Here is a 56,664-nt window from a genome sequence, read left to right on the forward strand (position 1 = left end):
ACCACCACGACGCCGTCCACGCGCTTTTCCCGGGACCATTTCCGGTACGCCGCGAGTTCTTCCTCCGTGCCCGGGACGGTCCGCAACGCCAAGGCGTAGGACCGCTCGCTCAGAACACCTTCCAGTCCGCCGACGAAGGCCATGTAGAACGGCTCTTCACTGAGCGTCTGGGCCGGCCGGGCGAGGATGAGCCCGAAGGTCTCGCTGCGCGCGACGGACAGCTGCCGGGCCACCGGGTTCGGCACCCACTCGAGCTCCTCGGCGACCTTCAGCACCCGGGCGCGGGTCTCCTCCGACACCCCGGGCTGACCGTTCAGCGCGTACGAGACGGCCCCTTTCGACACCCCTGCCCGCCGGGCGATCTCCCGGATCGTCACCCGTGCCATCCGCGCCTCCTCAGGTCACGGTCCAGAAACTTACCCGACTTTCGGTCTTGTCGTCACTGAACCGGTCCAGTACCGTCCCGTTCACTGAACTGAACCGGTCCAGTCAAATGCATTTCCGCCCGCCCATCCACCCATTCTTTTTCGACCGGAGGACCGCGTCATGCCCGGGTCACCGGCTGGCCGACCAAGGACGACCTGTACTCGTTCCCGGCCACCTGGAAGGCCTGGGACAGCGGGATCGTGGTGCAGAACCTGACCCCAGTAAAATAAGGGGCCAAGTAGATGCGCTGTTACCTGCACAAGGCGGGGTTCTACGTCGTCGCCCTGTGGGCCGCGCTGACGCTGAACTTCTTTCGGACAAAGTGGCAGTGGCAAGTCGACGATCGCCAAGTTGCTGCTCCAGTTGCAACGTCCATCGGCCGGCTCGATCCTGCTGGACGGTCAGCCGGTACGACGCTCAGGCCTGCGCGACTATCGCCGTACGGGGCAAATGGTCTTCCAGGATCCGTTCACTCGATCGACCATCACCTGGCCCGGCCGTTGCAGCTGCATGGGAAGGGGAAGGACGGCGTCCACGAGCTGCTCGAGCGGGTCCAGCTCACGCCGGCCGAGGTCATGGCTCAGCGGCGGCCCGCATGAGTTGACTACACCAAGCTGCTCCTCCAGGCCTCCCCCGACCCAGAGAAGCACTTCAGTCGGTCCTAGGCTCCAGCACGCCAAGCCAGGTGGTGAGCAACTTCTCCAACTGCGCGGCGTCATCCGGAGTCAGCGCTTCGAGCAGCCGCCGCTCGTTGGCCATATGAGCAGTGAACGCCTGGTCGAACAGGCGACGCCCGGTCGGTGTCAGGCGGACGACACGACCACGACCGTCGGCGTCACTGCGCCGTCTCTCCACCAGACCGGCCTGCTCGAGCCGATCGACCCGCTTGGTGACCGCACCGGTCGTCACCATCGTGTGCAGCGCGATCTCACCAGGCGCCCGCTCGTACGGCGTACCGGCCCGACGCAATGCGGCGAGTACGTCGAACTCCCCCTCGGTCAGGCCGTACTTCGCGTAGAGCAGCGTCAGCTCACCGGTCAGGTGGTTCGCGATCCGGTGCAGCCGGCCGATCACTCCTTGTGGACTCGTGTCGACGTCCGGCCGCTCGACTCGCCACTCCGCCTGGATCCGTGCCACGTGGTCTTCGGTCACCGGTACAGCATATCTTCCCAGGAAGATATAATAGTTTCCATGGAAAATATCTTCCGCTGGGTGCTCGTCACCGCGATCGCTCCGATCGCGTGGGGCACGAACTACTTCGTCACCCACGAGTACTTGCCGGCCGGTTATCCCCTGTACGGCGCCCTCTTCCGCGCCCTGCCGGCCGGATTGCTGTTGCTGTGCATCGCCCGCCGCCTCCCCCGCGGGGCGTGGTGGTGGCGGTCGTTGGTGCTTGGCGTCTGCAACATGGGCGCCTTCTTCGCGCTGATCTACGTCGCCTCGCAGCTCCTGCCGGTCAGCCTGGCCTCGACGATCATGTCCGCGACCCCACTGACCATGGCCCTCTTCGCCTGGGCCCTGCTCGCGGAGCGCCCGACCCTGCCCGTGCTCATCGGCGCCGCCGCCGGAATCACGGGCGTGTGTCTGATGCTCGGCGCCGGCGCAACCTCTGTGGACCTCCGCGGCGTAGCAGCCTCGATCGCCGCGCTGCTCATGTCTTCGTGCGGCTACATCCTCACCAAGAAATGGGGCCGAGCCGCCAGCCCGCTGGCCACCACCTCCTGGCAACTCATCGCCGGCGGCCTTGTCCTCATCCCGTTCGCCGTGACGATCGAGGGCCGGCCACCGTCCCTGGACCTACCGGCCCTCGCCGGCTTCGCGTACGTCGGCCTGATCGCCACCGCCCTGGCCTTCACCGCCTGGTTCACCGGCCTCCGCCACCTGCCCGCTGCCACCGTCGGCCTGATCGGCTTACTGAACCCGGTCACCGGCGTACTCCTGGGAACAACCCTGTCCGGCGACATGCTCACCGTCCCGCAACTTCTCGGGATGACACTGGTGCTTCTCGGCATCACGCTCGCCCGACCGCGACGCGAGACGACCGTTGCGTCACCGGTGGCCGAGCCACCTAAGGTTTATCGATGAACCTGCGCTGGAGCACGCCCGAGCTGACGTTGACCTTCACTCTCGATGACGGTCCGGTGCGGGTGACCGCCGGGGATGCGGGCGTCGTGCCGAGCCAACCGTTGGTGGAGGTATCAGCGATCGGGTACGGGCGATCTCCCGGCACGAACCGGCATGTCGACACGATCCTGGGTCAGCGCCTGCGGTACGTGCGCCACGACGACAGTGGATCCACGTTGCGCATCGTCCAGGAAGACGCCGAGACCGGTCTGCGGATCACCAGTGTGTTCGAGGCGCGAGCCGGCGTACGGGCGTGGTCCGAGGCATCGATGACCGGGCCGGGCTCGCTCGAGCTGGACTTCCTGTCGTCCCTGGTCGTCGGGCTCGAGTCGGTCGATGCGGATCTGCACTCGGCGGCCAACGACTGGATGGCTGAGAACCGGTGGTCGGTCCAGCCGTTGCGCTCGGGCGGTGTTCCGCAGATCGTCCGCGATCCGCACTATCCGGTCGCGAAGAGCCGTCATGCGCTGACCAGCACCGGTTCCTGGTCGACCGGTGAGCGGCTGCCGGTCGGCGTACTGGTCGATCGGAGCACGCCGTACGCACTCGGCTGGCAGGTCGAGCACAACGGGCCCTGGCATGTCGAACTCGGCGAGAACCAGCGTGGCGGTTACCTGTTGCTCAGCGGGCCGACCGATCAGGAACACCAGTGGACCGTCCGGCTGACCGCGGACGAACCGTTCACCACCGTGCCCGTCTCCCTCGTCGCCGCGACCGACCGCGACAGCGCGTTCGCGGCGCTCACCCGGCAACGCCGCGCGCTGCGGATGCGCCGGCCGGTGGACGACCGGATGCCGGTGATCTTCAACGACTACATGAACACGCTGATGGGCGACCCGACGACCGAGAAGTTGCTGCCGCTGATCGACGCCGCGGCCGAGGTCGGCGCCGACTACTTCTGCATTGACGCCGGCTGGTACGCCGAGGGCCACTGGTGGAGCACCGTCGGCGCGTGGCAGCCGTCGACCACCCGCTTCCCGAACGGCGTCGGCGAGGTGATCGACCGGATCCACAAGCGCGGTCTGGTGCCGGGGTTGTGGCTTGAGCCCGAGGTGATCGGTGTCGACGCACCGATCGCGTCGGTACTGCCCGACGAAGCCTTCCTCACGCGTCGCGGGACCCGGGTCGCCGAGCACGGCCGCTACCTTCTCGACCTCCGCAACCCACTCGCCCGCCAGCACCTCGACGACACGGTCGACCGGCTGGTGAGCGACTTCGGCGTCGGGTACTTCAAGTTCGACAACAACACGATGACTGGCCCCGGCACCGACAAGGGCGGTACGTCGCTGGGCCACGGCCTGCTCGAACACAACCGGGCCCTGCTCACCTGGCTCGACGCGTTGCAGGCTCGCCAACCCGAGTTGTTGATCGAGAACTGCGCCTCGGGCGCGATGCGGATGGACTACGCGATGCTGTCCCGCCTCCACCTGCAATCAACCTCTGACCAGCAACACCCGTTGCTCTATGCACCCATCACAGCAGCGGCCCCGGCCGCCGTACTCCCCGAACAAGCCGGCCACTGGGCCTACCCGATCACCGGCACCACGCGCGAAGAGTTCACCCTCGCCCTGGTCAACGGCATCCCCGGCCGCCTCTACCTCTCCGGCCATCTCAACCACATGACCGACTCCGAACTCGACCTGGTTCGGTCCGCCGTCGCCGCCCATCGCGTCGTACTGGAAGATCTGGAAACCCTCGTACCGAGCTGGCCCGTCGGCCTCCCGAACTGGAGTGACGACTGGATCGCCCTGGCGTTGAGCAATCCCACCGCCACCTACCTGGCCCTCTGGCACCGCGCGGAGGGCCCTGGGGAGATCACGCTCCCCATCGCCCCGTCAATCGTCGACAACCTCTTCCCCACAGAGCCGGACGGCTGGACCTACAACTGGACGGGCAACGGGCTGAGGGTCACAACAGACGTGTCCGAACCCTCGGCCCGAATCATCCGCCTCACCCCCAGCTAGAACCAGGTGGAGAGGGGCGGCCAGCTTCCAGGCCAGGTTGACCGTGTCAAGCAAGCCGGCGTTCAGCGCTACCCGGTGGCAGGGAACATGGGGGCTCCCGGAGGCCGGGAGCCCCCTTCTGGTCAGGAGGAGGTGACGGAGTAAGAGTTGGAGGCGAAGTTGAGGCCGCCGGCGGATGAGGTGATCTCGAAGCCGAACTGGACTTCGCCGACAGTGGCGTCGCCCATCCAGCCGCGGGTGCGGATCCAGTTCAGGACGGCTTTGATGTCGACCGAGCCGGAGTTGGTGTTGGAGGTGCGGATGAAGGAGAACACCGCGTTCGCGCCGTTGCTGCCGCGGTAGACGTCCCAGGTGTGGCCGCCGACGCTGACGGTGGTCTGCAGGGAACCGATCGGACCGACGGCGCCCTGCTTGTTCATCCAGATCATGATTTCGTAGGCGTTGTTGTCGGCCCAGATGTCGTACGTCGTCGCGTACGACCCACTACCCGGGCGGGACACGTTGAAGTTGCTGGTCAGGGTGCCGATGGCGCTCACTCGCTTGCCGATGTTGCGCGCCGAGTGCGGGTACGACTTCACGCCGCCGGTGTTCGGGTGGTCGGCCCAGACGCCCCAGTTGCTGTAGGAGTTGGCCCAGATCGTCTGCGGGCCGGCGCCGCCGCCCCAGATGTTGTTGCGAACCGTGTAGCCGCCGTTCGACCAGGTCCCCCACTGGTCCGAGGATGACCACGCCGCGGCCTGCGCGGGTACGGCGGCCACCAGGCCCGCCGCTAGTACTGTCACCACTGCAGTTACTGCTCTCCACCATTTTGTCATTGCTGTTCCTCTCATCTTTGGGCGTTGAGATGACGCAGGGACTTGACACAGGGGATTTCTCGACTCGACGCTGGTCCGAGTCGAAGCGCTTCGACTGCGGTATGACAGGGTATGAACAACCAGGACTAAGGAGAGCCCACGATGGTCACGATCGCGGACGTCGCCCGGCATGCCGGGGTCGCGGCCAGCACAGTCTCCTACGTGCTCAGTGGGAAGCGGTCGATCTCCACCGACACCCGCGAACGCGTCCAGCGCAGCGTCCGTGCGCTCGGCTATCGGCCGAACGCCAGCGCCCGTGCGCTCGCGAGCCAGCGGTCCAACGTGCTCGCGCTGGTGATTCCGCTGCGCACCGGCATGCACGTCCCGGTGATGATGCAGTTCGCCGCCGCGGTCGTCACCACCGCCCGCCGGTTCGATCACGACGTACTGCTGCTGACCGCCGACGAAGGGCCGGAGGGTCTGGAGCGGGTCGCGCAGAGCTCGCTCGTGGACGCGCTGGTCGTGATGGATGTCGAGCTGCACGACGAGCGGGTGCCGGTGCTGCGCGAGCTGCCGATGCCGTCGGTCCTGATCGGGTATCCGGCCGACGCCGACCGGCTGACCTGCATCGACCTCGACTTCGTTGCCGCAGGCGCCCATTGTGTGGACCACCTGGCCGACCTCGGCCACCGCTCCCTTGCCTTGCTTGGTACGCCGTCTGCCGTGTACGAACGTCAGACAGGTTTCGCCCAGCGCACGCTGACCGGCTTCGTGGAAGCGGCCGAGCGTCGTGGCGTCCTCGGCGTCGAGACCCCGTGTGAGCACACCTTCGACGCGATCCTCGGCACCGTCGAGCAACTGCTGCGCGACCACCCGGACATCACCGGGCTGGTGGTTCAGAACGAGCCGATCATCGGCCCGCTGCTCGACGTACTGCGGCGACTCGGACGCCGCGTTCCCGAGGACATGTCCCTGATGGCGATCTGCGCGGACGATGTCGCCGAGCGGCAGGTACCGCAACTGTCCTCCGTCACCATCCCGGCCGAGCGGATCGGTGAGCAGGCGGTCGAGTCCCTCATCACCAAACTGGAGGGCGGCGACGTACCCGAGCTGACGCTGCTGCCGCCGAAGCTCACCGCCCGTGGCAGCACCTGCGAAGCCCTTCATGGTGACCTGACCACGGCATAGCCACCACCCGGCAACGACAACTCGCCATCGACCTTCACGCCTGAGATCAGCTCAACCCCATCCGCGGGCACGACGACCTCCGCGTCGCCGTGGTTGAACAGGAATGTCCACGTGGTGTCGCCGTCGCCGTCGCCGGAGTTGGTGCGGCGGCGAACCGTCTCCACCGCCGACGGCGACAAACCGAAGATGCCCGCGGCGGTCTCGGAATCCAGCGAGGTCGAGACATACCAAGCGGTCCCGGCGCCGACCTGACGACGGGTGATCGCCGGCTTCCCGTCGAGCACTCCCCCGACGTACCGGTCGACCACCTCGGCCGACACTGCCTCCACGTCCTCACTCCACAACCGCCCCTGCCCGCCGGACGACAACTCCACCACACCGTCTTCCGGCAGCGGATGAAACTCCTCCACCCGCACGCCGAGCAGCGACCTGAACGCGCCCGGATACCCGCCGAGCCGCACCTGTACGTCGGGGTCCACGATCCCGCTGAAGTACCCGACCACCAACTGCCCGCCACCCTCGACGTACGCCGCGAGCGACGCAGCCGCCTCATCGCTGATCAGGTACAACGACGGCACCACGACCAGCTTGTACGACGACAAGTCGGCCGAAGGAGGCGCGAAGTCGACAGTCACCCCAGCACGCCAGAAGTGCCGATGCGCATCCTGCACGGCTGCTAGGTAGTCCAGCGAGGACGACGGCAGATGCGTCCCCTGCATCGCCCACCAGCACTCGACATCCCACAGCACAGCAACCTCGGCGACAACCTTGCTGTCAGCAACCTCTCCCAGTCGGGGCAGCACCGATCCCAAGTCGGTGACCTCCCGGAACAGCCGCGAGGATGCTCCGGCGTGCGGCACCAGGGCCGAGTGATACATCTCCGACCCGCCCCGCGACGCCCGCCACTGGAAGAACAGCGCTCCGTTGGACCCGCGCGCGATGTGCGACAGACTGTGCCGCGCCATCCGTCCCGGCTCTTTCGCGTGCAGCCGCTGCCCGTCGTTGAGCGTCCCTGCCGCCTGCTCCATCAACAGCCACGGCTTCCCGCCGGCCCACGACCGGGCGAGATCGGCACCGAAGGCGGTTTGCTCCTCGGCACCTAGATCGGTCTGACTCGGATAGTGGTCGATGGCAACGATATCGACGGCCGAAGCCCATTGAGCATGGTTCACCGGCACCCAGCCGCCGAAGACGAAGTTCGTCGTGATCGGCAAGGAGGACCGCTCACGAATCTCAGCCTTCTGCTCGAGAAACGCCTTGAGCAATTCGTCGGACCAGAACCGCCGGTAGTCCAGGAACTGAGTCGGATTCACCAGGTACTGCGTACGACGCGGCGGCTGAATGTCCTGCCAATCGGCGTACCCCTGACTCCAGAATGCCGTCGTCCACGCGGTGTTCAATCGATCGAGCGACCCGTACCGCTCCCGTAGCCAGTCCCGGAACCGCTCAGCGGCCAGCGAGCAGTAACAAACAGACCCGTACTCGTTGTGGACATGCCACATTGCCAGTGCTGGATGATTGTCATACCGATTGACAAGTGCACGAGCAATACCAACAGCCGCCGAACGGTACGCCGGCGCACAGGCGCAGTACGTGTCCCGGCTGCCATGCGTCAGTCGTACGCCGTCGGGCGTGACCGGCAATGCCTCCGGATGCAGCCGGCTGAACCACGGCGGTGGCGACGCGGTCGGTGTGGCCAGGTCGACGCTCACGCCACCGGCATGCAGCAGGTCGAGAACCTGGTCCAGCCAGCCGAACTCATACTCCCCCGGCGACGGCTCGAGACTCGACCAGGAGAAGACGCCGACGGTCACGAGGTTGACGCCGGCCTGACGCATCAGCTCGACGTCGTCCTTCCACACCGACAGGTCCCACTGGTCCGGGTTGTAGTCACCGCCGTACCAGAGTCGCGTCATACCGGCTCCCCATACGGAATGCCGAACCCGTTGGTCGAGATGTACACGCGCCCGTAGACGCGCGGATCACCGGTGATCGCCTCACCTGTGGACGCGTACTGATGCCGGTCGTCGTTCACTCGAACCCACGTCCCACCGCTGTCATCGGACCGATAGATACCGCGTTGACCGGCAAACTTGCCTGACATGTACACCGCCATATCAACCGAACCACGGGCCGCCTTACCGAAGCCGACCGTGTACGCCTCCTCAACAGTCCTCACAGGCAAGAACGTTAGACCGCGGTCACTCGACCGATAGAGGCCGCCTGCACCGGCCGCCAACCAGCAGTGCCCGGCGCGATCCAGCACGGTCTCCAACTTCCCGGCTCCGGTCGGCAGCCCGGTGGCTGTGACCGAGAACGCGACCCCACCGTTCGTGCTCGAGTACGCCGTACCTGTCGCCGGATCGAACGCGTAGAACAGCCGAGCATCCACCCGATCTCCGACGACCACCGCCTGCACCGGTAGTCCGTCCACGGCCGTCCAGGAGACACCGCGATCGCGCGAGTAGTGCGGCACCACGTCACCCGGTGCCCACAGCAACGTTCGCGCATCGGCACTCACCGCGATCCGGCCCGTCTGCGTCATGCCGGCCGGCTCGCCCAGGAAGGGCTGCCACGACACCCCGGCATCGGTCGAGTAGGCCCCACGCTCGCCCGCCCCAGCGTTGGCCAGCCGTACGACGAACCCGGGCGACAGTGCCGCGAAGTCCAGACTCGGTGACGTTCCACTGACCGGGTTCGACGCCTGCCCATCCGGCGGCACGCGGTCCAGCCGCCCGTGCCGGTACACGCCGATGTCACCGAGCGCGCTGATCAACGGCGGTCCCCATGGCGGACTGATCAGATCGAGTACGGCGGTCTCCTCCAGCCCCTGCGCCCGCACCGACCAGTGGGTACTGCGACCAGCCTCAGCCTCGGTGACGTCGTCGGTGCCGAAGATCGTGGCACCGGTGACGTACAGCACCTTGTCCGAGTCGAACGGGTCGATCGAGATGTCGCCGATCATCCAGCCCAGCTTCGGCGTCTCATGGAAGTTGAGGTACGGCGCTCCAGAGGTGTCCAGCTCGATTTTCGCAGCGATCGAATGCCAGGTCTGCCCACCGTCGACCGAGCGGAACACGTCGTCGACCGGTCCCCACCGGCTCATCGTCGACACCATCACCGTGCCCGGGCGCCGTGGATCGGTCGCGAGCCCGGCGTACCCGAACCCGGCCTCACCACCGGTGTTCGGGCGCAGTGGGGTGATGTCGGTCCACAGACCGGTCGCGGTGTCCAGCTTGTGTACGGCGCCGTCGTACATCTCGTATGGTCCGGGCAGGTCGCCGTACGTCAGGTAGATGTTGCCGTCAGCCCCCAATTCGCCGTGGTGGGGCAGCAGTCCGGTCGGCTGTCCGTCGACGGGGGTCCAGGTCGCGCCGGCGTCGGTGCTGCGGTAGAGCGGGGACGACGGGTCCGTCACGCCGACGTAGATCGTCCCGTTCCGTGGGTCGACGAAGACGAAGGCGATGCCGATTCCTGGCGTCCCGGTCGTCGGGAAACTCTCCACGTGCGCCCACGTCTCGCCGCGGTCAGGGCTGCGCCACAGTCCGTGTCCCCGGGTACCGAGGAACAGCACGCGACCGTCGCGGGGATCGATCACCAATCGTTCACCCATCGAGCGACCTGGTTCGTTGCCGCCGAGTTTGAACGGCAGGTCGGTCCGTTCGAAGGTCCGGCCCTGGTCACACGAGCGGAGGATGGCGCCGTTGATCGGCGACCAGTCGTTCGTATAGGTGCCGACGGCAAGGTACAGGCGGGATGGATCGGCCGGATCGAGGGCAAGGCTCTCGACACCGGTCCAGTTCCATTCGTCCCAGCCGATCCAGTGCAGCAACTGCTCCCAGCGTTGCGTCCGGTTGTCGAAGCGGGCCGCTCCCCCGATGTCGGTTCGTGCGTACACGAGTCCACGGCGACGCGGGTGGTGGATGATTCCGGTGACGAAACCGCCGCCGACGATCTCCACGTTCCGCCACCGGTAGCGCGCCGCCGCCCCGGCTGTCGCCGGCAAGGACGAGGAGAAGGCGGATGCGGCACCGGACGCCGTGGCTGCGTCGGCAGCGAGCGCCGTGGCGGAGGTGGCGGCCGCGAGCGCCGTTCCGGTGCCCAACGCAAGGAAGTGTCTGCGTGGCAGAGACATGGTCACCCCTTGACTGCGCCGATGATGACGCCCTTGGTGAAGTGACGCTGGATGAACGGATAGACCAGCAGGACCGGCACGATCGCGATCACCACGATCGCCATCTTGATCGCCAGACTCGGCGCCGGCGCCATCCCCAGCCCGGTCCCGGACGCGATCCCGCCGGCCCCCGTCGGCAGCACCTGCGCCTGCACGATGTACGTCCGCAGCACCATCTGCAACGGCCACTTGTTGTTGTCGTTGATATACAAGAGCGCATTGAAGAACGCGTTCCAGTAGCCGACCGCGTAGAACAGCCCGACCACGGCCACCACCGCCTTCGACAGCGGCATCACGATCCGGCGCAGGATCGCGAACTCCCCCGCACCGTCGATCCGTGCACTGTCGATCAGCTCACCCGGGATGCCCATGAAGAACGACCGCATCACGATCAGGTTGAACGCCGACACCGCGGTCGGCAGGATCAGCGACGCATAGCTGTCGATCAGCCCGAGCGCGTTCACCACCAGGTAGCTCGGGATGATGCCCGGCCCGAACAGAAAGGTGAGCAGTACGACGAACAACAGCGGCCGGTGAAACAACGACCCCGGCCGCGACAGCCCGTACGCCGCGAGCACAGTGATCCCGAGGCTGAACGCCGTACCGACCGCCGTGATCACGACACTGATCACCAGCGCCCGCGTGACCACTCCACCGGACAGCAGTTGCGCGTACGCCGCCAACGTCAACTCTCGCGGTACGACGACCAGACCGCCGGCCCGAGTCACGGACTCCGTGGTGGACAGGCTCGTCACCACCACGACGTACAGCGGGAACGTCACCGCAAGCGCGACCAGCGCCAGCACCACCGGCCGGCTCAGCCGAGCGACCCTGGTCGGCTCCTCTTCCCAGATTGCTCTTGTCGTCATGAGCGGGAATACACCCCCTGCTCGCCCACCATGTGGGCGAATCGGTTGGCTACCAGGACGAGGACGAGTCCGACGACACCTTTGAAGAGGCCGGCCGCGGCGCCGTAGCCGAAGTCTCCGACGAGCAGACCCTGGTAGTAGACGTACGTGTCGAGCACCTCGGCCGCGTTTCCGCCAACGGCACTGCGCTGAAGGATGAACTGCTCGAAGCCGACCGTCAGTGCATCGCCGAGCCGGAGGATGAGCAGCAGCACGATGACCGGCCGCAGACCGGGCAGCGTGATGTGCCACAGCCGTCGCCAGCGGTTCGCACCGTCAGCCGCGGCCGCCTCGTAGAGGGCTGGGTTGATTGTCGACAATGCGGCCAGGAACACGATCATGCCCCAGCCGGCGTCCTTCCAGATCGACTGCGCGGTGACCAGCAGGATGAACGTGTCCGGCTTGGTCATCAGGTCGACCGCCTCGTAGCCGTTCGCCCGCAGCGACTGCGCGAGCAGACCGGCACCACCGATCATCTGCTGGAAGAGCGAGACGACGAGCACCCACGAGAAGAAGTGCGGCAGGTAGACGACACCCTGGATCAGCGTCCGGAGCCGGACCGACAGCACGCTGTTCAGCAGCAGCGCAAGCGCGATCGGGATCGGGAAGAAGAACGCCAGCTGGACGGCGGTGATGGTCAGTGTGTTCGCGACCGCCTTCCAGAACGCCGGCTCGGAGAACAGCCGGCTGAAGTTGGAAAACCCGACGAATTCGCTGCCCCGGATCCCGACGTACGGCGAATAGTCCTGGAACGCGATCACGTTGCCGAGGGTCGGGAAGTAGTGGAAGACGCCGAGCAACGCGATCACCGGCATCACCATCAGCAGCAGCGGCCAATCCCGCCGGAACCGATGCCGGAACCCCGCACCACCGCGACGGCGCCGGCCGCCCGACCCGGCGCCGGTCCGTGCCTCGGCCACCGGGTCCGCGCTCAGCGGGCGCTTAGCGACCGTTGTCACTGAGGACCTTGGTGTAGAAGTCGCGGCCTTCGTTACCGCCGTTGGTCTGCCACTCCTTGATCGCGGTCTTCAGCTCACTGACCGGGCGGCGGCCGCGGAAGATGTCCTGCAACGCGTCGTCGAACGGCTGGGCCAGCGCCGCCATCTTGGCCGGCTGCTCGACCCGGATCCCGTCGAACAGACTCTTCTGCTGCACCTTGGCGGCCGCGTTCTGCCAGGCGCTCATCGACTCGACGTACCCGGGATACTCGCTCTGGGTGATGGCTGTCGGCCGGCCGCCGAGGAAGATGTAGGTCTGCGACACCTCCTTCTGGCCCAGCGCGGTGAGCTTCGGCGCACCGGACGGCTGTTTGGTGTAGTGCGTGCCCTCCTTCCCGTACATGTAGAGCTGGTTCTCCTCGGTGCCGAACGGCGCGGCGGTGTAGTTGAGGACGCCGAGCAGCTCCTTCACGCGCGCTTCGCCGAGCCCCTTCTTCACGAAGGTGAAGATGCCGGCCGGGTCGCCGCCCCAGGTGATCGGCGTCCCACCGTCGTGGGCGAACGGCATCACCGGCTGCGGGTTGTACTTGGGGTTGATCGTGGCCTGGCGCTGCAACGACTCCTGCCAGCCGCCGAGCCCGTTCTGGCGGATCACCAGCTTGCCGCCCTCGAACAGCGCGTTCTGATCCGCGCCGGCGTTGCCGACCACCTCCGGGTGCACGTAGCCGGCTTGGAACAGCTTCCGGACGAAGGCCACCGCCTCCTTGAACTCCGGAGTCTCGATCTTGTTGACCAGCTTGCCGTCGGCGTCCTTACGCCAGTCGGACGGCGCTCCGAAGGCCCGGACCACCTCGTCGGAGACCGCGCCGAAAGCCCAGCGGTTCGCCTTCGCGTCGGTCAGTTGCTTGCCCAGCGCGAGCAGGTCATCGGCGTTCTTCGGCGCTTCGGCGCCGAACTGGTCGAAGATGTCCTTGCGGTACATCAGCATCCAGGGGAACCCGTCCGAGGGGAACGGCACCGCCTTGAGCTGGTTGTTCCAGACGCCGTACGCCCAGGCCCTGGTCGGCAGGTTGGCCAGCATCGGGTACGCCGACGCCTTGTCCCCGGCCAGATACGGCGTCAGGTCCTCGAACAGCTTGTCCACGGCCTGACCGAACCGGGTCAGCCCGGCGATGTTCCAGCCCGGGACGCAGAGCAGCTCGGGCACGTTGCCCGCGGCAAGGATCGGGCCGAGCTTGTCGCCATAGTCGTTGCCGTTCAGGATGTTGAACCGGACCGGCGCCCCGATGCGCTCGTTGTTCACGTCGTAGTAGCTGTTGTGGCCGAGGCCGGGCGGCATCGGGCTCCACAGCGGCGTCATCGCGGACACTTCCTTGCCGCTGGTGACCGCCTTGTCCGGGACGGCCCGCTTCAGCTCGGCCGGGTACTTCGTGAAGGCCGGGGAGGCGCCGTTCTCACCCGGCAGGTCCGGCTTGACCGACTCGTACGCGATGTACGTCGGCAGCAGCCCGGACAACTTGTCCTCGGCCTCGGCCCGGCCTGCGGTCGCCGACCCGGCGCTGCCGTCCGAGCACCCGGTCAGCGTGACGCCGCCGGCGGTCGCCGCGGCGCCCGCGCCGAGCAGGGAGATGAACGTCCGGCGGCTGGTCTGGCCGCTCACTGGTCCAGTCACGATGGCTCTCCTGGATTTCTTGGCCTAGAATTAGTTGGGCTAGTAGCCAAACAAATTAACCCAAGCACGAAGGCACGACAAGGTGTAGAACTGATCCAGCCGAACGAACCGACGGGACCGACCTTGAGCACACAGACCGCGGACCACACCGATATCCGCGCCACCAACCTGGCGGCGGTGCTGGGCTTCCTGCGCCGCCAGGCCCCGTGCTCACGGGCCGCGATCGCGTCCGGGACCGGGCTGAACAAGGCGACCGTGACGAGCATCGTCGGGGATCTGCTCGACCGGCGCCTGGTCCGCGAGACCCAGCAGACCCAGAACCACGTCGGCCGGCCCGCGACCTTGCTCGTCCTGGACGGGTCGGCGTACGCAGCGATCGGTCTGGAGGTCAGCGCGCGGGGTCTGAGTGCGCTCGCCTACGACACCGCCGGTGAGCAGGTACTGCGCTGGCACCGCGCCGGGCCTGGTGTCGATGCCGGGCCGGCGAAAACGATCGCTGCATTGGCGGCACTGGCTCGGCGGGCGATCACGACCGTGCAGTCGTCGGGTCGCCGCGTGCTGGGGATCACGGTCGGCGTGCCGGGATTGGTGAACCGAGACGGCGCCGTCGTACTGGCTGCCGGGCTCGGTTGGCGGGACGTGGCTCTGCAGGCGGATCTCGCGGCTGCGCTCGGGCGGCCGGACATCCCGGTGAACGTCGACAACGACGCGTCGCTCGCCGTACTGGCTGAGCATCTCTACGGCCCGTTGGCCGGCTCGGAGAACCTCATCGAACTGAACGGCGACACCGGAGTCGGGGCCGGCATCATCGTCGACGGCCGACCGCTGCGCGGGCACCTCGGGTACGTCGGTGAGATCGGTCATCTCCGCCTGGTCGCGGACGGACCCGTCTGCGGCTGTGGACGCCGCGGCTGCCTGGAAGCGCTCGCCAGCCTGCCGGCGATCCTGTCCCGGATCGACGGCCTGACCGACCCCGATCCGCAGATCCAGCTCGAGCACCTCATCCGCCGGGCCGACGCGGGCGAGGCCGCGGTCACCAAGGTCCTTGCCGAGGCCGGCACCCACCTGGGCCACGGCATCGCCGCCCTCGTCAACATCCTCAACCCGGGGTACGTCGTACTCGGTGGCTCCTACGCCCTGCTGGCCACCCACCTCTCCCCCACGATCACCAAGTCGCTGCACGAGTCCGCCATCGCCCCCGACGCCGGCGGCTGCACGATCGTCGCCTCGACCTTCCCCCACACCGCCACTCCCCTCGGCGCCACCGCCCAAGCGCTCGCGCCGCTCACGATGGGCCACCTCCCCAGCCTTGCGTGACACCTTTTGTGAACGCCGGAAAGCGTGTGCCAGGTCTTGACCTGCCCGGCTGAGAATGCAACCCTCTGATCACTCCGTCGTAGCAGGGCCGTCACTGGCCGAGACGGATTTTTTCGCCCAGACCGTCGAAGCGCTTCGATCGATTGACCGCGGTGAGCGTTCGAAGCGCTTCGACACCAGCCGCAGTGGAGTCGATCGCCGATGAGTACTCCAGCCACGAACCCACCGTTCCGCGACCCCGCGCGGCCGCTGCGGGAACGGCTTGACGATCTACTCGGCCGGCTCACCACCGGCGAGAAGCTGGCCCTGCTGCACCAGCACCAGGCGCCGGTCCAACGCCTCGGCCTGGACTCCTTCCGGACCGGCACCGAGGCACTGCACGGCGTCGCCTGGCACGGCCCGGCCACCGTGTTCCCGCAAGCCATCGGGCTGGCCACCACCTGGAACCCGGAACTGGTCCGCGCCGTCGGCTCCGCGGTCGGCGACGAGGTCCGCGTCTTCCACCAGAAGGACCCGGCCGCGGTCGGCCTGAACGTCTGGGCCCCGGTCGTCAACCCGCTCCGCGACCCGCGCTGGGGCCGTAACGAGGAGGGGTACGCCGAGGATCCCTGGCTGACCGGGGTCATCGCCACCGCGTACGGCCACGGCCTGACCGGCGATCACCCCACCCACCTCAAGACCGCCCCGACGCTCAAGCATTTCCTTGCCTACAACAACGAGACCGACCGCTGCACCACCTCGAGCAACCAGCCGCCGCGCGTCCTGCACGACTATGAGCTCCCCGCGTTCCGCGCACCGATCGAAGCCGGTGCAGCCGTCGCGGTCATGCCGTCGTACAACCTGGTGAACGGGCGGCCCGCGCATCTCAGCCCATTGATCAACGACGCGCTACGCAAGTACACCGGCCAGGACCTGCTCATTGTCAGTGATGCGTACGCGCCCAACAATCTGTACAGACTGCAGGCGTACTTCCCCGACGGTCCGACCGCGTACGCCGCGGCGCTCAAGGCCGGCGTGGACAGCTTCACTCAGGACGACACCGACGCCGGACCGTCGATCGAGAGACTCACCGAGGCCATCGACCGCGGCTTCATCACGGTTGACGATGTCGACACCGCGGTCCGGCACGCGCTCGCGATCCGGTTCCGTCTCGGCGAGTTCGACCCGCCGGAGCTCGACCCGTATCGCGCTCTCGAGCCGGATCTGGTCAGCTGCCCGGCCCATCGCCAACTTTCCCAGGAGGCGGCCCGGCAGTCGATCGTGCTGCTCAAGCACGAGTGCCAGGTGCTCCCTCTGAACGCCTCCGCGATCAAACGCCTCGCCGTCATCGGACCGCTCGCCAACACACTCTCGGAGGACTGGTACGCCGGGACCCTGCCGTACCAGATCAGCGCGTACGACGGCCTCGTCGAACGACTGGGCGCGGACCGGGTCGAGTACTGCGAGGGCGTCGATCGCATCGCGCTCCGCGTCGCCCACTCGACGTCGTACCTCTGCATCGGGGCGGACGGCGTACTGCGCGCTGACGCCGGTGAGGGCCGGCACTTCGACCTGTTCGACTGGGGTGGTGACGCGTGCGCGCTGCGGTCGGTGCGGAACGGGCGCCACCTGACTGTTGCCGACGACGGCTCATTGGTCGCGGATCAGCATGGCCCGAACGGCTGGGAGGTGAAGCAGACCTTCCGGCTGGTCGAAACGGGCGACACGGTTCAGGTGCTGCACCTGAACAGCGGCCGCTACCTGCACGTGGACGGCACGGTCAGCCTCAGCGACTCCGGGACGAGCTTCGAACTCGAGGTGCTGATCGACGGCGCCGCGGAGGCGGCGAGGGTCGCGGCGCGGGCGGACACCGCGATCGTTGTGCTTGGCAATCATCCGCTGGTCAACGGCCGGGAGACCGAGGATCGCGGAGACCTCGAACTCCCGAGAGCGCAGGACCGGCTCGTCCGTTCCGTGCATGGGGCGAACTCGAGCACGGTGCTGGTGATGACGAGCAGCTACCCGTTCGCGGTCAGCTGGGCGCAGCAGAACCTTCCGGCTCTGCTGTGGTCCAGCCATGGTGGGCAGGAGTACGGTCGCGCGTTGGCCGACGTACTCTTCGGCGACGCTGACCCGGCCGGGCGGCTGACGCAGACGTGGTACCACTCCGCCGCCGATCTGCCCGACCTGCTCGACTACGACATCATCGCGACGGACGCGACGTACCTGTACTACCGCGGGATGCCGCTTTACCCGTTCGGCCACGGTCTCAGCTACACGACTTTCACGTACGGCGACCTGCGCCTCAGCTCCACGTCGATCCCGGCGGACGGCGAAGTCCGTGTCACCTTCACGGTGACCAACACCGGCACCCGGGCGGGCAGCGAAGTCGCCCAGCTTTACACCCATCAGCAGCGTTCGCGGGTCAAACAACCACTGCGCCAACTGCGCGGCTTCCAGCGACTGTCGCTGCTTCCTGGTGAGAGCACCGACGTCGAGCTGACCATCGCCGCTGCCGACCTCGGCTTCTGGGACGTGACCAGGGACCGCCACTGCGTCGAGACCGCCCGGCACAGCATCATGGTCGGTCGCTCCAGCACCGACACCCGCCTCGCCGCAACGCTCGACGTCCGCGGCGAACATATCCCGCCGCGCCCGATCGACCACCTCGCCGCCACCAGCTTCGACGACTACTCCGCCATCACCCTCACCACCGCCACCCGCGACCGAGGCGACGCCGTCATCTCTCTCGAACCCGGCGCCTGGCTGTCATTCGACGATGTCGAGCTAGCGCACATGTCATACAAGGCATCCGTCGCCAACCGAGGAGCCACACCGGCGACGATCGAACTCCGGCTGGACGACCCCTTACATGGTGACTTGCTAGACAAGTTGCAGGTCTTACCGTCAGACAAGCTCACATCGCTAGCAGGTCAGCTGAGTGCAACCGGCGTACACACCGTCTACGTGGTCTTCTCGGCGGCGGATGTCGTATTGGAAGGGCTGGCGGCCGGTCCGGGGTGATCGACACGTCGGCGATAGGCGCCCGGTGGCACTCCGACCTCGCGTTTGAACGCGGTCGCGAAGGCGACGTCGGACTGGTAACCGACCTGTCCCGCGACAGTTGCGATGGTCGCCGCTGGATTCCGCATCAGCGATTTGGCCCGTTGTAATCGCAACAACAGCAGATAGCGCATCGGCGACTCACCGACGCTCGCGGTGAAGCGGGCTGCGAACGCCGCCCTGGACAGGCCCACCTTCGTGGCCAGGAGTGGCAGAGTCCACTGCTGCGCCAGATCCGCATGAAGGAGTGCGAGGGCTGTGGCCACCTGGGGATCCCGCAGTCCGGCGAGCCACCCCGACTGCTGCTCGCTCGCGACCTGGTGCCGCAAGGCACGGATCAGCAGCGCATCCGACAGCCGGGCCATGATGAGATCGCTGCCTGGGCCGGCGTCGAACGCCTCGGCGGCCAGGGCGTCGATGAGCGGAGCAACCCAGGGCAGCGGCCGGCCCCGGTCACCGGGGACGTGGATGATCCGTGGGATCGCGCGCAATGCCGGGTGGTCAGGCTCACCGACCACGAAGGCGCCGCAGACGACGATGGTATCCACAGAGTCTCCCCCGGCTCGCAACCGAGTGCCGGGCGTACGCATCGCGAGGTCGAAGCTGGACACGGTGGAACACTCGGCCCCGTTCCGGGCCCGGAGCACATGGAAGTCCCCGTGCGGAAAGATGACCATGTCGCCGGCCGCCAGCTCGAGCACCGTGCCGTCGTCCAGGCCGAGTTCGCACTCGCCCTGGGTGATCAGGTGGACGCCGCGCAGCCCCGGGTGATCGAACCGCACGCGGTACGGCGCGCCGAGCTCCAGCCAGCGGTAGCCGGCGCTCTCGAAACGCAGTTCACGAAGGATCGAACTCAGGAGATCCACGCAGCACCCCCTCGGCATCACCGAGACGAACGATGTAGTTTCGGAGACTATTACATATGGATCGTCCAGCGAGCGCGGACCTACCTTCGATGCGTTGACAGCCAACGAGAAGAGGGACGGGTCGATGTCGCCAGCAGATGACGGGCGTGAGTTCACAACCACAGTGGTGACCGGGGGAACCGGCGGGATCGGCCGCGCAGTCGCAGTCGCCCTGGCCACGCTCGGCCATCGGGTCATCATCGTCGGACGCAGTACGACGCGGGCGAAAGCCGTGCTGGCACAGCTCGAAACGCTCGCACCCGGCCGCGGCCACGAGTTCGTCGCAGCCGACCTGTCGTCGGTCGCCGAGACGGCGACGGCGGCCGACCGGATCGCCGCGACTGTCCGTCGACTCGACTCCCTGGTGTTGTGCGCCGGGGTCCTCTCTGTGGTCGCGGAGACCACAGATGAGGGCTTCGAGCGGACGTTCGTCCTCAACTACCTCTCGCGCTATCTCCTCATCCGCCGGTTGCTCCCAGACCTGGCGCAGGCACCGTCCGGCCGGGTGGTCCTGGTGGCCAACGCGGGGAAGTATCGCGACACGCTGAACCTGGACGACCTGCAACTGCGCGGCGGCGGGCGTGGAATCCAGGTCGCGGGCCGGACTCAGTTCGCGAACGACCTGCTCGCTGTGGAGCTGGCCGAGCAAGTGCGTGGCACCGCCGTGGAGGTGACCTGCGTCTACCCGGGCCTGGTCGCCACCGATGTCTTCACCAACGCGCGAGGGGTATCGCGCGCCGCTCGGTCGGTGGCCCTGACCTTGCAACGCCTCTTCGGCTCATCGCCCGCCACCGCCGCGGAGGTGCCGGTGTTCTTGGCGCAGGATCCCGCGGCGGTCGGCACGAATGGCGGCTTCTTCGGGCCCAAGGGGCGGCGACGGATTCCACCGCGAGCGTCGCGTCAAGATCGCCGTCGCGAGCTGTGGGCCCGCAGCGACGAACTCGTCCGGCCTTGGCTGACCGATGTCATCGGGCAACCAAGTTGACGGTGTAGTTCTCGCAGCTGCCTTCGATCACGCGGGTCTGCGGGCTGCCGTCGCGCAGGTTGAGCTCGATCACCGCACCCGGCAACCGTGCGAGCGTCGTTTGGCCTTCGGTTGGAGCGAACCAGCGGAGCTCCACGTTGTCCGACCAGTTGTACTCGGGCCGGTCGTCGACTGCGCCGATCGGGATCACAGCGCCCTCACGGACCAGGACCGGCAGACTGTCGAACCCGTGGGTCTGGTGGACCCACCGCGGGCCGGTGAACTGCTCGCCGCTGAGCAGATCAGTCCACGTGCCGGCCGGAAGATAGAAGGAGACCTCGCCGGTCGAGCTCATCACGGGCGCGACCAGGAGATCCGGCCCGAGCATGTACTGGCGATCCAGGTACGCAACGGCCGGGTCGTCGGGGAACTCCAGGACCATCGGCCGCATCATCGGTACGCCGTCCCGATGCGCCTCAGCCGCGGCCGTCATCAAGTACGGCATCAGCGACATCTTCAGCTTGGTGAACTTCCGCAGTACGTCGACCGCCTCCTCGTCGAACGCCCACGGCACCCGGTACGACGACGAGCCGTGCAGCCGCGAGTGCGACGACAGCAATCCGAACGGAACCCACCGCTTGAAGATCGCCGAATCGGGTGTGCCTTCGAATCCACCGATGTCGTGACTCCAGTAGCCGAATCCGGACGCCGCCAGCGACAACCCACCCCGCAACGACTCCGCCATCGCCTCGAACGTCGACTCGCAGTCGCCACCCCAATGCACCGGGAACTGCTGCCCGCCGGCCGTCGCCGAGCGCGCGTACAGAACGGCCTCGCCCTCGCCGCGGTTCTCCTCGAGCAGGCCGAAGACAGCCTCGTTGTAGAGGTGCGCGTAGTAGTTGTGCATCCGCTGCGGGTCCGAGCCGTCGTACCACGCGACGTCGGTCGGGATGCGTTCACCGAAGTCGGTCTTGAAGCAGTCGACACCCAGGTCGATCAGCGTCTGCAGCTTGGAGCGGTACCACGCGGTGGCATCCGGGTTGGTGAAGTCGACGATCGCCATACCGGCCTGCCACATGTCCCACTGCCAGACCGAACCGTCCGGACGCTTCAGCAGATAGCCGAGCCGGCGACCTTCTTCGAACAGGATCGACCGCTGGGCGATGTACGGGTTGATCCAGAGGCTGATGCGAAGCCCGCGGTCCTTCAGCCGGCGCAGCATCCCCTCCGGATCCGGGAACGCGACCGGGTCCCAGACGAAGTCGCACCAGTGGAACTGCCGCATCCAGAAGCAGTCGAAGTGGAAGACGCTCAACGGCAGGTCGCGCTCAGCCATCCCATCGACGAACGCGCTCGTCGTCTCCTCGCTGTAGTCGGTGGTGAACGACGTCGACAACCAGAGCCCCAAGGACCACGCGGGGACGCGGGCGGGCCGGCCGATGAGAGCGGTGTAGCGGTGGAGCACGTCCTTCGGGGTCGGCCCGGCGAAGACGTAGTACGACAACTCCTGGCCCTCGACGCTGAACTGGTTGCGCGACGTGACCTCGGAGCCGAGCTCGAACGACACATTGGCCGGCGTGTCGACCAGGACGCCGTACCCCTTGCTACTCAGGTAGAAAGGCACGTTCTTGTACGCCTGCTCGCTGGACGTGCCGCCGTCAGCATTCCAGGTGTCGACAATCTGACCGTTCTTCACCAGCGGCCCGAATCGCTCGCCGAGGCCGTAGATCGTCTCGCCGACACCGAGCGCGAGTTGCTCGTGCAGGAAGTGCCGGCCGTCCTGATCGGTGATCAGCCCAATGCTGCGCGCACCCGAGTTCGTCAGCGGCCGCCCGTCCTGCTCGAAGCGGACGTCCCACGGACCGTCCAGGCTGATGATCGCGCTCAGCTCACCCGATGTCAGCCGAGCCTCGGCCGGACCGACCTCCACCTTCACCGCATGCTCGTCGTCGGTGTTCAGCCGGTACGACGGACGCGCGGGCAGCCCACCGAGATGGTGCGCGATCCGGACGCCGATCACCCCGCGGGCAGGCGAGGAGAAGGTGACCGTGAACACCGGCTGGTTGAGGGTGTCACCGCGCCGGTCGATCCGCTTGGCCGGTGCGAACACGGTGAGCTCCCGCTCCCCCGCCTCCACACTCTCGACCTCGGCCGGTCGCAGGCGCGCCATCCCGGCCCGCAGCTGCCAATAACCGTCGGTGAACTTCATCAGGATCGGCCTCTCTCGAGCGGATGTCGAAGCGCTTCGACAGAGCTTACCCGGCAGGGACTGCTCGCAGTGTGGAAACCCGTGGCTGGTGAGACACCCTCCGGGTGAGGATGGACGGATGGAACTCTCGATCGTCCTGGCGTTCGTGGTCGCGGTGTTCTTCGTGAGTGTCGTGCCCGGCCCGGACATGCTGTTCATCGTCGCGAACGCGGCCGTCGGCGGACGACGGGCCGGAGTGGTCGCGGCGGCCGGGATGTCCACCGGACTGGCGGTGCACACGGTCGCGGCATCGCTCGGCCTCGGTGCGCTGATCCAGGCCGCGCCCCAGGTGCTGAACGGCGTACGCGTCGCCGGCGCCGCGTTCCTGCTGTATCTCGCCTACCTGACCTGGCGGGCGAGTCGGCAGGAGGTCAGCGAGGCCGGCGACGCGCTCGAGTTGCCGAAGCGGACGCTGCGGAAGACGTACGTGATGGCGACGCTGACGAACCTCGCCAACCCGAAGGTCATCCTGTTCTACCTGGCGTTCCTGCCGCAGTTCCTCACCACCGGCGCGGGCAGCTGGCCGGTCACCCTCCAGTTCCTGGTCCTCGGCGCGGTCTTCATCGCCGTCGGCTTCCCGGTCGACGCCTCCGCCGGTCTCCTGGCCGGCAGCCTCGCCACCACGCTGTTCCGCGCCGGTAGCAAGGTCCGCCGCCGCCTCGAACGCGTCTGCGCCGGTATCTTCACCGCCCTCGCCGCCCGCCTCGCCGCCGACATCCACTGACGTCTGGTGCAGGTGGGGGGTGTGGGGTCAAGCTGGGAGGCAGCACTCACCGACTGATGGAGGCGGTCCGATGAAGGCGGCGGCGGGTGACACAGTAATCGTCGAGGGCACCCATGTGAGCTCACACCGGCGGCAAGGCGAGATCGTCGAGGTCCACGATCCGAACGGCGCTCCGCCGTACCTGGTGCACTGGACGGACACCGACAGCGAGTCCCTCTTCTTCCCCGGTCCGGACGCGCACATCATCCACTCCGAGTGAGCTGGCGCAGCGTTCGGTGCCACGGGTTGGCGCGAAGCTGAGGATTGAGGAGCGCGGCCGCGACGCAGTACTTGCTGACCTGGATCGGGCGCACCTGCAGCTCGCGTAGGACCAGATCGGCCGCTCCCGCACGCCCTGCTGTCTTGCTCTCCACCAGTACGGCGGCCGGCAGCACGTCGACCGACGCTCGACCGTCGAAGAACCGCAGGTCGACGTCGCAGGTCATCCGCGCGTGCTCGACCCGGTCGACCAAGGTGCTCCGCCGGTACGTCGTGGTCAGCGCGGGCTGCAGTCGATCCACGATGCCGACGCCGTACGCCGTACGCAACTGCTCGGCGAGGAACTCCCAGGCCGGCTCGGTCAGCCGGGCCCGGTCCGCGAGCGAGTACGGCATCCGTGACTTGACCGTCTCGGACCGGTTGCCCTTCAGCTTCACCTCGAAGCTGCACTCCCCGCTGTCGAGGTAGGACCGCGTCCGCACCTTGTACCGGTACCGCCGCCGCTGGACGTGCTGCCGGTACAGCCCGAGGGACGGCGTGTCGAAGTACACCGACTCGTACCGGAAACTCCGCTGCCCGTCGATCTCCAGTACGCCGAACCGATCGCGCAACCGGGTCACCAACTCGACGAACGTCGCGATCGGCACCAGGTACTTGCGATCCACCCGCGTCTGCAACTCCGACTCCGCGAGCACCTTGTCGAGCGTGATCGGCGGCAACTGCGAAAGCGCCCCGGTCATCGCCGCCAGCAACCGGCGGCTCATGAGGCGAACCGCTCGAGGCGGCGTACGGCGTCGAACGCGTGCGGCGCGGGGGTACGCACCCGGTAGCGGACGTCGACGACCGTGGTGTCGGTGACCAGGTCGAGGTCGAGGACGACGAAGTACCGGATGTCGGCCCGGAGCAGCCGCTCCAGCGCCGGCCCGATCTCGTGGACGTCCGGGTAGGCCTGGTCGAGGACGACCTTCTGGCGGCGCGACCGGAGAGTGAGCCGCGGGTGATCGACGACGTACATCAGTGCGACCAGTAGGAAGCTCAGCGCGGGTGCGAGCCAGAACGGACCGGGATGCAGGCCGTTGACCAGACCCATCGCGAGCGAGATGAAGTAGTACGCGACCTCTTCCTGGGTGATCGAGTCCGAGCGGAGCCGGATGATCGAGAGGATGCCGAACAGGCCGAGCCCGAGTCCCATCCCGGCGCCGCTGCCGGCCAGCATCGCGGTGACCGCAAGTACGCCGACGTTGAGCGCGACGTACGCGAGCAGCAGGTCGCGCCGGTGGTAGCGGCGGAAGTAGGTGCCGTAGGCAAGCAGAGCGATCGCGAGCAGATCGGCGGGTATGGCGAGTCCCAGACCGGACATGGTTTCCTCCAGGTGAACGTTGGATGGACTCCACCTTTCCGCCCGGTGGTGAGACGTTCCTGAAGCCTCCGTGAGAGACCTCTCACGGAAGGAGGCGGTAGCCCATCCCACGCACGGTCTGGATGCGGTTCGCGCCGAGTTTGCGGCGTAGGTAGCGGATGTAGACGTCGACCACGTTGGAGCCCGGGTCGAAGTCGAATCCCCAGACCTGGGAGAGAAGTTGCTCGCGGGACAGCACCTGGTCGGGGTGCCGGCAGAAGACTTCAGCCAGCAGGAACTCGCGCGCGGTCAGCTCGACGGTCGCACCGTCGACGAGGGCGCGGCGGGTGCGCAGGTCCAGGCTGAGGTCGCCGACCTGCAGGATGTTGGCGTCCGGCGTACCTTCGCTGCGCAGCCTGAGGCGCACGCGGGCGAGGAGTTCCTCGAAGGCGAACGGCTTGGCGATGTAGTCGTCCGCACCGCCTTCCAGACCGGCGACTGTGTCACGCACGCTGTCCCGTGCGGTCAGGATCACCACCGGCATCGTCACCCTTGCCTCGCGCAACCGTCGGAGCACGGTGAACCCGTCCACTCGCGGCAGGCCGATATCCAGGATCAGCAGGTCGTAGGCGCCACTGGCACCTTCCTGGTACGCCGTTTCGCCGTCGCCGACCACCGTCGTCACGAACCCGTTACTCCGCAGACCGCGATCAACGAATGACGCGATCCGCTCCTCGTCCTCGGCAATCAGGATCCGGTTCATCGCACGCCCACTTCCTCGCTCACCGGCAGGGTCAACTCGAAGCGTGCACCCGGCCCGGGCGCCAGCCGTACGTCACCGCCGTGACCCTGCGCGATCGAGCGTACGATCGCCAGCCCGAGTCCGGCGCCTTCGGTCCTGCGCTGATCGTTGCCTCGGGCAAATCTCTCGAAGATCCGCTCACGGTCCTCCGGCGCCACCCCCGGCCCGGAATCGACCACCCACAGCAGCGCACTCCCGTCGGCATCGAGTTGCGAGCCGACCTCGATCCGGTCGCCGGTCTTCGTGTGCCGGACCGCGTTCGACACCAGCTGCATCAGCGCCTGGGTCAACCGCTGACCGTCGGCCACGATCGTCGCGTCGGCCGTCGCGGCCACCCGCCAGGCACGATCCGCCAACGGCCGGGCCTTCGCGACCACCTCGACCACGAGCTCGGTCAGGTTGACCTCGCCGAGTTCGAGGAATCCGGGGCGGTCGCTCTTCGCCAGCACCAGCAGATCGTCGACCATCCGGTTCATCCGGGCCAGTTCGTCCAGCACCAGGGCCTTGGTCTCCGCCCGGTCGCGCGGGTCGTCCCCCATCAGCTCCAGGTGACCGCGGATCACCGTGATCGGCGTCCGCAGCTCGTGCCCGGCGTTGTCGACGAACTCGCGCTGCGAGGTGAACGCGTCCTCCAGCCGGTCCAGCATCGTGTTGAACGTGCGGGCCAGCTGCGCGACATCATCGTTGCCGACGACATCGATCCGGCGGCGCAGGTCGGAGTCGCTGATCCGCTCCGCGGTGGTGCGCAACTGCCGGATCGGCGCGAGCACCCGGCCGGTGACCAGCCAGCAGCCGCCCGCGGCCATCGCCAGGATGATCGCGCCGATGATCACCAGCCACCGGGCCGCGTCCATCGACGGTTTGGCGATCACGTCGCGGAATTCGAGCACGACCAGCCGCGCGCGGACCGGCTGCTCCCCGATCTGCACCGGGATGACGCCGTACCGGACCCGTCCGGCCGGGCTGTCGATCCAGCCGTACGACGGTTCGGTCGCGTCGGCCAGACGTCGTACGAAGGTCGCGTCGGTGTCGAGCCGGGCTGGCGGGGTGCCCTGGCTGCGATGGTACTCGCGGCCGTCGACGATGGTGAAGAACGCCTCGGAGTCGTCCGGCAGGTTGCTCTGCAACCAGCGGTCGAGCAGAGCCTCGGGCCGCGTGAAGGACGCGGCCGCCTGGGACTTCGCGAAGGCGCGGAACTTGTTCGCCTCGTGGGTCAGTTCGTCGTCCGCGGCGGCGTCGGCGCGGGCCGCGAGGACCTGCCAGGTGAGAAACACCAGTGCGGAGAGTGCGAGTGCGAGCACACCGAACAACCAGCCGATGATCCGCACCCGGGCGCTGACCACCGGCAGCCGCCGGCCATCACCCATCGTCGTCGTCCGGGTCGTCCACGCCATCGTCGTCATCGTCCGGCCCGGCGGTCTGCGCGGGGGGCGGCGACACCGGTTCGGCACCTGTGGTGCTCGTCACCGTGGGCTTCGTCGGCGTCGGCGTGGGGGTCGGCGTCGGCGTTGGCGTCGTACTGGATCCGGCTGGTACCACGACCGTCTCGCCGAGCTCAGGCGACGACCGCTCGGCCAGGTACCGGGGCAGCAGAACACCGGCCACCACCAGCACACCGGCGACGACCGCGTAGATCACGCGTGGGGACCGCATCCTCAAAGCCTGCGATCTCTCCCGGAGAACCACATGAGCCGAAGATTACAGATTTCTCATGATCAGGAGGCTCGGGGTACCGAAGGACAGGACGTATCGGGTCTGGATCGAGGTGCTCACGCGGGGCAGGGCGCGGAGAAGGCGACTACCTCCTGTCCTTCGGTCCCGGTATTCCGGTTGCCCGGTGGGAGCTGAGCCGAAAGGATCGTGGCTATGACCGACCAACGCCCTGTGGCACTCATCACCGGCGTCGGCCGCACCGTGGGGATCGGCGCCGGCCTCGCCCGCAAGCTCGCGGCCTCCGGCTGGGACATCGCCTTCACCTACTGGACCGCGTACGACGAGCGGATGACGTGGGGCGTGCAGTCGGGCGCGACGCAGGAGATCACCGAGGAACTTCGCAGCCTCGGCGCGACCGCGGTGCCGATCGAGGCCGATCTGGTCGACCCCGCCGCGCCCGAGCGGATCTTCGACGAGGCGGAGAAGCATCTGGGCAACGTCACCGCGCTCGTCATGTGCCACTGCGAATCGGTCAACTCGAGCATCCTCGACACGACCGTCGAGAGCTTCGACCGGCACTTCGCCGTGAACGCGCGGGCGACGTGGCTGCTGATCCGCGAGTTCGGGCGCCGCTTCACCGGCGTACCCGGGACCGGACGGATCATCGCGCTCACCAGCGATCACACCGTCCACAACCTCCCGTACGGCGCGAGCAAGGGTGCACTGGATCGCATCACAATGGCCGCCGCCCACGAACTCGCCCATCTCGGCATCAGTGCGAACGTGGTCAACCCCGGCCCGGTCGACACCGGCTGGATGAGCGACGAGATCCGCGCCAGCGGAATCAAGCAGACGCCGCTCGGCCGCCTCGGCACTCCACAGGACACCGCTAACCTGGTCGACTTCCTCTGCTCCGAGCAGGGCCAATGGATCAACGGCCAGCTACTCCTGAGCAACGGCGGCTTCGCGTAGTCGGGTCTGCCTAGGCCGGTAGAGTTCGGCGGCGCCGGCGGCCAGGGTCAGGGACAGGACGAGGAAGCCGCCGTAGAGATACCAAGGGTTGATCGACTCGCCGTTGAGGCTCGCCCACAGGGCACCGTGCGAGAGCAGAATGCCGGCGGCGCCGGCCAGGCGGGCCCACAGGTGGTGGAGGTAGAGCAGACCACCCAGGAGGAACGCGGGCAGGAAGACCATCCCGGCACCGGCGAAGGTGGGCAGGCACAGTACGGCGAGGGCCCGCCACCACCGGGATCGGCCGGCCTGGCGGACGCCGTACAGGATGCCGAGCGTGAGGCCGGTGATGCTCGTGAACCCGAGGATCGTGGCGGTGCCGGCCCAGGTGAACTGCGGTTCGGTCGAAATCAGCCGCATCCACGTTCGGGCGGCGATACCCCACAGCAGACCGAAGCCGAGCCCGGCCGCGGCCGAGCGTGGAACGCTCAGGCGACGCGGACCAGACTCTCTCGACTGCTGAATGGTCACCAAGCCAAGGGTAGGCACGCCAGCCGTTGGCCGGCGGCACCATGGTGATCGGTCGGCTTCTCATGGATGACGACCGACCGGTTGCCCGGCAGGGGAGTGAAGGGTACGACGGTCATCGCGTTGCCGGCGCCGGATGGGCTGACGGTGAAGTCGAACCAGATCTCGGTGCTGGGGTTGACGCGCGGCGGGACCGTCCCGGCGATGGTGTCGGTGTTGTAGTGCGGACCGGCCGCCGCGCCGTCACCAGCGACGCACGGGCCGGCATGCAGATGAGCACCGAACGATCGTCCAGCCTTGGACGTGTCGATCCCCCGCACCTGAAGGATCGCCAGGGTCGAGTCGCCGTGTGACACCAGCACCGCGAGAGCCCGCGCCTTGTCGAACGGCCCGCTCGTGGTTGGCGCCAGGTCGCGGAGGTCGTCGTGCGCAGTGACGACGCCCGTCTCTACCAAAGGTGCTGCCTGCGCCGCAGTTGGTATTGCCAGTGCGGTGACGGCCAGAACGGCCAGTGTGCTGCGAAGAACTGCTGTCATGACTCCCTCGAGATCCGTACGAACCGGAAACCGTCGCAGGCGGGTGACAGTGCCCAAATCCTGCCGCAACCCAGGCAATGCCCGGCTACCGGGTGGGTCTGGCGAGCGTTGAGGCGGCTTGTTGGAGGGTGGTGAGGACAGTGCGGACTGCTTGGCGGGCGGTGCGTTCGGGGCGGTGGAGGGCGTCGATGTGGCGGCGGGCGTGGACGCCGCGGAGGGGGCGGAGGACGACGGATGGGTGGCGGCGGGCGGTCCAGCGCGGGAGGAGGGCGATGCCGCCGCCGGCCGCGACCACTTCGGCGACGACGGTGAACTCGTTGATGCGGTGGACCAGGTCGAGGCGATGGTTGGCGGCGGCACCGATCGCCTCGATGGTGGCCATCAGCGGGAAGCCGTCGTGGACGGTGATCCAGGGTTCGTGAGCCACGTCGCGCGGAGTCAGTTGACGTTTGGCAGCCAACGGGTGGTCGACGGGTAAGGCGACGTCGAGGGGTTCGTGGAGTAACGAGGTGACGGCGACCGTACGCGGCCAAGCGGCGCCGTGGTCGAGGCGGTGTGCGAGGACGACGTCGTACTCGCGGGCCAGCAACGGGAACTCGTCCTGCGGGACGTCCTCGTCGTGCAGGCTGAGCTGTGGAGCGGCGTCGGCGCGCAGCAGCAACGGAAAGAACGTCGCCGCGGCACTGTGGAAGGCAGCGACCGACACGACACCATCGGGCTGTTCGATGAAGTCGTCGACGGTGTGCCGCGCCTTGGCCAGCGCGCTCTCCACGTCGGCCGCCGCGCCGGCGAGCGCGCGCCCGGCCGCGGTGAGAACGACCCGTCGGCCGTCGCGTTCGGTCAGCGGGACCGGGATCGACCGCTGCAACAGCCTGAGCTGCTGTGAGATCGCCGACGGCGTCACCAGCAACGCCTCCGCGGCAGCGGTCACGCTCCCCAACTCGCCGACTTCCCGGAGCACCCGCAACTGTCGCTCGTCCATTCCTACACTGTAGGCCTGCTTCAAGGTCGGTTAAGAAGTTGGTACTTGGCTTCACCGTCGTGACCGCGCACCGTTGAGCCGTGCTCGCCTCCCGCCGTACCGACATAGTGTTGTTGCTGGTCGCCGTCGTGTGGGGCTCGAGCTATCTCGCCGCCAAGACCGCGACCGGCTCGACACCGGTCCTGACCGTGCTGTTCCTGCGCTACGGGATCTCAGCGATCGCACTCCTGCTCTTCGTCAGGAGCGTGAATCGACGTGAGCTCAAGGTCGGCGGGCTGCTCGGTCTGAGTCAGGCGGCGGTGCTGGTGCTGGAGACGTACGGCGTCACGCACACCAGCGCAGCCAACGCGGGGCTGATCATCAGCCTGACGCTCGTACTGACACCGCTGATGGACCGGCGCCGCATGCCGCCGAGGTTCTTCCTCGCCGCGGGGATCTGCATCGTCGCCGTCGGTTTGCTCATGTCCGGCAACGGCCTCCATGCCCCTGGTATCGGCGACCTGCTCATGCTCGCTGCCGCGGTCGTCCGCGCCGCCCATGTCGCCCTCGTCGGCCGCCTCGCGACCGACCTCCGACCGTTGCAGGTGACAACAGTGCAGACTGTCGTCGGTACGGCGCTCTTCGCAGGACCAGCCGTTGGACACCTGCCGACCGACGCCGGCGTGGCGACCTGGTTGCAACTGGTCTACCTCGCCCTGTTCTGCAGCGTCTTCGCCTTCCTCGCACAGACCTGGGCCGTGCAACGCACGTCCGCCAGCCGGGCCAGTCTCCTGCTCGGCACCGAACCCGTCTGGGCTGTTGCCATCGGCATCGTCCTCGCCGACGAGCGCCTCACCGTGCCGGCCGCGATCGGCGCCGTACTGATGCTGACCGGCACCACCTGGGGTCAGTCCATTGAGCGGACACACCGCATCCGGTCTGGACCTGTCGTGGTCGATGATGGGGGGACGTCGGGAGGTGTGGATGCGCTTCGAGGTGCTCGGGCCGGTGCGGGTGGCCCAGAACGGGGAGGTGCTCGGCCCGATCTCGGAGCTGCGGCGCCGGCTGCTCGCCGTCCTGCTGGTGCGAGCCGGTCGACCGGTGCCGACGGACGTGCTCGCCGAGGCCCTGTGGGGTCCCGCGGCTCCGCGTCGTACGGGGAACAGCATGCAGATCCACGTGCACCGGCTGCGCCAGATCCTGGATAGCCCGGACCGGCTGATCCTTGTGTCCGGCGGCTATCTGCTGAAGGTCGACCCGGATGAGCTCGATGCCGACATGTTCAGCCGCCTGCACGCCGAGGCACGTCGTACGGCGGAAGCCGGCGATCTCGAGCTGGCCATCGCCCAGTTCCGTGAGGCGCTGGCGTTGTGGCGCGATGCGCCGTACGCCGACATCGACGAGACCGAGGTGGTCGCGCCTGAGGCGAAGCGGCTGTCCGAAAGTCGACTGGTCGCTTATGAGGAGCTGTTCGACGCCGAGCTGGCGCGTGGCCGGGCGCGGGAGATCGTGCCGGAGCTGACGGAGCTGGTCGCGGAGTATCCGTCGCGGGAGCGATTCATCGGTCAGCAGATGCTGGCGTTGTACCGGTCCGGTCGTCGTACGCGGGCGGAGGTCGCCTATCGGGCGGCGCGGCAGCGGCTGCGCTCGCGAATTGCGGGCGGAACCGGGCCGTGAACTCCGGGAGCTGGGCGAGGCGATCCGGATCGAGGATCCCACGCTCGAACACGAACCCCCGACGCCGGACCAACCCGCCACGCCGGCGCCGGCTCCGGCAGTGCGGCCGAGCCAGCTACCGCCGTCGCCCGGCGCGTTCTTCGGCCGTGAAGCCGAGCTGGACGAGCTCGACGGGGCCGACGCTGTGGTTCTGCTGACCGGGATGGCCGGGATCGGGAAAACCGGTCTCGCGTTGCAGTACGCACACCAGGTCGCCGACCGGTTCGGCGACGGCCAGCTCTACATCGACCTGTGTGGGGCACGCACCCGGGCCGGCAGTCGATCCACTGCCAGCGCTCGGACAGCTGCTCCGCGGCCTCGGCGTCCAGTACTTCCTGCGTTCGCTCGAGATCCACCGAGCGGACGGGGACCACGCGGCCCAGGCACGCACGCTGAGCAACATCGGCGCGCTCGCGTTCGATCGCGGTCAGCTGCACAGATACGAGCAGATGTCGGAGGAGCTCCTCCGGCTGTCCGCCGGAAAGCACGACCGGATGACCGCGCTCGCGGTACCCGAGCTGATTCGTGGACGCACGATGCTTGGCCGCCTGGACGGCGTCGACCAGCTGATCACGCCCCGGCCGAGCCCCCATGATCAGGGCTCGCCTGGGAGGTGGCTCTGCGGTTCGAGATGCTGGGGACTGTCCGAGCGGTCGATGACGGACAGGTGGTCGGGCCGATCTCGGAGTTGCGCCGCCGGTTGCCCGCCGCCCTGCTGGTCAGGGCGATCAGCCAGAGGCCGAAGCGGGCGTCACCGCAGGTGCCTCCCGGGATGGCCGGGAGGCAGCTGCGTGGTGTCGCTAGGAGCGCGTCCATTTCTGGTTGTCGGCGCCGTTGCACAGCCAGACGTCGACGGCCGTGCCGTTGCCCGTTCCGCCACCGGCGGCGTCGAGGCAGAGGTCAGGGCTCGCCACACTGGTGATGGTGAGGTCGGCGTTGAGGTTCCACGCCTGGTTGGCCGCGCCGGTGCAGTTCTCGATGGTGACCGCGCTGCCCGCGCCCGCGCCTGCGGTCATGCACTTGTCTGCGTAGACGGTGAGCTGCTTGTCGGCCGTGTAGTTCCACGACTGGTTGCCGCCGTTGTTGCAGTCCCACAGGTCGAGCGCCGTACCAGGAGTCGTCGAGAAGCCGGGTACGTCGACACACCGGTTGCTGGCGACGCCACGCAGCGGCTCACCCGGAGGCGCCGGCGGCAGGTCGTTGGACGGCTCCTTCTTCAGCAGGCCCCAACCCCACCACAGCTGCGCCAGGCCACTCTCGCTGTTGACCTGCAGGTCATTCGGGCCGACCTGGGTCGTCATCGAGTAGGAGTCGCCGTTGCGCAGGCCGGGCCAGTAGACGATGCCCATGTTCTGCTCGCGCGCGACCTGCGTGAGCGCAGCGAGGTACGACGTGTAGACGTTGCCCTCGTGGTTGCCGTAGTTCAGGCCGATGGTCATCGGTGAACCGGCCTCGTCGATGATCGTGCGCCAGCCGTACTCGCCGATCCGGGGCCGCAGGTTCGCCAGCCAGGCCGCCTCGTTCTCGTCGGAGGCCCAGAAGCCGTAGAAGTGCAGCGACAGCAGGGTGCCCTCGAGCTCGGGCGCCGCGCCGACACCGGTGACGTTGTCGTTGTAGCCGCTGCCGGAGATGACGATCCGGCCGCGCGGAACGCTCTGGTGCTGGGCGATCCAGGACGAGGTGAGCGACACCCACTCGGTCAGCGAGTAGCCGAACGGCTCGTTCATCGGCTCGAAGTACACCCGCGGGTTCTTGCCGTACGCCGCGACCACGGTGTTCCACATGGCGGCGTACTTGGCCGGATCGTCGACCCGGCCGTCCTTGGCGTTGTCGGCCTCCCAGTAGCTGAGGATGACCTTGAAGCCGCCGGCCACGGACGCGTCGATCGCACCCCGGTAGGACGTCCACCAGGCAGTCCCGACACTCGAGGGGTTGATCGGCAGGCGGATCGTGTTGGCCTTCAGTTCCTTGCGGAACTCGCCCGTGATGCCGATGGCCTTCTGGTACGTCGTCGCATACGAGTCCGCCGTACTGAGCCCGGACGGAACCACCTCGTCGTCGGCGTAGTTGTCCCGCGGGTCCGCCCAGTTCACACCCCGGAACTCGCTGGTCCCTGCGGGCCCGGTGTAGCCGGCGGTGGGGGCTGACCCGGCGTCGGCGGTCGTCGCCGCCCCGGCCTGCACCGTCATGGCGGCGACGACGGCTGTCGCCGCGAGCGCCGCGGCAGCGATACGCCCAACAGTTGATCTCACGCGCTCTCCGATCCTCACGAGCGGCGGCCCCGCGCGCCGCGGATTTTGCGTCTCGCGGTGATGTTTACGTAAACACGGGCGGGCGTCAATGGCCGATGTTTGCGTCAACATAGGATGTGACCGGCGTCACACTCAAAACGTCGGACGTCCTATCCGACCCGGACGCCGGTGATCGCGAAGCGTTCCACGTCCTGCACGTGACCGCCGGTCGAGGCCACGACCGTCACCGCACCCTCGGCGGCACCACGGAACGTCACCCGGACCGACCAGGCTTGCTTCTCCCCGCCGCCCGGGAGACAGCACGACGATCCGATCGGCCGCTCGGCGCCGGATTGGCGTAGGTCGATCCGGATCGACTCGTCCACTCCGGTGATTCGTCCGCCGACGGTGATCGGTGAGGTCACCTTCGCGCCGTACCGCGGTCGCTCGAGGGTGAGGGTGCTGTCCTGGCTGCCGACGACCTCCCAGGGCGCGTCGTCACCCTGGCCGATGCGGACAAGGTGGAGCACCGCTGCGACACTCGCTGGACCTTCGCTGGACTGGTAGCCGACCGAGATCCACGCCTCGTCGTCCTTGATCGAGCGGGTCACCACCCGGTCGATCTCGGTGAAGCCGAGGAAGCCGGTGGTGAAGGACAGCGCGGTCTCGTCCGCGTCCAGATGCCACGGCTGCTTCCCACCGTCGCGGTAGGCACTTTGCCACGCCGCAGCCTCGGCGACCGAGGCGAACGGCCACAAGGGCTGGTACGCAAAGGACTGCGCACTCGGCGGCACCTGCCTGGTCGGAGAGGGCGCTGCCGGTGACGGCGAGGACTGCGATGACGAGGTGGTGGTCGTCGGGGACGCGCCTGGCAGTGGTACGGCGCCTTGCCCGGTCGAAGCGGGGTCGCCGCCGAGGTACAGGACCCCGAGTCCGACCAGCAGCGCGGACAGCAGCGTGACCACCACGGCAGCCGCGATAACCGCCACCGGTCGCGTCCTTCGCCGCTGCTGATCGCGTTCTTGTCCCGGCCCGCCCAGCGCCATCTGACCAGCCTCCCGCCCCTACCCCATTAGACCGCTACTTGGTCCGGACGAGCTCCAATTGCAGCCATTTAGCAAGATCTTTGAGTTCGCGCTGCACCGCGGCGGTCAGGCTCTTGCTGAACGGTTCGTCCTCATGGATCGCGTCGACGCGGAGCATGCCGGCCTTGCGGTCGGAGGTGGCGTCGACCTTCCCGACCAGGCGGTCGCCGTGCAGGATCGGCAGCGCGAAGTAGCCCCACCGGCGTTGGGCGACCGGCTTGTACATCTCCAACTGGTAGTCGAACTCGAACAGCTCGGCGATCCGCTTCCGTTCGTAGACGAGCCGGTCCAGCGGCGAGAGCAACGCCGTACGGCCGGAGAAAGGCTGACCGAGCAGGGTCGGATCCACCCGCCACTCGCCGCGGACGCCCTCGACCACGGCCGGCTCCCCCGCCATGCCGACGTCGATCGGCTCGCCCGGGCAGGCCGGGCCCTTGGCGCGGGCGATGCCGAGTGACCGCAGCCGCTGCTCGTTGCGGATGCGTTTCGCCTCGTCGACCGGGACGGCCGGTTCGTCCGGATAGACGCGCGACGCCAGGTCCCACAGGCGGTCGCGCCCGTCGCGGCCGGCGACCGCGACCTCGCCGCGCTGCAGCATGAACTCGAGCAGCTGGGACACGTTGCGATTGTTGGTCCAGCCCGACGACTTCCACGGCCTCACGCACGTGTCCGGCAGTTCGCGCATGACCAGTGGGCCGTCCTGCCGGAGCCGCTCGAGGATGTCCAGTCGGCAACCCTCGTTGGCCTTCACCCAGTCGCGCCGGTACTCCTGCCAGTCGAGCAACGGCCCGCTGCCCGGCCAGGCCTCCATCTCGGCCCGGAACAACGCCAGGCTCTCACTCGGCCGGACGAAGCCCCGCAGCTCCAGCAACGCCTGCGTCTCGAGCGCATCCACCAACTCACTCGGCGAGTACGACGACCCGAGTCGGCTCCACGCGACCAGATCAGCGTTCGGCGCCACCGCGGCCGTCTGGTCGTACTGCACAACAGTCAGCCGCCGGACGACGTCGTACAGATCCTCTGGCCGCTCGCTCTCGAGCACCTGCGCCCGTACGGCGATCCGCCGCGCATCCTGCCGTGAAAGCTCATGCACACCCACGACCCGAGGCTAAGACACACGGCCGACAATTCACCCCAAGGTTCGCCAGTTTGCCCATATCGACCTCGATCAAGCGGAGAACAGGAGAAGGAGGCCGCCGACGGTGTAGGCGACCATGACGGCCAGCAGCGGGATCTGACCCGCCAGCGCTCTCCCGCGCGTGAACGTCAAAGCCCCATGACCCGCCGCGCCGGAGGCGTGGCATCAATACCGTCACGACACCTGCAGCTTGAATACGAGCTTGCCGCTCTCGTGCGTCTCGACCTCGAAGATGCCCTTCGTCGAGGTCTTGAACTCGACGGACCCGGGCTTGCTCGGCTTCAGATCCAGGGTCTTGTCGTAGCCGTGGACATGTAGCGATTCGGGTACGTCGCTGAGGACGTTGATGCGGACCGTTTGACCGGGTTTCGCCTTCACCACGGCCTGCCCACCGGCCGAGATCTTCCCGCCGGCGATCGACACGTCCACGGTGACATCCGCCGTACTCACGGGGGTCGTCTTGGGTACAACGGTGGGCTTGGTGCTGGGCGTGGTTGTCGGCGTGGGCGTTGGTGAGGTGGTGGTCGTTTCGGCGACCGGGGTTTCGGCGGTGCCGCAGCTGGTCAGGGCGACAGTGGCAAGGCAGGCGGCAACGGCGCCGTGAAGTGAGAGCCGCATGGCGGCGTCCTTTCAGGAAGGCACGCGTGAGCGGGTCACCACAGGGGTGATCGCTGCACGGACGCGGAGGATTGTGAGATCAGCTGTGATGGCAGCTGACGATCACGTCCGCAAGATGCAGAGCCTGGCCAGATCGGGTGCGACTTTGACCACGCGTCGGCGTGGTGGCAGGAGAGTCACGGTCGCGTGGCGTGGCGCCTCGCCGAATCGTTCGCGGCGCAGGAACAGGCCGACGCACAGCAGCAACAGCAGTGAGCCCGCCATTGCCAGGCACGGAACCAGCACGTGATGGTCCGGGGCATCGACGGCGAACGTGTCCGGCGCCAGCATGGCGACCTGTTCGAGCCGCTCGATCACACCATGCGGATCCACCTGCAGAACGGTGGCGGTCTGCGCCACCGGGGCCGCCACGGGCTCCTCCGAGGAGAAGCTCAGACCGTGCAGTGCGAGCACACCGAGCAGCGCCCCCAGCATCACGAGGGAGCGCACCAGCCTTTGCGCCGCATTCATCACCGCACAGGGTAGCGGTTAAGGCATCCTGGGTAGGGCGAGGGGAGGCTGGCTGTGGTCAAGCAGAATGCGGTGCGGGTGGCCCTGGTGCTCGCGGCCGGCCGGGGCCTTCGGATGCGATCGACTCATCCGAAAGCACTTCGCCGCGTCGGCGGTATCAGCCTGCTGGAGCGTTCGGTCCGAGTACTGCGACGGGCCGGGGTCGAGCGGATCGTCGTCGTGCTCGGCTACCGCGCCGAGGAGGTCAGGGCTCTGATCAAGAGCCGCGACCTGCCGGTGGAGGTGGTCGTCAACCCGGATTGGGAGAGCGGTACGGCGACCTCAGTGCTGACCGGCCTCAGCAGGATCGGCGACCGGCGCTGCCTGGTGGTGATGGGTGACCATGTGCACGAGGCGGACGACGTCCGGCGACTCCTTCAGACACCCTCCGGGAACGTCGCGGCCGTAGACCGCTCGGGCCAACCCGCCATCGCCCTGAACAACACGCGACCCAACCGGGTCCGGCTGCACGACGACGGGTCGGTGGCCGGTCTTGGACCCGACCTCGAAGAGTACGACGCTGTCGACGCGGGGCTGGTCGTGGTCGACGTACAGGACGTGCTGTTGGTGAACTACCGGGCGCGGGAGTCGTGGCTGGAGCTCCGGCAGCAGATGCTCGCCCACGGGTGCGTGATGCAGTCCCGGGAGGTGCAAGGCCTGTGGGCCGACGTGGACGTCCCGGAGACCGTTCGAGCGCTTGAACGCTCCATGTGGCGTCGGTACGGTCCCAAGCCGACCGACGGAGTCATTGCCCGAGTCCTCAACCGACGCATCTCCGGACCGCTCACACGCTTACTGCTGCGCACTGGCCTCACACCTGATGTGGCGACCGCACTGGCCTTTGCCGTCACGCTTTTGGCTGCGGGTCTGGTGGCGACGGGTGAGACGTGGCTGATGGTTGCCGGCGGGCTGGGCGTCGTACTTGGGTCTGCACTCGACGGCGTCGACGGGGAGCTCGCCCGGATCAGTGCGAGAGCCTCACCGCGTGGCGCGGCCTTGGACACACTTCTGGATCGGTACGCCGATCTGGCCGTCGTACTGGCGCTCGTGCTCGCCACCGGTGCGACTGTGACCGCGTGGGCTTGGGGGTTCGCCGCTGCGATCGGCTGTCTGCTCGTGTCCTACGTCCATGCGGTCGGCCGGGACACCGACGTACGGCTGCTGTTCCGGCGCGAGTTCCGGCTGTTGATCTTCGCGGTAGCCGCGATCGTCGGCTTCCCGCTGTGGGGCCTGATCGTGGTCGCGATCGCTGCCAACCTCGATGCGATCCGTGGGGTCGTTCGGCTGTTGCGCGCCCTGCGTAAGGCTCCGTGGTAGGGCACCGATGTAGCTAGCGGGCGGGGACCTATGTGGCGTGGGTTCGGGGGGCGGTGCGGTGATGGTGCGCGGGCAGCCGGATCCTCAACCTGCTCGAGCGCGCACCACGACTCCTGGAGAACACCAAGCTCTTCCTGGCCCTCGCCCACCGATGATCCCTGAGAGCTTTCTCCGGGTACGACCAGGGTGAATGTGGACTCCGCTGCGCTCCGGTGGACCGCACACTGGAAGGAGTCAGTCCACACTCGGAGGAAGACAGAACATGATCGGCTTCATCGTTGCCGGACTCATCATCGGTGGGCTCGCCCGCCTCTTCACGCCGGGCAAGCAGCGACTCGGCCTGCTGGCCACGCTCCTGCTCGGCCTGGCCGGATCCGTGATCGGCGGCACCGTCGCCAACCTGCTCGGCACCGGCGGCATCTTCGAGCTGAACATCCTCGGCTTCATCGTCGCCGTCATCGCCTCGGTCATGCTCGTCGGCACCGCCGAAAGCATCTCGGCCCGCAACAAGCGCTCAATCACCAAGAACTGAGCCCACCACCACTGAGCCCACCACCAATCAGCCAACCGCCGTTGGGCCCCGTCAGCTGCCGAGGCCGTTCTGGGCCAGGGCGGAGCGGGGCTCGCGGCCGGGTGGTTGCGAGGGACGGGGCAGAAGCGGGGTGCGCTTGTTCAGCGAGCGGGTCACCGGGCTATCCTCGGTGACGGTGACCCACTCGCCGACGTGTTTGAACGAGACGCTGCTGTCGGCACCGTTGTGGACCGTGTAGGTCACCTCGAGTTCGTTGATGTCCACCTTCAGCCGGGCGCCGCGCCAGCGGATCGAGAAGACCAGTTGGGACATGCCTTGCGGTAGCGCCGGGTCGAAACACAGGCAGCCGTCGAGCTCTCGGAGCCCGCCGAACCCGGCCACCAGCGCGGTCCAGGCTCCGGCCAGTGAGGCCATGTGCAGGCCGTCGCCGGTGTTGTGGTGCAGGTTGCGCATGTCGATCAGCGCCGCCTCGTAGGCGTAGTCGTAGGCGAGATCGAGATGGCCCACCTCGGCCGCCATCACGGCCTGGACGCAGGCGGACAACGACGAGTCCCGCACCGTCAGCCGCTCGTAGTAGTCGAAGTTGCGCGCCTTCTCCTCCGCGGTGAACGCATCACCACACCAGTACGTCGCGAGCATCAGATCCGCCTGCTTGATCACCTGCTTGCGATAGAGCTGGAAGTACGGCGCATGCAGCATCAGCGGGTACTTGCCCTTGTACGCCTCGAAGTCCCACTCGGCGTACCGGGTGAATCCCTCTGACTGCTGGTGTACGCCGATGTCCTCGTCGTACGGCACGTGGACGGCGGCCGCCGCGTCCCGCCAGGATGCCTCCTCCTCGCTGTCGACGCCGAGCTCGCGGGCCTTGGCCGGGTGCTTGACCGCGGTCGCCGCGGCCGCTCGCAGGTTCCGCGCGGCCATCAGGTTCGTGAAGACGTTGTCGTCGGCAACTGCGCTGTACTCGTCCGGACCGGTGACACCAGGAAGGTGCCAGCGGCCGTGCCGGTCGTGGTGACCCAGCGACATCCACAGCCGCGCGGTCTCGACCAGCAACTCCAGCCCGACCTCCTCGAGCAACTCGTCGTCCCCGGTCGCGGTGTGGTACCTCATCACCGCCTCGGCGATATCCGCGTTGATGTGGAAGGCCGCCGTACCGGCCGGCCAATATCCGGAGCACTCCTGACCGCGGATCGTCCGCCACGGGAACGCGGCGCCGCGCAGACCCAGTACGGCGGCCCGATCGCGAGCTTGGTCGAGGATCGAGTGTCGCCACCGGAGCGCGTCGGCGGCCGCGTCGGGCAGCGTGTAGTTGAGCACCGGCAGGACGAAACCCTCGGTGTCCCAGAACGTGTGGCCGTCGTAGCCCGCACCCGTCAGACCCTTCGACGGGATCGCCCGGCGCTCGGCCCGGGCACCGGCCTGCAGCACGTGGAACAGCGCGAACCGGACCGCCTGTTGCAGCTCCGGATGCCCGTGCACCTCCACATCGGCGCCGTCCCAGAAGTCGTCCAGGAATTCGGCCTGCTGCTTGATGAGCCCCTCCCAGCCGGAGAAGCGGGCGCTGGCCAGCGCGGCCGCGACCTGGTCCCGGATCGCCGTCTCGGTCCGAAGACTCGACCAGCCGTAGGCCAGGTACTTCACCACCCGCAGGCTCTCCCCCGGCTGCAACTGGCAGATCACCGTGGAGCGGGCCCAGTCCTCCCGGACGTCGAGGTCCATCGCGTAGCGGGCCGAGGTGTGGACCTCGTGCACCATCGCGGCGGCCATCAACTGCCGGCTGCGCGTGGTCCGGTGGATCAGCACGACCCCGTTGTCGCCGCCGTCGTGGCTGACCGGCTTCAGCGGATTGTCGAGCACCGCCGCGACGCGTGGGTCGTCCGACAGCTTCGGCTGGGTCTCGTTCGCGACCAGTTCGGACTGGATCACGAACCGCGCCGGCTGGTCGACCGGCTCGACGATGTACTCGATCGCGGCGACTGCGCGCTGGGTCAGCGACACCATGCGGCGGCTGCGAACGTTGATCCGCTTGCCGCCCGGCGACGTCCAGTCCACGTCGCGTTCGAGGGTGCCGGTGCGGAAGTCGAGCGACCGTTCGTGCCGGCTCAGGTAGCCGTAGCGGATGTCGAACGGCGAGTCGTCCACCAGGAGCCGGATCAGCTTGCCGTTGGTGACGTCGACGAGCGTCTGGCCGGACTCGGGATAGCCGTAGCCGGCCTCGGCGTACGGGAGTGGGCGCTGCTCGTAGAACGAGTTCAGATAGGTGCCCGGGATCGCGTACGGCTCGCCCTCGTCGAGGTTGCCGCGGAGCCCGATGTGACCGTTCGACAGCGCGAACAGCGACTCCGACTGGGCCAGCTTGTCGAGCGCGAGCCGGGTCTCCCGCAACCGCCACGGCTCGATCGGGTGGTGCCCACGGTCGATCATCGGTCCTCCAGAAGTTCCGCCAGGTCGCGTACGACGACGTCCGCTCCATGCGCCTTGAGTTGGTCGGCCTGCCCGACCCGATCCACGCCGACGACGTGACCGAAACGACCGGCCCGGCCCGCCTGAACCCCGGCCAGCGCGTCCTCGAACACGGCCGCCTCGGACGGATCGACGCCTAAGCCCTTGGCCGCCGCCAGGAACGTGTCCGGCGCGGGCTTCCCGCGCAGCCCATCGGTGCGGATCGTCACACCGTCGACGACCAGCTCGACGTACTGCGCGAGTCCGGTCACGTCCAGGACCTCGCGAGTGTTCGCGCTCGACGACACCACCGCCCGCCGGAGCCCGGCCTGCTCCGTGGCCTGCAGGTACCGCAGGGAGCCGTCGAAGACCCGAACCCCTTCGGTCCGGATCCGCCGCTGCACGGCCTCGTTCTTGCGGTTGCCGAGGCCGTTCACTGTCATCGCCGTCGGTGGATCCGTCAAGGTCCCGTCCGGCAGCGTGATCCCGCGCGAGGTGAGGAAGTCTCGGACACCGTCGACCCGCGGCTTGCCGTCGACGTAGGCGTCGTACTCCGCGCGAGCGTCGAACGGCCGGAACGGGATCCCGTGCTGCTCCGAATAGTCGCGGAGGAACTGGTCGAACACCTCCTTCCACGCGGCGGCGTGAACGGCGGCGGTATCGGTCAGGACACCATCCAGGTCGAACAAGCAGGCCCGTATACCCGCGGGTAGTCCCAGCATGTCACCACCTTAGGTCGTCATGTGGTCCGGGAGGCCGAACGCGGGGAAGCGCGAGTAGCCGAATGTGATGATTTCGGCGATCGCACCGTCGTTGATGCGCAGTACGTCGAGCTTGAACGCCCGGAACACCGTGTCGCCCGGGCGGCGTAGGTAGGTGGCCGCGGCCGGCAGCCGGTTGGCCGACGTCGGCACCAGCCGCCAGTCGCCGTCCCGATCCGGCCCGAACGCGCGTTCCAGCAGCGGCACGCACGCGGTCAGCCCGACGAAGGACAGCTGGTCCGGCGGCATCGAGACGCGCAGGTCCTCGGCAGCGATCGCGATGGCCGCCGCGGTGTCGCACCGCTCGTGCGCGTCGATGAACCGATCCAGCAACTCCCGCTCTTCAGCGGTCGGCCGCGGCGCAGACCAGTCGGTACGACGGGCCGGCAAGCGTTGCTGCATCGTCGCCCGCGCCCGTTGCAACGCACTGTTGCCCGCGGCCACGCTGGTCTCGAGGAGTGCTGCCGTGTCATTGGCCGACCAGCCGAGCACGTCCCGGGCGATCAGTGCGGCCCGTTGCCGCGCCGGCAGCGATTGCAGCGCGACCAGGAAGGCCAGCTCGATCGTCTCCCGGTCGACGACCACCGCGTCAGGCTGGTCGGCGGGTGGGGCGATCTCGTCCAGCAACTGGTCCGGGTACGGCTGCAGCCACACCATCTCCCCCGGTGACGCGGCCTGCCGCCTGGCGAGCCGCCGGGTCACGTCCAGGCAGACGTTGGTCGCGATCCGGTAGAGCCAGGCGCGGAAGTACGTCCGGCCGTCGTACCCGTCCCGACCGCGCCAGGCACGCAGCAGCGTCTCCTGTACGGCGTCCTCCGCATCGTCGAAGGACGCCAGCATCCGGTAGCAGTGCACGTGCAACTCGCGCCGGTGCCGTCCGGCGAGGTCGGCGAACGCGGCCTCATCACCCGCGAACGCCGCCTCCTCGACCGTGGTCATGGGGCCTCCCGGCCTGGACTGAGGAGCGCAGGGAGCGAAGCGACCGGAGTGACGAGGGAAGGCAGGGAGTCAAAGCCCCATGACCCCGCCGGCGCCGAAGGCCCGGCCAAAAGCACGCTCACTGCCGATCGGGGGTGGGCTCGGGGACCTCCTGTACCGTCCAGCCGTTGCCGTCGGGGTCGGAGAAGGTCAGGTACGTGCCGTACTTGGCCCGGTTCGGGTCCACGCCCGGCTGCTGCCCCTCGGCGGTGAAGTGGAACGGCTCGCTGACCTCGACGCCCCGCTCGACCAGCTCGGCCCGCGCCGCCTCGATGTCCTTCACCACGAGGTGCGTGCCTTGGTACGACCCCGGCGCGGCCGTGGTCAGGCCGGTGCCGATCGTGATCGAGCAGGCCGAACCCGGCGGGGTCAGCTGCACCACCCGGAACGAGTCACCCGCGCTGTGGTCGACGTCCTCGGCGAAGCCGAGCTGGTCGGTGTAGAACTTCTTCGCCCGGTCCACGTCCGTCACCGGGACGATGACGAGTTCGAGTTTCCAGTCCATCTGCGGCCTCCCGCGGTTCGGGTCGGTCACAGTCTGACCGACGCTGTCGAATGGTGAAACGACAGCGCCGGCCAAAACTCATCGGTCCATCGATGATCTGTTCAGGATCAGGCCCGCGACTGGAAAATGTTGGCGAACCAGTCGAGCTGGGCATCCTGCTGGTAGGTCTGGCCGCCCTCGTGCTCGTTGTGCGAGTAGACCTTGATGTCCTTCTGGATGTTGGTGCCGGCCGCATCGCCGTAGGCGTTGTAGGCCGCGAAGACCGTCGACGGCGGGCAGATCGCGTCCATCAGGGCGACCGAGAAGAGCGCCGGCACCGTGGCCAGCCGGCCCAGGTTGACGCCGTCGAAGTAGCTCAGGGTCCGGTACGCCGTCTCGACCTCGTTCCGGAACCCCTTCAGGTACCGGGTGATCTCGCCGTACGGGTCCTTGTCGGTGATCTGCAGGGCCCGCTCGAAGTGGCACAGGAACGGAACGTCCGGTGCACACCCGAGGAGGTTGATCCCGGCCAGGCCGGCCAGCCCGGCGGCCGCGATCGAGATCCCGCCGCCCTGGCTGCCGCCGGTGACGACGATCTGGTCCGGATCCACGAACGGCGACATCCGGGCCGCCTCGAGTGCGCGGACGGCGTCGACGTACACGCGGCGGTAGTAGTAGGTCTCCGGGTCGGTGATGCCGGCGGTCATGAACCCCGGCGCGTGGTTCAGACCGGCGTACGCGCTGTCGTCGGGGGTGCCGCCCGGGTTGCCGCTGCTGTAGCCCTGACCGCGGGTGTCCATCAGGAAGTGGGCGTAGCCGGCCTGCGCCCACAGGTTGGTGGTGTGCGGGAAGCCGCGGCCGCCGGAGTAGCCGAAGTACTGCACGACGGTCGGCAGCGGTCCCGTCGTACCCGCCGGAACGTGCAGCCAGCCCTTGATCGGCGCACCGCCGAAGCCCGCGTACGTCACGTCGTAGGTGTCGACGACGGCGAGCTTGTTGTCGATCGGGGTGAACGTGGCGGACAGGTCGTCGGCACGCGCCTTCTCGAGGGATCGGCGCCAGAAATCGACAAGGTCGGCAGGGGCCGCCACCTCGGGCCGGTACGCACGGAGCTTGTCGAGGGAAAGATCGAACATGGCCATGAGCAACCAATGTAAAGCAGGGACGACGCCCCCGAAGCGGCTGTGTCCGATGCTGGACACCACCGCTGTGGACAAGGTGAGGTGAAGGTATGTCCTCCCCCAACATCGTCTTCATCATGTCCGACGACCACGCTGCGCACGCGATCTCGGCGTACGGGAGCAAGGTCAACGAGACCCCGCAGCTGGACCGGCTGGCCGCTCAGGGTGTCCGGATGGATGCGACGTACTGCACGAACTCCATCTGCTCCCCCTCGCGGGCGTCGATCCTGACCGGCACCTACAGCCACATCAACGGGGTCGCCTCGATCTTCACCGAGATCGACTACCGCATCCCGACCTTCGCCGAAGTGCTGCACGACGCCGGCTACCAGACCGCGTTGTTCGGCAAGTGGCACCTCGGCGAACGACCCGAAGCGGCGCCGCGGCACTTCGACGCGTGGAAGGTCTTCCCCGGTCAGGGGGAGTACGTCGACCCGCTCATGATCGGCCCGGACGGCTCCGAGACGGTGCCCGGATACGCCACCGACATCGTCACCGATCAGAGCATCGACTGGATCCGGGACCGCGACCAGGACCGGCCGTTCCTGCTGCTGGTGCATCACAAGGCGCCGCACCGGCCGTGGGTGCCGGACGAGAAGCACAAGGAGCTCTACCCGCTCGGTTCCATCCCGGAGCCGAGCACGCTCTTCGATGATCACAGCACCCGTAGCCAGGCCGTCCGTGGCGTCCGGATGTCCGTCGCGGACGACCTCAGCTCGGACGAGCTCGGTGAGGACCTGCCCGCTGAACTGCGTGGGCCGTCGCGGCGGGTGGACCGCATGCGGTGGAAGTACCAGCGCTACCTGCGCGACTACCTGCAGTGTGTTCAGTCGATCGACGACAACGTAGGCCGGTTGCTCGACGTCCTCGACGAGGAGGGCCTGACCGAATCGACCGTGGTCGTCTACACCTCCGACCAGGGCTTCTTCCTCGGTGACCATGGCTGGTTCGACAAGCGGCTGATGTTCGACGAGTCGCTGCAGATGCCGATGCTGATCCGCTGGCCTTCGTCGATCCCAGCAGCAAGTAGCTGTGATGCGATGGTCACCAACGTCGACTTCGCCGCGACCTTCCTCGACATGGCCGGCCTGGACCCGGCCGCGGCGTTGCCGACCTCCCAGGGCCGCAGCTTCCTCCCGCTCCTGCGCGGCGACCAGGTCGACGACTGGCCCGACGCCGTGTACTACCGCTACTGGGAGCACGACGACCCGATTCACCACGCACCCGCGCACTACGGCGTACGGACGAAGGATCTCAAGCTCATCCATTACTACGGCGCCGGCCTCGGCGTACCCGGTTCGTCGGACCACCTCTTCGAACCCGAGTGGGAGCTCTACGACCTCCGCACCGACCCGGAGGAACTCGTCAACGTCGCCGACAACCCGTCGTACGCCGAGATCCGCGCCGCCCTCACCACCCGCCTGGCCGACCTCCAACGCCACTACGCCGACACCCCCTACGAAGGCACCACAACCCCACGCCCCACTTGGTCCTGGGCCGACGAGAAGTCCCTCCAGTCAGTAGCCGCCTACACCAGAACCCTCCGCTCAGACGCCTGAACGCCGGTCGGGACCGGGGGTCCCTTGGCTGAGGGACTTTCGGCCCTGTCGGCGGCTGGGCAGTGATGGTTCGATCCTCTACAAGCCTGTCGGTTATTGGATCGGAATATCGCAGTGTCGCGTATGTGGCCGGTCATCAGAACGCGGAGTTGCCGATGCCCAGACATCTTGAAGCCCCACTGTCCGAGGTCGACGCTGCGGTCGAGACGTACTACCGCGACGGTTCGTGGCACACGCGGCGCGGTGACTGCACCCGGCCGTTCGCTTCCGGAACGCGGCGGGACCGGCTGATCACGGTCGGTGTGGAAGTCGCGCGCTGGAACGGCCTGCGGCACATCATCCGGGACACCGACGGCACCATCGTCGAGGTCAACCTCTACATCACCTCCCCCTGCTGACTCGTCTACATCGCCTCGCCCACTGACTCCGGCCGGAGGGTTCCGGATCCGGACATCTGCGCACTCCCCGGCGCCGGATCCGGTTGCGTAGGTCGTGCCAAGGAGAACTCCTTCGCACAACCTTCGAAGCACAAGATCAAGGGGAGATCATGAGGATTCAGCGTTCGATGGTCCGTGGTATCGCCGTACTGGGCGCAGCGGTGTCGGCAGGCGTGATGGCTCCAACCGTCAGTTCGGCGGCACCCGCGCAGGAGTCCGGTTCCACCAAGACTCAGGCGGCCGCCGTACAGACGGCGCCGACGGCGACCCGAGGGGCGAACGTGACGGTGTGCAAGGCGTACGGCGGCACGATCCGGGGCTGCGCCGGGTTCCAGGCGTACGACGAGATCCTGGCCGTCTGCGACCGTCGCGCGGACGGCCGCCGGGTCGTGGGCCAGGCGTACTGGGCGGGCAAGATCCGGGCCACGGTGGAGGACAGGAACGGCGCGACGAAGCCTTGCTACGGCAAGGACCTCAGCATCGCCGAGGGCACCGCGGTCTGGGTACGGGTCTGGGTCGAGGGCGTGGGCTTCACCCGCTGGTACCGCGGCACTGCCTGACAGCTGACAACACCATCCCGGGCCTGTCCGCCGACATCGGCGGGCAGGCCCCAGCTTTGTCTGACAAGCATCGCCGGACAACACCAGGACTTGCCCGACAAGCAATGGCCGACGCCACCAGCACTTGCCTGACAAACCTCGGCGCATGGCACCTGGACTTGCCTGACAAACCTCGGCGCATGGCACCTGGACTTGCCTGACAAACCTCGGCGCATGGCACCTGGACTTGCCTGACAAACCTCGGCGACAGCGCCTCGGACTTGCCTGACAAGCATCGGTGATAGACGTCGAGGCCGTGACCCGGACCGAGGGTTCAGAGCCAGCCGCGGCGGGCGACCTCGAGGCCGAGCTGGAACCGGCAGTCGACCCGCAGCTTGCGGCACAGGCCGGCGACCTGCCGGCGCACGGTCCGGTCGGTGACGCCGAGCTCGCGCGCGATCGCCTCGTCCGTCAGCCCTGCGGCGAGCAGCACCAGAACCTCCCGGGACCGCTCCCCCAGCCGGTCGAGCGGATCGGCCTCGCTGATGTCGACGGCCTCCGACTGCTCCCAGGTCGCCTGGAACACCGCCTCCAGCGGCCGCACGTACTCTTCGGACCGGATCAGCAGCGCCGCCTGGGTCATCGGCGTCCCGAGCACCGGGATCAAGGCCGCCGAGCGATCGGCCAGCATCATCTGCGTCATCGGCAGCTGTTCCGCGGCCCTGAGCTCCTCACCGAGACCGACAACGGCTCGCAGGTACCCGCGCATCAACGCACCCTCCGGCCCGAGCAGTCGCTTGCGGAGCCGGACCGTCTGCATCCGGATACCCCGCGTCACCAGCTCCGCCGTGCGCTGCGCCGAGGCGGTCTGGTCGCCGTGCGGCAGATGGCTGTGCAGCGACCGCAACGACGTACGGCAGGTCCCGACCAGCCTGTCGCGTACCGCGTCGATGTCGGCGAATCCGTCCAGCCGGACGATCTGTGGATCGTCACCGCCCTCCGCAACGGAGCACAGCCGCCCACAACAGCGCGCGCAGCCTCAACTCGACATTCGGCATGTCGCCCTCCCCCGAGGTCCGTCGGCCTACCCCCAGTAGGCCGACGATTCACTAGCCAAGGCGGTCGGCGACCGAGTGTCAACCGTCATCCGCGTGCAGGCTGGTGCCGCTGTCCTGTTCCGGACACCACGCGTCGTGATGACCCGCTGACCCAGCAAGTGGATAGCGTTCCCGGAATCAGGACTTCCCGGAGGTTGCTATGACGGGTCAAGCGACGGTCGTGCACGCTCGCAAGACCGTGACGCCGCGCCCGCGTGCCCAAGTCGGTTTGGCAGTTGTACTTGCCGTGTTTGCCGTACTGGAGCTGATGAATGGCGACCTGGTAGTGGCTCTGGTCATTGCGGCCGGCGCTGTCCTGGTGCTGCCGAGCACGTACGGCGTGGCGCGGCGTGCGGCGAGGCGGCAGCCGGACTGGATCGAGGTGCGGCCGGATCGGATCGTCGCCGTCCGGTCGACCGGGGCGAGCTGGGAGCTGCTGCGCGCCCCGGACAGCGTGCTGCAGGTTCACGACGTCGACGGGCATCCGCAGCTGTCGATCAGCGGCAACGGGTCGATCCCGCTCGCCCGGTACGACGTCGACGAGATAGGCCGGGCGGCGCGGGCGAACGGTTGGCCGTGGACCCCGCCCGGCAGTACGACTCCGATCGGGTCGACTCAGGCCGGGTCGACTCAGGCCGGGTCGACTCCGGCCGCGGACGCCGTACCGCTTGCGCCCGACGAGACGCGCATCCAGCTCCGCGACGGGTCCAGCCAGCTGCCCCAATTGATGGCAAAGCTCTCGCCGGGTCTGGTGATCGCACTCGCCATCTGTGTCGCCGTGGGGGCGGTGGCGATGGGCTTTGCAGGCGTCTCGCCGACCGTGACTGTCATCAGCTTGATCAGCGTTGCGGTCGCTCTCGGCCTCGCCATCGCCGCGGTGGCGATTGTGTCAGTACGGCTGGATTCGCTGGCCATCACGATCACGCCGCAACGGGTGACGCTGGCCCACGGCACGCAGACATCACAAGTGGTCCAACGCACCGCCGTCGCCACCGCGACCGTGGGATCCCGTTGGGCCCGGCTCCGCGACCCCAATGGCAAGGCCCTGCTCTGGCTGCCATTGAGGCCGCGGCGCGACGACGTACTCAACGCGCTGGCCCGCAACGGCTGGCCGACCAGCGAGTCCCCGGGCGGACTCCGCCGTCATCTCTGACATGGTGGTGGTATGGCCATCGAGGTTCGTCCGGCTTCAGTCTTCGAGGATGTTCGCGCCGTGCTCGGCCCGAAGTCACCCAACTCGAACGTCTGCTGGTGCCTGAGCTACCGGATCCCGTCCAAGCTCAACAACGAGCTCCACGGTCCGGCCCGCGGTGAGTACGTCGCCGAACTGTGCAAGGCGGAACTCTCTCCCGGCGTGCTCGCGTACGACGGTGACGAACCGGTCGGCTGGGCCGCGGTCGCACCGCGCTCGGAGACCTCGTTCGCCCGCAACCGCAAGATCCCGCACGTCGACGATCTGCCGGTCTGGTCGCTGTGGTGCGTCCGCGTCCGTCCCGGTCACCGGAAGCAGGGGATCTCACACGCGCTCATCTCCGGCGCCGTCGAGTTCGCCCGCGACCACGGCGCACCGGCAATCGAGGCGTACCCCCTCGACAACGGTGACGCCAAGGTCGACCTGACGATGGCATACCCCGGCCTGCGCAGGAACTTCGAACGCGCAGGCTTCACCAAGGCCGCCGACACCACCTCGGTCCTAGCCGGCCACCCTCGCATCCTGATGCGCCTCGACCTCAGCTGACCCGGCGGCGGTAGTCGGCTCCACACTCTGGATCGTCACCGTCCCGAGTATTCAGACCGCTCCACTCCCCCGGATTCCCCCACGGGAGGGACGCAACTCCCGCCCAAGGCTGAGCCGTGGCCAATCAGCTGAATCCGGAGGAGTTGCCGGTCGTGCGAGGCAATCACCACGGCCGCTGGAGTTGTCTGCAGCGCCTCGCTCAACTCGTCGACCAACGTGATCGACAAGTGGTTGGTCGGTTCATCCAGCAGTACGACGTGAGGCCGCGCAGCCAGCAGGATCGCCAGGTCGAGGCGCCGCTGCTGCCCGATGGACAGCTCGGCAACCGGCCGGGACGTGTCCCGTGACCCGAGCACACCCAAATGCCCGAGCGAGACCCGATCGGTCTCCGTCAGCTTCCCCGCACTCACCATTCGGCCAAGCGCCGCGTCGTACGCATCGATGGCACGGCGGCGCGACGGCGGCGGCGACTCCTGACCGAGCAGTCCGCCGCGCACGAGTGGTGCAGCGGGTGGGGTATTCAGCGGGTGAAGACCACCTCGGGGTGTTTGGGTGAGGGGTGGTTCAGGATCGGGTGGGGTAGGCCGCGGAGGAAGTGATTGAAGAACGCCGCCAGGTACGCGCGTTGGGCTCGGACGCTGCCGGCCGGGTCGACGGTGCCCAGGAATCCGGTCACGACCTCCTTCGGCAGGTCGTACCTGGCGGCGATGGCCGGGACCGAGAACTGGTAGTCCGCGAAGGCGCCGTGTGTGCCGGTCGGGATGCTGAGGTCGAGTTTCCAGCCGCGCTGGGTGGCCCAGAAGCTCATCCAGGAAGGATCCTCGAGTGGTCCACCGGGCAGATGCGAGTGGCCCTCGGAACCGAACAACAGGAACGGGCGATCCAGGCCGCGCTTGGCCGATTCGCTCAGTTCGCCCTTTGGGAAGCCGTACTGCAGCGTGCCGTCAAGGCTGACGCCCGCCGTGATCCGTCGGTCGATGAGCATCGTCTCCGCCGCGGTGAATCCGCCCGCGCTGTAGCCGAACATCCCGGTACGACGCAGATCGAGCGCGTCGGCCAGCCCGACCGGGAGCCGATCCCCATTGTTGCCGTCGGCAAAGTCATCCAACGTGTCCAGCACGAACCGGGTGTCCGCCACCCGGGCGTCGATCGCGGTCCGGACACCGGTGCCATCCGTCGGGAGGAGAACGGGCGCCACGGATCCGTCCGGGAACTCGACCGGCGCCTCACCCGTGTGGTCGATGGTCACCACGATGTACCCGCGGCTGGCCAGCTCCTCGACGTGATTGGTCCCGAGGATCCGCGACGTACCGAGCCCCGGTGAGTACAGGACCACCGGACGCCGTCGTCCCAGCGCCGGGGCGTTCCGGCGTGCGTGCGTCGCCGTACGGGCGTAGTCGACCTGCCCTGGGCGGAGCCCCAGGGTCACGGCAACCTCATCCGCCAGCTGGACAGCCGCTTTCGGCGGTGCGTAGAAGGCCTGGGGTCCGACGGGGAGCGCCGGGTACCACAGGCTGATCATCAACTCGCGAACCCGGCCGCTCCCCCACGGATCCACGCGGCGATTGTCGACAAGGCGTACGTCGACCGTCCCGATCGGGTACGGACCGGTCGGCCGCGGCAACTCCAAGCGGTAGCCGGCCTCGGCAGCCTCCGCCGTCCACGGGACTGCTGACACCGCAACCCCGGAGGCAAGCAGACCAAGGGCCGTACGGCGACTCATCGTTGTCATACCGCGATGCTCCCCGCCGCCATCTCATCGCGAATCCACCTCAAGTCGGACAGGCAAGTGTCAACGTCAGACGGACTCACATGCTGCACGAGCCTCGTAAGTTGGCCGACTCAACCAGAAAGGAGCAGCATGCGATTCCGTGCACGTACCGCACGTTTCCTGTTCGCCGGCCTGCTACTGGTGGGTGCCGGCGCCGTCGTCGGAGCACCGACCGCGGCGGCCGGATCGAACGAGTCCGTGGTCACCGAGAGGGGATCGGTTGCCTGGTACCACGACGGCGACAAGGTCGTCGTCTGCGACGCCAAGGCGGACGGCCTCTCGATCGAAGCCAACTATCGCCTGGCCGGTGGCACCACCCCCGGCCGCGTCCTGCACGTAGCGGGCGCGGGCAACTGTGACAGCAAGATCTGGGACAAGACCGAGGGCCAGAACATCCAGATCCGGATGTGCTACCGGGACGGTTTCGTCATCACCAAGTGCAGCAACTGGCAGGCCGCCGAAGCCTGACCGCGGTGGGGCCGGCGGCGGCTAACCGCTTGCCGCCGGCCCCGCGTGGGCGTGAGATGCTGAGCGGGGCGGGTGGGGGTCGAGCTAGGACGGGATGATGGGCAAGCGGCGGGTGACGTCGACGGATATTGCGAAAGCGTCCGGGGTGTCGCGGTCGGCGGTCTCGCTCGTTCTCAACGGCCGTGGCGCCGGCATGGTCGACGCGGAGAAGCAGGAGCGGATCCGCGCGATCGCCCGCGAGATGGGATACGTGCCCAACGCATCCGCGGTGAACCTCCGCCGGCAGCGGACCGCGACCATCGGCCTCGTCACCGACGCGATCGCGAGTGCACCGTTCGCCGGTCCACTCCTGTCGGGAGCGAGTGACGTTGCGCTCGAGGCCGGCTACATGATCCTGACGATCGACACCTGGCAGCATCCGGCGTACGTCGACGGCGCGATGACGACGCTGCGAGCCCGCGATGTCGACGGACTGATCTACGCGGACGCCGGCCTGCGACAGCTCGACCGGCTGGACGCGCCGCCCGGCCTGCCCTTGGTCATGGCCAACGCGTACGTCGCGGACAACTCCCTGCCGGCCTTCATCCCCGACGACGAGGGCGGCGGTCGGTCCGCCGCCGAACTCGTGCTCGAGGCAGGCCACCGCCGGATCGCCTTCATCACCGGCAACTCGGACTCGCCGGCCACGCAGGCACGGATCCGCGGATTCACCGCCGCGATGAACGACGCCGGACTGCCGATCGAGGACAGCATCATCGCGGCCCGCTACAGCGTCAGCTCCAACCACGCGGCCGCGCTCGAACTCCTGCGCCGCCCTGATCGGCCGACCGCGATCCTGGCCGCGAACGACCGTGGTGCGACCGGCGTGGTGCTGGCCGCGGCGTCACTCGGGCTCTCCGTCCCGCGCGACCTGTCGGTGGTCGGGTACGACGACGAGCAGTTCCTCGCCGCCGAAGTACCGCCTGGCCTGACCACGATCGCCCTGCCGCACCGCGAGATGGGCCAACGCGCCACCGCCGAACTCCTGGCCCGCATCGCCGGCGAAGACCACGGCGAAGGCGGCACCCAAAGACTCCCCTGCCTGCCGGTGATCCGCGGCACCGTCACCTCCCCGGCCTGACCCACGGGAACGGGCGTTCTGATCGCGGAACCAGCCTTGACACTGCCGACCTAACACCTGTTAGGTACTGCGACAGACCTAACCGGTCGAGAGGGCGTCCAGCGCAGACAGTCGGATCGATCAAGCGAGGTGCTCATGACAGATTGGACAGCGCTGACCCGATCGCCCGGCCGGCGCCGGAGCCGATCCATCAACGCAGAGAACCCAACCGGTGCACCGGGCCAGGCAGCGACGGCGGCCTCAGCACTCGGCCCCTCTCGCAAAGGCCGTCCGGCCATCTCCCTCGACTCAGGCCAGACCGCCACGCTGGCCGACATCGACGGCCCCGGCGTCATCCGCCACATCTGGATGACCGTCCCCGCCAAGACCTCGGCCGGTCCGTGGGTACTGCGGGACCTCGTTCTGCGGATCTGGTGGGACGGCGAGGACGAGCCGGCGGTCGCCGTACCGCTCGGTGACTTCTTCTGCAACGGATTCGGTCAACGCACGCTCGTCACCTCGGTGCCGATCGTGGTCGCGCCGACTGGTGGGATGAACAGCTACTTCCCGATGCCGTTCCGCAGTCACGCCCGGATCGAGCTGACCAGCGAGCATCCCGGCACCGTCGGCGGGATCTACTACCAGATCGACTACACGGTGGACGACGTACTGGACGCGGACACCGCGCGCTTCCACGTGCACTGGCGACGGAGCAACGCCTCCACCGCGCCGGGCGAGGACCACGTCATCCTCGACGGAGTCGTTGGCAGCGGCAACTATGTCGGCACGTACATCGGGCTGACCGCGCTGGAACGGTACTGGTGGGGCGAGGGCGAGGTGAAGTTCTACCTCGACGACGACGATGCCTACCCGACCCAGTGCAGCACCGGCCTCGAGGACTACGCCGGTGGTGCCTGGGCCTTCCAGGACGCGCTCCGCAACGATCCGCCGCCGGTGCCGCTGACCTTCAGTGCGCCGTACTGCGGGTATCCGTTCTACTCGGCCGAGGACACCACCGGCGCCTCGCCGTTCGCGACCAGCACGCTCCAGTCCCACGGCATGTATCGCTGGCATCTGCCGGATCCGGTGATCTTCCATCAGCGACTGCGGATCACCCTGCAGCAGATCGGCGCCTGGGACCACGGGCACTTCGAACGATCCGACGACATCACGAGCGTCGCGTACTGGTACCAGGTGCCCGGTGGCGCGAACGACCTGCCGCCATTGCCGCCGCGCGAGTACCGCCGTCCGCGCTAGAAAGGCTTCCGTGACCGACTATCAGGAGACCAACCGCGGTCAGCTCCACTTCAGCCCTCGACGCGGCTGGATGAACGACCCCAACGGGCTGCTCCACTACCGCGGCACCTACCACTTCTACTTCCAGCACAACCCGTACAGCCTGGTCTGGGACACCATGCACTGGGGCCACGCCACCAGCACCGATCTGGTCCACTGGCAGCAGCAGCCCAACGCTCTCGATCCCACCGTCCATCCCGGCGAACTGTGGTCCGGCGGCGGTGTGGTCGACGTACGGAACACGTCCGGGCTCAAGGACGGGGACCACGATCCGATCCTGGTCTTCACCGGCACCCAGGGCGTGCGAGTGTTCTACAGCCTCGACGGCGGCATGACCTTCACGCCGTACGACGGAGGTCGCGTCGTGGCGCAACCGAGTGGCCATGAGAGCCGGGATCCGAAGGTCATCTGGCACCAGCCGACCGAGCGCTGGGTGATGGTCGTCTGGTCCGACAACAACGGCAACGGCGTGGACTTCTTCGTGTCGCCGAACCTGCGCGACTGGGAACGGACCAGCCGGTACGTAGCCGACTGGTTCTTCGAGTGCCCCGACTTCACGCCGATGGAACTGGACGGCGAGATCACCTACGTACTGCGGGACGGCCGCGGATCGTACGTCGTCGGCGACTTCGACGGCCGCGAGTTCACGACGTCCTGGACGGCGCCGCAGACGATCACAGTCAACCCCGGACCGGCGGCCGGCCCTTATTACGCAGCCCAATCCTTCGACAACATGCCGGACGGCCGGGTCGTCACCATGGCCTGGCAGGGCCAGAACCGCGGCTCGACCTGGACCGGCAACGCCAGCTTCCCAGTCGAACAACGCCTCGTCTCCATCCCCGACGGGCCCCGCATCCACAGCGAACCAATTGACGAGATCCGTTCACTCCGCCGAGCGACAAGAAACTGGGGCCCCACGCAACTTTCGCCGGACACCACCCTGCTCGCCGATGAGTTCGACGAGTCCGACGAAGCCGCCGAATCCTTCGACCTGGAAGCCACCTTCGACCTCACCGACACAGCCGAAGGCTCCTTCACCTTCCACCTCCGCCGCGGCGTCGACGTCACCTACAACATCGCCGCCGAAGAACTGAACGGGCACCCGCTCCGCCCCTCCCCCAACGGCACCCTCACCCTCCGCCTCCTGGTCGACCGAGGCCAGTTGGCAATCTTCGCCGCGGACGGTGCCTTCTACGAATGCCTCAACATCGA

General features: G+C 67.8%; 53 protein-coding genes and 1 pseudogene (2 of these 54 only partly in view). 23 read left to right on the plus strand and 31 right to left on the minus strand.

The window, feature by feature from the left end; all coding sequences use genetic code 11:
* Positions 1 to 386, minus strand: partial view of a LacI family DNA-binding transcriptional regulator gene (locus EV652_RS13665; protein WP_132209464.1) — the 5' portion only. 628 nt of this gene lie to the left of the window's left edge; the window shows 386 of its 1,014 coding nt (coding positions 1-386); its start codon is at positions 384 to 386; the stop codon falls past the left edge of the window.
* Between the two features lie 403 nt (positions 387 to 789).
* Here EV652_RS13665 and EV652_RS46000 point away from each other — a divergent pair.
* A pseudogene (locus tag EV652_RS46000) lies at positions 790 to 855 on the plus strand (hypothetical protein); the annotation flags it as partial.
* 222 nt (positions 856 to 1,077) lie between these two features.
* Here EV652_RS46000 and EV652_RS13675 read toward each other — a convergent pair.
* Entirely contained in the window at positions 1,078 to 1,578 is a 501-nt protein-coding gene (locus EV652_RS13675) for a MarR family winged helix-turn-helix transcriptional regulator (RefSeq protein WP_132209465.1), read from the minus strand.
* A gap of 39 nt (positions 1,579 to 1,617) precedes the next feature.
* Between EV652_RS13675 and EV652_RS13680 the strand changes: the two genes are divergently transcribed.
* Both EV652_RS13680 and EV652_RS13685 read left to right on the plus strand, forming a co-directional pair.
* Complete coding sequence (locus tag EV652_RS13680) at positions 1,618 to 2,511, plus strand: EamA family transporter (RefSeq protein ID WP_132209466.1); 894 nt, start codon at positions 1,618 to 1,620, stop codon at positions 2,509 to 2,511.
* On the plus strand, positions 2,508 to 4,514 hold the full coding sequence (locus tag EV652_RS13685) for a glycoside hydrolase family 36 protein (protein WP_132209467.1): 2,007 nt from the start codon (positions 2,508 to 2,510) through the stop codon (positions 4,512 to 4,514). Before EV652_RS13680 ends, EV652_RS13685 begins: the two co-directional genes overlap by 4 nt.
* Positions 4,515 to 4,636: 122 nt before the next feature.
* On the opposite strand, the gene EV652_RS13690 is transcribed toward EV652_RS13685, so the two are convergent.
* Positions 4,637 to 5,344 carry a glycoside hydrolase family 12 protein gene (locus EV652_RS13690; RefSeq protein ID WP_255512593.1) on the minus strand — a complete coding sequence of 236 codons (708 nt, stop codon included), beginning with the start codon at positions 5,342 to 5,344 and terminating at the stop codon, positions 4,637 to 4,639.
* Positions 5,345 to 5,470: 126 nt separating this feature from the next.
* Here EV652_RS13690 and EV652_RS13695 point away from each other — a divergent pair, with 126 nt between their 5' ends.
* Entirely contained in the window at positions 5,471 to 6,496 is a 1,026-nt protein-coding gene (locus EV652_RS13695; protein WP_132209469.1) for a LacI family DNA-binding transcriptional regulator, read from the plus strand.
* On the opposite strand, the gene EV652_RS13700 is transcribed toward EV652_RS13695, so the two are convergent.
* Genes EV652_RS13700 through EV652_RS13720 form a run of 5 tightly spaced genes read right to left on the minus strand, consistent with a single transcriptional unit; the run spans position 6,472 to position 14,188 of the window.
* Positions 6,472 to 8,412 (minus strand): beta-galactosidase, encoded by a 1,941-nt coding sequence (locus EV652_RS13700; protein WP_132209470.1) that lies wholly within the window; start codon positions 8,410 to 8,412, stop codon positions 6,472 to 6,474. The two genes, EV652_RS13695 and EV652_RS13700, sit on opposite strands and share 25 nt — an antisense overlap.
* Positions 8,409 to 10,631 carry a carbohydrate-binding protein gene (locus tag EV652_RS13705; protein WP_132209471.1) on the minus strand — a complete coding sequence of 741 codons (2,223 nt, stop codon included), beginning with the start codon at positions 10,629 to 10,631 and terminating at the stop codon, positions 8,409 to 8,411. Before EV652_RS13705 ends, EV652_RS13700 begins: the two co-directional genes overlap by 4 nt.
* A 2-nt stretch (positions 10,632 to 10,633) precedes the next feature.
* Positions 10,634 to 11,539: a carbohydrate ABC transporter permease gene (locus EV652_RS13710; RefSeq protein ID WP_132209472.1), complete on the minus strand. Its 906-nt coding sequence runs from the start codon at positions 11,537 to 11,539 to the stop codon at positions 10,634 to 10,636.
* A complete protein-coding gene (locus tag EV652_RS13715) occupies positions 11,536 to 12,537 on the minus strand; it encodes an ABC transporter permease (RefSeq protein ID WP_242001744.1) in 1,002 nt (333 codons plus the stop codon). Before EV652_RS13715 ends, EV652_RS13710 begins: the two co-directional genes overlap by 4 nt.
* Positions 12,521 to 14,188, minus strand: coding sequence for a type 2 periplasmic-binding domain-containing protein (locus EV652_RS13720; protein WP_132209473.1), 1,668 nt, complete (start codon positions 14,186 to 14,188; stop codon positions 12,521 to 12,523). Before EV652_RS13720 ends, EV652_RS13715 begins: the two co-directional genes overlap by 17 nt.
* 123 nt (positions 14,189 to 14,311) lie before the next feature.
* Here EV652_RS13720 and EV652_RS13725 point away from each other — a divergent pair, with 123 nt between their 5' ends.
* Both EV652_RS13725 and EV652_RS13730 read left to right on the plus strand, forming a co-directional pair.
* On the plus strand, positions 14,312 to 15,505 hold the full coding sequence (locus tag EV652_RS13725; protein WP_132209474.1) for an ROK family transcriptional regulator: 1,194 nt from the start codon (positions 14,312 to 14,314) through the stop codon (positions 15,503 to 15,505).
* A 201-nt stretch (positions 15,506 to 15,706) separates the two neighbouring features.
* Positions 15,707 to 18,508: a glycoside hydrolase family 3 C-terminal domain-containing protein gene (locus EV652_RS13730; RefSeq protein WP_132209475.1), complete on the plus strand. Its 2,802-nt coding sequence runs from the start codon at positions 15,707 to 15,709 to the stop codon at positions 18,506 to 18,508.
* Here the strand turns inward: EV652_RS13730 and EV652_RS13735 are convergent.
* On the minus strand, positions 18,448 to 19,413 hold the full coding sequence (locus tag EV652_RS13735; RefSeq protein ID WP_242001745.1) for an AraC family transcriptional regulator: 966 nt from the start codon (positions 19,411 to 19,413) through the stop codon (positions 18,448 to 18,450). The genes EV652_RS13730 and EV652_RS13735 overlap by 61 nt on opposite strands.
* 124 nt (positions 19,414 to 19,537) lie before the next feature.
* Between EV652_RS13735 and EV652_RS13740 the strand changes: the two genes are divergently transcribed.
* Complete coding sequence (locus EV652_RS13740; protein WP_132209476.1) at positions 19,538 to 20,437, plus strand: SDR family NAD(P)-dependent oxidoreductase; 900 nt, start codon at positions 19,538 to 19,540, stop codon at positions 20,435 to 20,437.
* Here the strand turns inward: EV652_RS13740 and yicI are convergent.
* Positions 20,418 to 22,625, minus strand: coding sequence for an alpha-xylosidase (yicI, locus tag EV652_RS13745; RefSeq protein WP_132209477.1), 2,208 nt, complete (start codon positions 22,623 to 22,625; stop codon positions 20,418 to 20,420). The genes EV652_RS13740 and yicI overlap by 20 nt on opposite strands.
* Positions 22,626 to 22,743: 118 nt before the next feature.
* Between yicI and EV652_RS13750 the strand changes: the two genes are divergently transcribed.
* Together EV652_RS13750 and EV652_RS13755 are read left to right on the plus strand one after the other, a co-directional pair.
* Positions 22,744 to 23,388 carry a LysE family translocator gene (locus EV652_RS13750; protein ID WP_132209478.1) on the plus strand — a complete coding sequence of 215 codons (645 nt, stop codon included), beginning with the start codon at positions 22,744 to 22,746 and terminating at the stop codon, positions 23,386 to 23,388.
* A gap of 70 nt (positions 23,389 to 23,458) precedes the next feature.
* Complete coding sequence (locus EV652_RS13755) at positions 23,459 to 23,647, plus strand: DUF1918 domain-containing protein (protein WP_132209479.1); 189 nt, start codon at positions 23,459 to 23,461, stop codon at positions 23,645 to 23,647.
* On the opposite strand, the gene EV652_RS13760 is transcribed toward EV652_RS13755, so the two are convergent.
* The 5 genes from EV652_RS13760 to EV652_RS13780 all read right to left on the minus strand — a co-directional run bounded on the left by EV652_RS13760 (position 23,631) and on the right by EV652_RS13780 (position 27,440).
* Positions 23,631 to 24,410 carry a polyphosphate polymerase domain-containing protein gene (locus EV652_RS13760; protein ID WP_132209480.1) on the minus strand — a complete coding sequence of 260 codons (780 nt, stop codon included), beginning with the start codon at positions 24,408 to 24,410 and terminating at the stop codon, positions 23,631 to 23,633. The genes EV652_RS13755 and EV652_RS13760 overlap by 17 nt on opposite strands.
* Positions 24,407 to 25,006, minus strand: a complete 600-nt coding sequence (locus EV652_RS13765) for a DUF4956 domain-containing protein (RefSeq protein WP_132209481.1) — start codon at positions 25,004 to 25,006, stop codon at positions 24,407 to 24,409. The genes EV652_RS13760 and EV652_RS13765 overlap by 4 nt, the downstream gene beginning before the upstream one ends.
* Before the next feature lie 82 nt (positions 25,007 to 25,088).
* Positions 25,089 to 25,748: a response regulator transcription factor gene (locus EV652_RS13770; RefSeq protein WP_132209482.1), complete on the minus strand. Its 660-nt coding sequence runs from the start codon at positions 25,746 to 25,748 to the stop codon at positions 25,089 to 25,091.
* Positions 25,745 to 27,181 (minus strand): sensor histidine kinase, encoded by a 1,437-nt coding sequence (locus EV652_RS13775; RefSeq protein ID WP_242001746.1) that lies wholly within the window; start codon positions 27,179 to 27,181, stop codon positions 25,745 to 25,747. Before EV652_RS13775 ends, EV652_RS13770 begins: the two co-directional genes overlap by 4 nt.
* A complete protein-coding gene (locus EV652_RS13780; RefSeq protein WP_199238169.1) occupies positions 27,147 to 27,440 on the minus strand; it encodes a hypothetical protein in 294 nt (97 codons plus the stop codon). Before EV652_RS13780 ends, EV652_RS13775 begins: the two co-directional genes overlap by 35 nt.
* Positions 27,441 to 27,653: 213 nt before the next feature.
* On the opposite strand from EV652_RS13780, the gene EV652_RS13785 reads away from it, so the two are divergent.
* On the plus strand, positions 27,654 to 28,412 hold the full coding sequence (locus EV652_RS13785) for an SDR family oxidoreductase (protein WP_132209483.1): 759 nt from the start codon (positions 27,654 to 27,656) through the stop codon (positions 28,410 to 28,412).
* Here EV652_RS13785 and EV652_RS13790 read toward each other — a convergent pair.
* The 3 genes from EV652_RS13790 to EV652_RS13800 form a co-directional block, all read right to left on the minus strand.
* The gene (locus EV652_RS13790; RefSeq protein ID WP_132209484.1) at positions 28,383 to 28,922 is read right to left on the minus strand and encodes a hypothetical protein; all 540 of its coding nucleotides are present in this window, start codon (positions 28,920 to 28,922) and stop codon (positions 28,383 to 28,385) included. The genes EV652_RS13785 and EV652_RS13790 overlap by 30 nt on opposite strands.
* Entirely contained in the window at positions 28,919 to 29,455 is a 537-nt protein-coding gene (locus tag EV652_RS13795) for a superoxide dismutase family protein (protein WP_132209485.1), read from the minus strand. Before EV652_RS13795 ends, EV652_RS13790 begins: the two co-directional genes overlap by 4 nt.
* Positions 29,456 to 29,540: 85 nt before the next feature.
* Positions 29,541 to 30,437: a LysR family transcriptional regulator gene (locus EV652_RS13800; RefSeq protein WP_132209486.1), complete on the minus strand. Its 897-nt coding sequence runs from the start codon at positions 30,435 to 30,437 to the stop codon at positions 29,541 to 29,543.
* An 80-nt stretch (positions 30,438 to 30,517) separates the two neighbouring features.
* Here EV652_RS13800 and EV652_RS13805 point away from each other — a divergent pair, with 80 nt between their 5' ends.
* Together EV652_RS13805 and EV652_RS45235 are read left to right on the plus strand one after the other, a co-directional pair.
* Complete coding sequence (locus tag EV652_RS13805) at positions 30,518 to 31,624, plus strand: DMT family transporter (RefSeq protein ID WP_242001747.1); 1,107 nt, start codon at positions 30,518 to 30,520, stop codon at positions 31,622 to 31,624.
* A complete protein-coding gene (locus EV652_RS45235) occupies positions 31,530 to 32,093 on the plus strand; it encodes an AfsR/SARP family transcriptional regulator (protein ID WP_369410013.1) in 564 nt (187 codons plus the stop codon). Before EV652_RS13805 ends, EV652_RS45235 begins: the two co-directional genes overlap by 95 nt.
* 839 nt (positions 32,094 to 32,932) lie before the next feature.
* Here EV652_RS45235 and EV652_RS13815 read toward each other — a convergent pair.
* The 5 genes from EV652_RS13815 to EV652_RS13835 all read right to left on the minus strand — a co-directional run bounded on the left by EV652_RS13815 (position 32,933) and on the right by EV652_RS13835 (position 37,714).
* Complete coding sequence (locus EV652_RS13815) at positions 32,933 to 34,384, minus strand: ricin-type beta-trefoil lectin domain protein (protein ID WP_242001749.1); 1,452 nt, start codon at positions 34,382 to 34,384, stop codon at positions 32,933 to 32,935.
* Between the two features lie 149 nt (positions 34,385 to 34,533).
* On the minus strand, positions 34,534 to 35,352 hold the full coding sequence (locus tag EV652_RS13820) for a hypothetical protein (protein ID WP_199238170.1): 819 nt from the start codon (positions 35,350 to 35,352) through the stop codon (positions 34,534 to 34,536).
* Between the two features lie 91 nt (positions 35,353 to 35,443).
* Entirely contained in the window at positions 35,444 to 36,547 is a 1,104-nt protein-coding gene (locus tag EV652_RS13825; protein ID WP_132209487.1) for a DNA glycosylase AlkZ-like family protein, read from the minus strand.
* A 213-nt stretch (positions 36,548 to 36,760) separates the two neighbouring features.
* Positions 36,761 to 37,204, minus strand: a complete 444-nt coding sequence (locus EV652_RS13830) for a hypothetical protein (protein ID WP_132209488.1) — start codon at positions 37,202 to 37,204, stop codon at positions 36,761 to 36,763.
* A gap of 102 nt (positions 37,205 to 37,306) precedes the next feature.
* Complete coding sequence (locus EV652_RS13835; protein WP_132209489.1) at positions 37,307 to 37,714, minus strand: hypothetical protein; 408 nt, start codon at positions 37,712 to 37,714, stop codon at positions 37,307 to 37,309.
* Positions 37,715 to 37,768: 54 nt separating this feature from the next.
* Here EV652_RS13835 and EV652_RS13840 point away from each other — a divergent pair, with 54 nt between their 5' ends.
* Both EV652_RS13840 and EV652_RS13845 read left to right on the plus strand, forming a co-directional pair.
* The gene (locus tag EV652_RS13840; protein ID WP_132209490.1) at positions 37,769 to 39,070 is read left to right on the plus strand and encodes an NTP transferase domain-containing protein; all 1,302 of its coding nucleotides are present in this window, start codon (positions 37,769 to 37,771) and stop codon (positions 39,068 to 39,070) included.
* Positions 39,071 to 39,332: 262 nt separating this feature from the next.
* Complete coding sequence (locus tag EV652_RS13845) at positions 39,333 to 39,602, plus strand: GlsB/YeaQ/YmgE family stress response membrane protein (RefSeq protein WP_132209491.1); 270 nt, start codon at positions 39,333 to 39,335, stop codon at positions 39,600 to 39,602.
* Positions 39,603 to 39,653: 51 nt separating this feature from the next.
* Here the strand turns inward: EV652_RS13845 and EV652_RS13850 are convergent, their stop codons facing one another.
* From EV652_RS13850 to EV652_RS13870, 5 genes are all read right to left on the minus strand, one after another.
* A complete protein-coding gene (locus EV652_RS13850; protein WP_132209492.1) occupies positions 39,654 to 42,026 on the minus strand; it encodes a glycoside hydrolase family 65 protein in 2,373 nt (790 codons plus the stop codon).
* Positions 42,023 to 42,766, minus strand: coding sequence for a beta-phosphoglucomutase family hydrolase (locus tag EV652_RS13855; protein ID WP_132209493.1), 744 nt, complete (start codon positions 42,764 to 42,766; stop codon positions 42,023 to 42,025). Before EV652_RS13855 ends, EV652_RS13850 begins: the two co-directional genes overlap by 4 nt.
* Before the next feature lie 9 nt (positions 42,767 to 42,775).
* Positions 42,776 to 43,744, minus strand: coding sequence for an RNA polymerase subunit sigma-70 (locus tag EV652_RS13860; protein WP_132209494.1), 969 nt, complete (start codon positions 43,742 to 43,744; stop codon positions 42,776 to 42,778).
* A gap of 118 nt (positions 43,745 to 43,862) precedes the next feature.
* On the minus strand, positions 43,863 to 44,288 hold the full coding sequence (locus EV652_RS13865; protein WP_132209495.1) for a glyoxalase superfamily protein: 426 nt from the start codon (positions 44,286 to 44,288) through the stop codon (positions 43,863 to 43,865).
* 107 nt (positions 44,289 to 44,395) lie between these two features.
* Positions 44,396 to 45,409 carry an acetylxylan esterase gene (locus EV652_RS13870; RefSeq protein ID WP_132209496.1) on the minus strand — a complete coding sequence of 338 codons (1,014 nt, stop codon included), beginning with the start codon at positions 45,407 to 45,409 and terminating at the stop codon, positions 44,396 to 44,398.
* Positions 45,410 to 45,498: 89 nt separating this feature from the next.
* Between EV652_RS13870 and EV652_RS13875 the strand changes: the two genes are divergently transcribed.
* The 3 genes from EV652_RS13875 (at position 45,499) to EV652_RS13885 (ending at position 48,004) form a co-directional block, all read left to right on the plus strand.
* Positions 45,499 to 47,007, plus strand: a complete 1,509-nt coding sequence (locus EV652_RS13875) for a sulfatase family protein (protein ID WP_132209497.1) — start codon at positions 45,499 to 45,501, stop codon at positions 47,005 to 47,007.
* A gap of 155 nt (positions 47,008 to 47,162) precedes the next feature.
* Positions 47,163 to 47,405 (plus strand): DUF2188 domain-containing protein, encoded by a 243-nt coding sequence (locus tag EV652_RS13880; RefSeq protein WP_132209498.1) that lies wholly within the window; start codon positions 47,163 to 47,165, stop codon positions 47,403 to 47,405.
* 149 nt (positions 47,406 to 47,554) lie between these two features.
* Positions 47,555 to 48,004 (plus strand): hypothetical protein, encoded by a 450-nt coding sequence (locus EV652_RS13885; protein ID WP_132209499.1) that lies wholly within the window; start codon positions 47,555 to 47,557, stop codon positions 48,002 to 48,004.
* 313 nt (positions 48,005 to 48,317) lie between these two features.
* On the opposite strand, the gene EV652_RS13890 is transcribed toward EV652_RS13885, so the two are convergent.
* On the minus strand, positions 48,318 to 48,890 hold the full coding sequence (locus EV652_RS13890) for a helix-turn-helix transcriptional regulator (RefSeq protein WP_132209500.1): 573 nt from the start codon (positions 48,888 to 48,890) through the stop codon (positions 48,318 to 48,320).
* Positions 48,891 to 49,240: 350 nt separating this feature from the next.
* Here EV652_RS13890 and EV652_RS13895 point away from each other — a divergent pair, with 350 nt between their 5' ends.
* Both EV652_RS13895 and EV652_RS13900 read left to right on the plus strand, forming a co-directional pair.
* Positions 49,241 to 50,233: a YqeB family protein gene (locus EV652_RS13895; RefSeq protein WP_132209501.1), complete on the plus strand. Its 993-nt coding sequence runs from the start codon at positions 49,241 to 49,243 to the stop codon at positions 50,231 to 50,233.
* A 12-nt stretch (positions 50,234 to 50,245) separates the two neighbouring features.
* A complete protein-coding gene (locus tag EV652_RS13900) occupies positions 50,246 to 50,818 on the plus strand; it encodes a GNAT family N-acetyltransferase (protein ID WP_132209502.1) in 573 nt (190 codons plus the stop codon).
* A gap of 35 nt (positions 50,819 to 50,853) precedes the next feature.
* Here EV652_RS13900 and EV652_RS13905 read toward each other — a convergent pair whose 3' ends face one another.
* Together EV652_RS13905 and EV652_RS13910 are read right to left on the minus strand one after the other, a co-directional pair.
* A complete protein-coding gene (locus EV652_RS13905) occupies positions 50,854 to 51,315 on the minus strand; it encodes an ATP-binding cassette domain-containing protein (protein ID WP_242001750.1) in 462 nt (153 codons plus the stop codon).
* A gap of 23 nt (positions 51,316 to 51,338) precedes the next feature.
* Positions 51,339 to 52,550, minus strand: a complete 1,212-nt coding sequence (locus EV652_RS13910; protein WP_199238171.1) for an alpha/beta hydrolase family protein — start codon at positions 52,548 to 52,550, stop codon at positions 51,339 to 51,341.
* A gap of 129 nt (positions 52,551 to 52,679) precedes the next feature.
* Here EV652_RS13910 and EV652_RS13915 point away from each other — a divergent pair, with 129 nt between their 5' ends.
* The 4 genes from EV652_RS13915 to EV652_RS13930 form a co-directional block, all read left to right on the plus strand.
* Entirely contained in the window at positions 52,680 to 53,057 is a 378-nt protein-coding gene (locus EV652_RS13915; protein WP_132209503.1) for a hypothetical protein, read from the plus strand.
* Between the two features lie 97 nt (positions 53,058 to 53,154).
* A complete protein-coding gene (locus tag EV652_RS13920; protein ID WP_199238172.1) occupies positions 53,155 to 54,177 on the plus strand; it encodes a LacI family DNA-binding transcriptional regulator in 1,023 nt (340 codons plus the stop codon).
* Positions 54,178 to 54,312: 135 nt separating this feature from the next.
* Entirely contained in the window at positions 54,313 to 55,413 is a 1,101-nt protein-coding gene (locus EV652_RS13925; RefSeq protein ID WP_132209505.1) for a glycoside hydrolase family 172 protein, read from the plus strand.
* A 10-nt stretch (positions 55,414 to 55,423) separates the two neighbouring features.
* On the plus strand, positions 55,424 to 56,664 hold the 5' portion of the coding sequence (locus tag EV652_RS13930) for a glycoside hydrolase family 32 protein (protein WP_132209506.1). It continues 106 nt past the right edge of the window; 1,241 of the gene's 1,347 nt are visible here — the first part of the coding sequence; it begins with the start codon at positions 55,424 to 55,426; its stop codon lies off the right edge, out of view.

It is taken from the genome of Kribbella steppae (genome assembly GCF_004342025.1).
GTDB classification, from domain to species: Bacteria; Actinomycetota; Actinomycetes; order Propionibacteriales; family Kribbellaceae; genus Kribbella; species Kribbella steppae.

What these genes read in the sequence shown, in the direction of transcription:
- EV652_RS13730 (WP_132209475.1), top strand. Translation starts at nt 15,707, where the DNA reads ATGAGTACTCCAGCCACGAACCCACCGTTCCGCGACCCCGCGCGGCCG.
- EV652_RS13700 (WP_132209470.1), bottom strand. Translation starts at nt 8,412, where the DNA reads ATGACGCGACTCTGGTACGGCGGTGACTACAACCCGGACCAGTGGGAC.
- EV652_RS13800 (WP_132209486.1), bottom strand. Translation starts at nt 30,437, where the DNA reads ATGGACGAGCGACAGTTGCGGGTGCTCCGGGAAGTCGGCGAGTTGGGG.
- EV652_RS13915 (WP_132209503.1), top strand. Translation starts at nt 52,680, where the DNA reads ATGCGATTCCGTGCACGTACCGCACGTTTCCTGTTCGCCGGCCTGCTA.
- EV652_RS13895 (WP_132209501.1), top strand. Translation starts at nt 49,241, where the DNA reads ATGACGGGTCAAGCGACGGTCGTGCACGCTCGCAAGACCGTGACGCCG.
- EV652_RS13875 (WP_132209497.1), top strand. Translation starts at nt 45,499, where the DNA reads ATGTCCTCCCCCAACATCGTCTTCATCATGTCCGACGACCACGCTGCG.
- EV652_RS13690 (WP_255512593.1), bottom strand. Translation starts at nt 5,344, where the DNA reads ATGAGAGGAACAGCAATGACAAAATGGTGGAGAGCAGTAACTGCAGTG.
- EV652_RS13910 (WP_199238171.1), bottom strand. Translation starts at nt 52,550, where the DNA reads ATGACAACGATGAGTCGCCGTACGGCCCTTGGTCTGCTTGCCTCCGGG.
- EV652_RS13765 (WP_132209481.1), bottom strand. Translation starts at nt 25,006, where the DNA reads ATGTCCGGTCTGGGACTCGCCATACCCGCCGATCTGCTCGCGATCGCT.
- EV652_RS13770 (WP_132209482.1), bottom strand. Translation starts at nt 25,748, where the DNA reads ATGAACCGGATCCTGATTGCCGAGGACGAGGAGCGGATCGCGTCATTC.
- EV652_RS13685 (WP_132209467.1), top strand. Translation starts at nt 2,508, where the DNA reads ATGAACCTGCGCTGGAGCACGCCCGAGCTGACGTTGACCTTCACTCTC.
- EV652_RS13760 (WP_132209480.1), bottom strand. Translation starts at nt 24,410, where the DNA reads ATGAGCCGCCGGTTGCTGGCGGCGATGACCGGGGCGCTTTCGCAGTTG.
- EV652_RS13885 (WP_132209499.1), top strand. Translation starts at nt 47,555, where the DNA reads ATGAGGATTCAGCGTTCGATGGTCCGTGGTATCGCCGTACTGGGCGCA.
- EV652_RS13845 (WP_132209491.1), top strand. Translation starts at nt 39,333, where the DNA reads ATGATCGGCTTCATCGTTGCCGGACTCATCATCGGTGGGCTCGCCCGC.
- EV652_RS13835 (WP_132209489.1), bottom strand. Translation starts at nt 37,714, where the DNA reads ATGAATGCGGCGCAAAGGCTGGTGCGCTCCCTCGTGATGCTGGGGGCG.
- EV652_RS13775 (WP_242001746.1), bottom strand. Translation starts at nt 27,181, where the DNA reads ATGGCGTGGACGACCCGGACGACGACGATGGGTGATGGCCGGCGGCTG.
- EV652_RS13870 (WP_132209496.1), bottom strand. Translation starts at nt 45,409, where the DNA reads ATGGCCATGTTCGATCTTTCCCTCGACAAGCTCCGTGCGTACCGGCCC.
- EV652_RS13855 (WP_132209493.1), bottom strand. Translation starts at nt 42,766, where the DNA reads ATGCTGGGACTACCCGCGGGTATACGGGCCTGCTTGTTCGACCTGGAT.
- EV652_RS13865 (WP_132209495.1), bottom strand. Translation starts at nt 44,288, where the DNA reads ATGGACTGGAAACTCGAACTCGTCATCGTCCCGGTGACGGACGTGGAC.
- EV652_RS13695 (WP_132209469.1), top strand. Translation starts at nt 5,471, where the DNA reads ATGGTCACGATCGCGGACGTCGCCCGGCATGCCGGGGTCGCGGCCAGC.
- EV652_RS13785 (WP_132209483.1), top strand. Translation starts at nt 27,654, where the DNA reads ATGACCGACCAACGCCCTGTGGCACTCATCACCGGCGTCGGCCGCACC.
- EV652_RS13830 (WP_132209488.1), bottom strand. Translation starts at nt 37,204, where the DNA reads ATGCGGCTCTCACTTCACGGCGCCGTTGCCGCCTGCCTTGCCACTGTC.
- EV652_RS13710 (WP_132209472.1), bottom strand. Translation starts at nt 11,539, where the DNA reads ATGACGACAAGAGCAATCTGGGAAGAGGAGCCGACCAGGGTCGCTCGG.
- EV652_RS13780 (WP_199238169.1), bottom strand. Translation starts at nt 27,440, where the DNA reads ATGCGGTCCCCACGCGTGATCTACGCGGTCGTCGCCGGTGTGCTGGTG.
- EV652_RS13900 (WP_132209502.1), top strand. Translation starts at nt 50,246, where the DNA reads ATGGCCATCGAGGTTCGTCCGGCTTCAGTCTTCGAGGATGTTCGCGCC.
- EV652_RS13860 (WP_132209494.1), bottom strand. Translation starts at nt 43,744, where the DNA reads ATGACCACGGTCGAGGAGGCGGCGTTCGCGGGTGATGAGGCCGCGTTC.
- EV652_RS13880 (WP_132209498.1), top strand. Translation starts at nt 47,163, where the DNA reads ATGCCCAGACATCTTGAAGCCCCACTGTCCGAGGTCGACGCTGCGGTC.
- EV652_RS13920 (WP_199238172.1), top strand. Translation starts at nt 53,155, where the DNA reads ATGGGCAAGCGGCGGGTGACGTCGACGGATATTGCGAAAGCGTCCGGG.
- EV652_RS13925 (WP_132209505.1), top strand. Translation starts at nt 54,313, where the DNA reads ATGACAGATTGGACAGCGCTGACCCGATCGCCCGGCCGGCGCCGGAGC.
- EV652_RS13850 (WP_132209492.1), bottom strand. Translation starts at nt 42,026, where the DNA reads ATGATCGACCGTGGGCACCACCCGATCGAGCCGTGGCGGTTGCGGGAG.
- EV652_RS13755 (WP_132209479.1), top strand. Translation starts at nt 23,459, where the DNA reads ATGAAGGCGGCGGCGGGTGACACAGTAATCGTCGAGGGCACCCATGTG.
- yicI (WP_132209477.1), bottom strand. Translation starts at nt 22,625, where the DNA reads ATGAAGTTCACCGACGGTTATTGGCAGCTGCGGGCCGGGATGGCGCGC.
- EV652_RS13680 (WP_132209466.1), top strand. Translation starts at nt 1,618, where the DNA reads ATGGAAAATATCTTCCGCTGGGTGCTCGTCACCGCGATCGCTCCGATC.
- EV652_RS13750 (WP_132209478.1), top strand. Translation starts at nt 22,744, where the DNA reads ATGGAACTCTCGATCGTCCTGGCGTTCGTGGTCGCGGTGTTCTTCGTG.
- EV652_RS13740 (WP_132209476.1), top strand. Translation starts at nt 19,538, where the DNA reads ATGTCGCCAGCAGATGACGGGCGTGAGTTCACAACCACAGTGGTGACC.
- EV652_RS13795 (WP_132209485.1), bottom strand. Translation starts at nt 29,455, where the DNA reads ATGACAGCAGTTCTTCGCAGCACACTGGCCGTTCTGGCCGTCACCGCA.
- EV652_RS13705 (WP_132209471.1), bottom strand. Translation starts at nt 10,631, where the DNA reads ATGTCTCTGCCACGCAGACACTTCCTTGCGTTGGGCACCGGAACGGCG.